Here is a 55862-nt window from a genome sequence, read left to right as displayed (position 1 = left end):
AACGCGGTCACCGTGCGCGTGCCCAAGGTCGCCGATGCGCTCGCAACTGTCAGCGCAACTGGCAAACCACGTCCGACTTCGCGCGCGAAACTCGGACCCGACAGCGTGCCGTTACTGACATGGTCAGGCAATTCGGCCGCGACGACCTCGTTCGGAAGGCACTGCGTATCCGCTTCGAAGCCCTTGCATAGCCAGAGAATATGCGCGGGAACGGTGCCCGCCTGGCGCATCGAGCGGCACATGGCGCGCAGGCCCGCGACGGGCGTCGCGACGACGCACAACGCGTCGTCAGCGGCGGCGTGTGCGAGGGCCGCGTTGAAATCGGCGGAATACGCCAGCGCTTCTGGCAGGCCTACGCCCGCGAGATATCGCGCGTTTTCATGCGTTTGGGTAAGCGATTCGATGAGCGCGCCATCGCGCGCCCAGAGCAACGTGTCGTGCCGTGCCGCGAGGTGGCCCGCTAATGCGGTGCCCCACGCGCCGGCGCCGAGGACGGCTACTTTCATGCTCGGCTCCGGTTAGGCAGAGTGAGACCAGACTGGTTGATACGTTAAGCGTCAGTGCGTCGCGCCGTTCGCCGTGCCTTCCTGCGAGCCCGCAAGTTGCGACAGGCGCTGCTCGTACAAGGCCTGGAAGTTGATTTCGGCGAGGTGGATCGGCGGGAAACCGGCGCGGGTGATCGCATCGGCGATATTCGAGCGCAGGTACGGGAACAGGATGGTCGGGCACGCAATGCCGACGAGCGGGTCGATCTGTTCAGCCGGAATATTGCGAATGTCGAAGATACCTGCTTGCTTTGCTTCGATCAGGAATGCCACCTTGTCCGTGACTTTGGCCGTAACCGTGCCTGTTACCAGCACTTCGAAGACACTTTCAGCCAGACGGTCGGCCTTGACATCGACTTCGACCTCAACCGCGGGCATGTCCTGTTCGAGGAAGATGGCGGGCGAGTTCGGCTGCTCGAGCGACATATCCTTCAGATAAATGCGCTGGATGTTGAAAAACGGTTGGTTATTCTCGTCGGACATAATGGTTTCCTAGATGATTCGAAGTTCGGCGCGCTTGTCTCTCGGCGTGCGCGCCTTCGCCGCCGGCGCAATGCGCGAGCGGCGCGCGGTGGTGTCAGGCCGACTCGAGAAGCGGCACGAGACCGCCCTTGCGGTCCAGCGCCGAAAGATCGTCATATCCGCCGACGTGCGTGTCGCCGATATAAACCTGCGGCACGGTCCGGCGGCCGGTGCGCGTCATCATTTCCTCGCGACGGCCCGGCTCACGGTCGATCAGCACCTTCTCGATGTTTTCGACCCCGCGGGACTTTAAAAGACGTTCGGCCATCTGGCAATACGGGCACACTTGGGTGCTGTACATGAGGACTTTGTTCACTTGACTGCTCCTTGTTTCACGACCGGCATTCCGGCCTTTTGCCAGGCATCCACACCGCCTTGCAAAACATGGACCTCAGCGTAGCCAGCCTCCGAAACGGCGCGGCTGGCACGCTGCGATTGTTGACCGGTCTGGCACACGAGCACGACCGGATTGCCTTTATTTTTGGCGATCTGGCCAATTTTTGCTTGGAGCTCCGTCTGCTCGATATTGCGGGCCGACGGCAAATGGCCCTGCGCGAACTCGGACGCGGGCCGCAAATCGACAACCACAGCGTTGCGCCGGTTGATGAGCGTAACGGCTTCAGCGGCCGAAATGCCGCCACGGCCGCGCCGCATGAGGACAGGCCAAAGCAGCAGCGCGCCGGAGATGAGCGCAATCGCGATGAGTGCGAGATTCGTGTAATCAGTGAAAAACTTCACGTCGAGGGCCGCCGAAAGGTAGTAATGAAGGAAGAAAGGGAAATGAGGGCAATCCGAACATTATAAAATAACCGTCTACCGCGATGGCCTTGTCCATCCGGCCGATGGCGGCACCCCGCGCGCGTGGGCAGGATATCGGGGGTGCGATCGGCGCACCGCTTCCTAACTGACCGACCTACAAACATGTACAAGCTAGTGCTCATCCGCCACGGCGAATCGACGTGGAACAAGGAAAACCGCTTCACCGGCTGGGTGGATGTCGACCTGACCGAGCAGGGCAATCGCGAGGCACGCCAGGCAGGCGTGCTGCTGAAGGAAGCGGGCTATACCTTCGACATCGCTTATACCTCCGTGCTCAAGCGCGCCATCCGCACGCTCTGGCACGTGCAGGACGAAATGGACCAGATGTACATTCCGGTCGTTCATTCGTGGCGTCTGAACGAGCGTCACTATGGCGCGCTTGCCGGGCTGAACAAGGCCGAGACCGCGAAGAAGTACGGCGACGACCAGGTGCTCGTCTGGCGCCGCAGCTACGACACGCCGCCGCCCGCGCTGAATCCGGACGACGAACGCGCCTCCTTTAACGACCCGCGCTATGCCCGCGTGCCGCGTGAACAACTGCCGCTTACCGAGTGCCTGAAAGACACGGTCGCGCGCGTGCTGCCCATGTGGAACGAGTCAATCGCGCCGGCCATCAAGTCGGGCAAACAGGTCGTGATCTCGGCGCATGGCAATTCCATCCGTGCGCTCGTGAAGTATCTGGACAATATTTCGGATGACGACATCGTCGGACTGAACATCCCGAACGGCGTCCCGCTCGTATATGAACTGGACGAGAACCTGAAGCCCATCCAGCATTACTACCTGGGCGATCCGGACGCCATCGCGGCGGCGCAGGCGGCTGTCGCCAAGCAGGGCAAGGCGGGATAAGCACGACAAGCGCTTTGCATGCGCGGACCACGGCGGTCCGCGCGCCGATGTCCGCTCGCTGACAGTCTTCCGTCGCGCCCGACACATTCGTCGCAGAGCCCGCTGTTTCAAGCGCTGCGTGCCCGGGCATTTAAGTTGCGTTTAAGTCGTCATTGAAGGTGAGCGGGTATACTGGCCCGTCACCCACGATGCAGCCCATTCGTTTTCCAAACGCACTCCTCTATGCGAAAGAACCTGAAAAACTTCGGTCTCATAGCCGCGGGCGTTGCTGCCGGCGCACTTGCAACTCTGCAGATTTCCGCGTCCGCCCAGCAAGCGGCCTCATCGCCGCTGCCGCTCGATCAATTGCGGCTCTTCGCCGAAGTCTTCGGGCAGATCAAGCACGAATACGTCGAACCCGTTGATGACAAGAAGCTCCTCACCGCCGCCATCAAGGGCATGGTGTCGAGCCTCGATCCGCACTCGTCGTATCTCGACAAGACCGATTACGAAGAGCTTCAGGAACAGACCAAGGGCCGTTTCGCGGGCCTCGGCATCGAGATTTCCTCGGAAGACGGTCTCATCAAGGTCATCTCGCCTATCGAAGACACGCCTGCGTTCCGTGCCGGCATTCGTCCGGGCGACCTCATCACGCGCATCAACGACAAGCCGGTGCGCGGCATGACGCTCGACAAGGCCGTCAAGCAAATGCGCGGCGAACCGGGCACCAAGGTCACGCTCACCATCTTCCGCAAGAGCGACGACCGCACGTTCCCGCTCACCGTCACGCGTGCGCTCATCCGCGTGCAATCGGTCAAGATGAAGGTGCCTGAGCCGGGCTATGGCTATATCCGCATCACGAGCTTCCAGGAACGCACGGTGCCGGACCTCGCGGCCAAGCTGCAGGATCTCGCGCGTCAACAACCGAACCTGAAGGGCCTCGTGCTCGACCTGCGCAATAACGGCGGCGGTCTGTTGCAGAGCGCGGTCGGCGTGGCGGGCGCATTCCTGCCGGACAACTCGGTGGTCGTGTCGACCAACGGCCAGATCGCGGACGCGAAGCAGACTTTCCGCGACACCTACGACAACTATCGTTTGCCCTCCTTCGATTCCGATCCGCTGAAGAGCGTGCCGGACATTTTCAAGAAGGTGCCGATGGTCGTGCTGACCAACGCCTACTCGGCGTCGGCATCGGAAATCGTGGCGGGCGCGTTGCAGGATCATCACCGCGCGCTGATCGTCGGTAAGACGACCTTCGGCAAGGGCTCGGTGCAGACGGTGCGCCCGATGACCGCGGACACCGCGCTGCGTCTGACAACGGCGTACTACTACACGCCGAGCGGCAAGTCCATCCAGAACCAAGGCGTGCGCCCCGATGTGCCGGTGGATCAATACGCGGATGGCGACCCCGACGACGCGCTCGTCACGCGCGAAGTCGATTATTCGAATCACCTCGCCAACACGCAAGACCCGAACGAGAAGAAGGAATCCGAACAGCGCGAGCAGGACCGCCTGGAACAACTGCGCATTCTCGAAGAGCAGAACGACAAGAAAACGCCGGAGCAGCGTCGCAAGGATCGCGAACGCAAGCCGGTGGAGTTCGGCAGTTCGGACGACTTCATGCTTGCGCAGGCGTTGAACAAGCTGGAAGGCAAGACGGTCGTCGAATCGAAGTCGTACAGCGAACGCAAGCTCGCACAGAACAAGCCGGGACGTTCGGCTTCGGCGCCGGTGGTTGCGGCGCCCGCGCTGCCGGCCACGCCGGGTTCGGCGCCGGCATCGGGCGCGGAACCGGCTTCGTCGCCCACGGCTCAGTCGAAGTAAGAGGCAGTGCAACATCAGCAGTACGGCTTCGCGGTCACGCGCCGCGAAGCCTTTCCTCCCGCGCGCGCTTAGAATATCCGCCTCAAGCGCGCCGCTTCCACGGCGTTCCCTTCGCAGCACAGACAGCGCGTTGCCACGCGCCCGCTCGATGAACGACGACCAACTTCTCCGCTATTCCCGCCATATTCTCGTCGATGAAATCGGCATCGAAGCGCAGCAGCGCTTTCTCGATGCTCACGCGATCATCGTCGGCGCGGGCGGCCTAGGCGCGCCTGCCGCGATGTATCTCACGGCAGCGGGAATCGGCAAGCTGACCCTCGTCGATGCCGATACCGTCGACCTCACGAATCTGCAACGGCAGATCGTGCACGCGACGCGTTCGGTCGGAGAGGCCAAAGTGGAATCCGCGTGCGCGACGCTCAACGCGCTGAATCCGGATGTCGAGATCGAAGCGGTCAACGCGCGTGCCGACGCGGCCTGGCTCGATGCTAACGTGCCGGGCGCGTCGGTCGTGCTGGATTGCAGCGACAACTTCGCCACGCGTCACGCAATCAACGCCGCGTGCGTCGCGCATGGCGTCCCGCTCGTGTCGGGCGCGGCCTTGCGTTTCGACGGGCAGATCAGCACGTTCGATTTCCGCTCGGAGCAATCGCCGTGTTATGCGTGCGTGTTTCCGCCGGATCAGGCGTTCGAGGAAGTCGCGTGTTCGACGATGGGCGTGTTCTCGCCGACCGTGGGCATCATTGGCGCAATGCAGGCGGCGGAGGCGCTACGCGTGATCGGCGGCTTCGGCGAAACGCTCGCCGGCCGGCTGATGATGCTGGATTCACTGCGCATGGAGTGGAACACGATGAAGATCGCGCGCCAGGCCGATTGCGTGGTCTGCGGCGAGCGGCATGCGCGTGCTTCGTAAGCCTCAAATCTTCTGAAGCCGCGCCAACGCTGCTTGCAATTCATCCGGCTCGTAAGCCGCGAGCACGTCCGCTACGGGCTTATCGAATGCCTTGAGATTCGAGCGCAAGATTTCCTGCTTCACGACAAGCAACTGGCTCGGATGCATCGAAAACTCGGTCAGACCGAGCCCGAGCAACAAGCGCGTGACCGTCGGATCGCCCGCCATCTCACCACATACCGACACCGGTACGCCGGCGCGCTTCGCTTCGCGCAGCGTGAACGCGATCAGATTCAGCACGGCCGGATGCAGCGGATCGTACAGATGCGCGACCGCGTTATCCGCGCGGTCGATGGCGAGCGTGTATTGGATCAGATCGTTGGTGCCGATCGACAGAAAATCCAGCCGGCTCAGGAAGAGCCGCACGGCGATGGCGGCGGCGGGAATTTCGATCATCGCGCCGACCTGAATCTGGCGGTCGTAGGCGATGCCCGCGTCGTCGAGTTGACGCTTCGCCTCGCGGATCAGATCGAGCGTCTGATCGATCTCCTGCGCGTGCGCGAGCATTGGAATCAGAATCTTGGTCGGACCGAACGCGGATGCGCGCAAGATGGCGCGCAGTTGCGTCATGAACATTTGCGGCTCGGACAGACTCCAGCGAATGGCGCGCAGCCCGAGCGCTGGGTTCGGCGCGACTTCGTAGCCGTCGCCGGCGCTCATCGAATCGAGTGGCTTGTCCGCGCCGACATCGATCGTGCGAATGGTCACCGGCTTGCCGTTCATCAGTTCGATCGCGCGCTTGTAGGCCTCGAACTGCTCCTCTTCCTCCGGCAACTGGTTCTTATGATTCATGAAGAGAAACTCGGTGCGAAAGAGGCCGACGCCCATCGCGCCCGCTTCCACCGCGACCTTCGCATCCTCGGGCAGTTCGATGTTCGCGCACAGCTCGATCTTCGTGCCGCATAAGGTTTGCGTCGGCGAAAACTTGAGGCGCTGCAGCTTGCGCTGCTCCAGCACCTTTTCGCTTTGCCGGTACGAATACTCTTCGAGCACGATCGGCGCGGGATCGACGATGACAATGCCGTGATCGCCGTCCACGATGATGAGATCGTTCTGACGAATCAGCACGCTCGCCTGCTGCACCCCGACCGACGCGGGAATGCCGAGACTACGCGCGACGATCGCCGTATGCGACGTGCGGCCGCCGAGATCGGTGACGAAACCTTTGAATGCTTGCGTCTTGAACTGCAGCATGTCGGCCGGCGCGATGTCGTGCGCCACGACGATCATCTCGTTGTGGCCGTTGCTCGCAACCGTATGCGCCACCATCGATGCAGTGGTCGGCGCGCCTGCAAGCGCCTTGAGCAGCCGTTCCACCACTTGCTCGATATCCGCCTTCCGTTCGCGCAGATATTCGTCTTCGATTTCGTCGAAATAGCGGCTCAGGATTTCGAGTTGTTCGGTGAGCGCCCATTCGACGTTGTAGCGCCGCGTGCGAATCAGATCGATGACTTCCTGCACGAGCATGGCGTCGTTCAGGATCATCATGTGAACGTTGATGAACGCTGTCATTTCGCCAGGCGCGTCCGCGGCCAGGTCGTTGCGAAGCGTTTCGAGTTCGGCGAGCACGCCCGCTTGCGCGGCATAAAACCGCGCGATTTCAGCGTCGATCTGGTCCGGATCGATAAGATAGTGAGCGACATCGAGCGCCGCAGGCGCGATCAGATACGCTCGCCCAATGGCGATGCCTCGTGAGACGGGAATTCCATGCAGCGTGAAGGACACGCGCACCTCCTCTGTAGTTTCTGCGCGGTCTCTCGGGGCCTGCGGTAGGCGCTTCGGACCGCGCTAGCATTATAAGTTCGAATGAGGCTGCGGTCGCCGAACGGCCGTCGCAGCGAGGCGCGGCCGTTTGTCCTGCAAAGAACGCGGACGTAAAAAAGCCGCGTCGAAGCGCGGCTTTTCGTTGGCTACTTCCGATGCGGGATGAAGCGCTTACTGCCCTTCCCCGAACTTGTCGGCGATAAGCGCGAGGATCGCTTTCATCGCATCGGCTTCGTCGGCGCCTTCGGTTTCGATGGTCACCGTGCTGCCGATACCCGCTGCCAGCATCATCACGCCCATGATGCTCTTGGCGTTGATCCGGCGACCGTTACGGCTCATCCAGATTTCCGACTGATAGCTACCGGCTAGTTGCGTGAGCTTCGCCGATGCCCGCGCGTGGAGTCCCAGCTTGTTTACGATCGTTGTTTCCTGTTGCAGCATGATGCTCCGGGCGCTAGTGGATGAATTGAGCGGCGTCAGTGACTCGCGGCCTTCGCGGCGACGAGATCGGCACTCGCGGAGCACGCCGGATCTTGCGAACCGGCAGCCTTCGTCGCGAGCGCGCAAGGATTCAGCGGCGTGGAGGAATCCAGTTCCTGGATGCCTTTCGAGCCGCCTTGCAGAATTTTTTCGGTAAGCGTGTCGATGGGAGTCGCGCGATAACACACGGCGCGCACGAGCATCGGCAAATTGACGCCTGCGAGCACGCGCACGTCCGTTTCCGCGAGACTCGCCGCGATGTTCGCGGGCGTCGCGCCGAAGACGTCGGTGAGCACGATGGCGCCATTGTCTTCTCGCAGACGGTCGAGTTCCGAGCGCGCGAACGCGCGGACTTCGACGGGATCGCAGTCGGGCGTTACGTCGACAACGCCGATGCGTGCGGGCAAGCCGCCGTAAATGTGCGCGACACACTCGCGTAGCGCGGTAGCGAACGGAGCATGCGCGATGATCAGAATGCCAGCCATGTCAGGATTGCTGCCTCTGTAACGACGCCAGGGTTGCCGGCGTCTAGAGATCGCTCGAAAACGCGCGAGCGGCGCGGGATCGATGCCTATATGGTCGCACGCGGGCCGAAAATCAACCGCCTTACACCAGACACCGTTCCACCATTACCACAGCTTACGCTTGCACTCTTAAACACAGTTTAAGACCGGAAAAAGCACGTTCCAACCCTAAAACTTGCAAGCAACCGGGAAATAATTGTAACAGCGTCGGCGATTATGTTTTTGCAGTGCGCCAATTCGAGCGTTGGCTAGCGCTCGAAAGGCCGTTTAGCCGACCGCGCGTTCGAGCGCGTCGATGAACATTCCAGCAACGTCGAAGCCTGTCTGATCCATGATTTCGCGGAAGCATGTCGGGCTCGTCACGTTGACTTCCGTCAGGTAATCGCCGATGGCATCGAGGCCGGCCAGCAAAAGCCCGCGTGCTTCAAGAATTGGCCCAAGCGTTTCGGCAATCTCGCGATCGCGCGCCGATAGCGGTTGCGCACGGCCAAGACCGCCCGCCGCCAGATTGCCGCGCACCTCGTTGCCCTGGGGAATACGCGCCAGCGAATACGGCACCGGCTGACCGCCGATCACCAGAATGCGCTTGTCGCCGTCCGTGATCTCCGGGATGAACTTCTGCGCCATCACCGTACGCGCGCCGTCCTCGCTCAACATCTCGATGATGGACCCGAGGTTCATGCCGTCCGCTTTCACGCGGAACACGCCCATGCCGCCCATGCCATCGAGCGGTTTCAGAATGACATCGCCATGTTCCGCGTGAAAGCCGCGCAGGCGAGCCGCATCGCGCGTGACGAGCGTGGGCGCCACGTACTGCGGCCATTCGGCAATAGCCAGCTTCTCCGAATGATCGCGAATGGCTTGCGGTTTGTTGAAAACGCGCGCGCCGGCGCGTTCCGCGATTTCGAGCAGCCAGGTTGCGTTGACATATTCGAGGTCGAACGGCGGGTCTTTGCGCATCAGCACCGCGCCGAAACGCGTGAGCGGCAAATGCTCCGCCTGTTCCGCCGCGAACCACGGCCAGCGGTCGCTGTTCGCTTCGTCGCCGACAATCGCAATGCGTCGCACGCTCGCGTCGACCGACGTGCCAGTCCACGCCAGATGCTGCGGCTCGCATGCGTACAACACGTGACCGCGCCGCGCGGCTTCGGCCATCATCGCGTAGGTCGTGTCTTTATAGATCTTGAAACGATCGAGCGGATCGGCGATGAAGAGAATGTCCATGTGTATTCGCTTGAGCTAGTGACCGTGGCCATGAGTATTGGCCACGAGAGCAGGGCATTATGCACTCAGACCTGAATCGCTTCCGGGTCGGTCTTCTCGAGTTCCACCGATGCCGCCAGCAACCCAAGCCTGGCCACCACGCCATACATGTAAAAGCGGTTCGGCGGCGCGGCGCCGGGCTTCGCGTGCGCATCCGGCAGCGCGGTGTGCTCGAAGCCGAGCGGCACGAAATGCATGCCGGGCGCGTTGAGGTTCTGGTCGCGTTCGCGCGAGTCGTGCACGCGATAAAACCCGCCGACCACGTACCGGTCGATCATATACACGACCGGCTCCGCCACCGCATTCTCCACGCGCTCGAATGTGTGCACGCCTTCCTGCACGATCACATCGTGCACCTGCAGGCCTTCCTTCGCGTCGTTCATGCGCGTGCGCTCGCGCTTGGTCAATGCGGCGACCTCGCTTGCGTCGTGCACGGTCATCACGCCTTTGCCGTACGTGCCGGCATCGGCCTTGATGACGACATACGGCTTCTCGCTGATGCCGTACTCGCGGTACTTCTTCGCGATCTTCTTGATGACGCCGTCGATTGCCTCGGCCAGCGCTTCCTCGCCCGTGCGCGCCTCGTAATCCACGCCTTCGACGTGCGCGAAGTACGGGTTCACCATCCACGGATCGATCTCGACGAGCTTCGCGAACTTTTTCGCGACATCGTCATAGCAGGAGAAGTGCGTCGACTTGCGGCGCACCGCCCAGCCCGCATGCAACGGCGGCAGGATGTATTGCTCGTGCAGATTTTCGAGCACGGGCGGAATGCCGGCGGAAAGATCGTTGTTGAGCAGGATCGAGCACGGATCGAAATTCTTCAAGCCGAGACGGCGCGGCGTGCGTTCGAGCGGTTCGAGGACGACCTTTTGGCCATCGGCGAGCGGAATGGTCACGGGCCCGTGGATGTTTTCATCGAGCGTGCCGAAGCGGACGTTGAGTCCCGCCTGACGCATGATGGTCGCGAGCCGCGCAACGTTCTCCAGATAAAACGCGTTACGCGTGTGCCGCTCCGGAATCACGAGCAGATTCTTCGCGTCCGGACAAATTTTTTCGATGGACGCCATCGCCGCCTGCACGGCAAGCGGAAGCACTTCGTGCGGCAGATTGTTGAAGCCGCCGGGAAAGAGATTGGTGTCGACGGGCGCGAGCTTGAAGCCGGCGTTACGCAGGTCGACGGAACAGTAAAACGGCGGCGTGTGCTCCTGCCATTCGAGACGGAACCACCGTTCGATGGAAGGCGTAGCCTCGAGAATTTTCCGCTCGAGGTCGAGCAGCGGGCCACTTAACGCCGTAACTAAGTGCGGAACCATTGATTTCTCGTGGACAGCGTTTTGCGTGGGACTGGGCAACCGCCAACGCGATCGTTCCAGCCGATACAGGGACGAAAGATTGTAGAGCAATTGCCCTGCCTAACTGGGTATGGACCGCCATTTAGCAAGGCTTTGCGGCCCATCGCGGCAATCTGCACAGTCAATCCGGGCCATTTGCGGCGCGAGCCGTGCTGGACGAAAACCCGACGTATCGCGCGGACGAAAAAAAACCCGCCATGAAGGCGGGCCAAGTCGCTGCGCTCGTTCGTTTGCCGTCGCCCCGGCGACATGCGCCGAGCGGATGAGAACCGGCGCGCCCTCTCGCGGCACGCCGGATCGCGGCTCAAATCCCTTATTCGACGTGCTCGCCATGCAGCGTGACGTCGAGACCTTCGCGTTCCTCTTCTTCCGTCACGCGCAGACCCATGACCATGTCGATGATCTTGAGCAGCACGAAGCTGACGACGCCGCTATAGACCAGCGTGACCAGCACGCCCTTCGCCTGCACGATGACATTGCCATCGAAGCCGCCGATGTCCTTCACTGCGAACACGCCCGTCAGCAAAGCGCCGATGATCCCGCCCACGCCGTGCACGCCGAACGCATCGAGCGAATCGTCGTAACCGAACTTGTGCTTGAGCCACGTTGCCGACCAGAAGCAGACCACGCCCGCCACGATGCCGATCACGATAGCGCCCGTCACGCCCACGAAGCCCGAAGCCGGCGTCACTGCAACGAGACCTGCAACCGCGCCCGAGATGATGCCGAGCACCGAAGGCTTACCCTTCGAAATCCATTCCGCGAACATCCAGCCGAAGGCGGCGAATGCGGTGGCGATCTGCGTCGTGAGCATGGCGAAGCCGGCACGGCCGTCAGCCGCGACTGCCGAACCCGCGTTGAAGCCGAACCAGCCCACCCACAGCATCGATGCACCGATCAGCGAGAGCACGAGGTTGTGCGGCGCCATCACTTCACGGCCGTAGCCAACGCGCTTGCCGAGCACCAGACAGCACATCAGGCCCGCGATACCGGCGTTGATGTGAACCACCGTGCCGCCCGCGAAGTCGAGCACGCCCGCGCCTGCCAGCCAGCCGGTCGGTTCCCAGACCATGTGCGCGATCGGCGAGTAGACGATGATCGACCACAGCGTCATGAACACGAGCATCGCGGAAAACTTCATCCGGTCGGCGAACGCGCCGGTGATGAGCGCCGGGGTGATGATCGCGAACGTCATCTGGTAGACGAAGTAGACCGATTCCGGAATCGTCGATGCCAGATGGCTGACGGTCAGCGTCGTGGCCTTGTCGCCCTTGATGTAGTTCATGCCGTGCAGGAACACGCGCGAGAAGCCACCCAGGAACGAATTGCCCGGCGTGAACGCGATGCTGTAGCCCACGACCGTCCAGATGATCGTGACGAGACAGCAGATTGCGAAGCTCTGCATTACCGTTGCCAGCACGTTCTTCTTGCGAACCATGCCTGCGTAGAACAGCGCGAGGCCCGGAACCGTCATGAACAGCACGAGTGCGGTCGAGGTGAGCATCCACGCGGTGTCACCCGAGCTGATCTTCGACGAATCGACCGAGAATGGTTCGGTCGGCGCGGCGGGAGCGGCGTCGGAAGCTGCCGCCGCTGCGGAAGCGCCTTCCGCCGACGAAGCCATCGCCGTGTTGGCGCTGGCCGGTGCGCTTGCAGGCGCCGATGCGGCGTCGGCCGCGGGTGCCGAGGCAGCGGCCGGAGCGGACGCGTCCTGGGCGAGTGCGGTGCCGACATTGGCGCCGACCAGGGCGCCCGCCACCAGCAATGACATCAAAAAGTTACGCATTCTTCGGTTTCCTCTTATCGCCGATTTCTTTTCTTAGAGCGCGTCCGCGCCGGTCTCACCGGTACGAATACGAATGACCTGTTCGATTGCCGTGACGAAGATCTTGCCGTCGCCGATTTTTCCCGTGCGCGCCGCGCGTTCGACCGCTTCGATCGCCTGATCGACGATGTCGTCCGATACGGCCGCTTCGATCTTCACCTTCGGCAGGAAATCGACGACGTATTCCGCGCCCCGATAAAGTTCGGTGTGACCTTTCTGGCGGCCGAAGCCTTTTACCTCGGTCACCGTGATGCCCGAGACGCCGATCGCCGAGAGCGCTTCGCGCGCTTCGTCGAGCTTGAACGGCTTGATGATTGCGGTAATGAGCTTCATGTATCCCTCGCTGTGGTGTGCCTCTGATCCTTCGATGCCTTCTAAAGCGGGATGCCTCGGTTGCAAGCCCACGTCCGTCCTGTCGGGCCGCTGAAAGAAGCGTGCAGAAAAGGTCCGCGCCACTTATGCAACTCGTATGCCAATCGAGTGCTCACGGGGCTTTGCACGAGTTCACGAAAGGCGCGCGCAAGGGATCTGCCGAATGGCTAACGCGCGCCGTAGCTGCTGGCGCCGGGGTGGGTTCGTTGCTAGAGTGCTCGCAAGGTCCCGTTAAAAGGGGCAAAGGCAGAAAACGCGGGAGCGCGGGAGCGCTAAAATCGCGGCGCCTCGAATGTGCCCGGCAGTGCGTGACGAATGCACCAAAATCGATCATGCAACCGGCCGGGGCACTGACCTAACAATGAATGCACTTTTTTTGTGCAAAGGGAGAAACGATGAAGCAGCCCAACGACGTTTTCAATGACCTGCAGCAGAAGATGAGCGAGCTCTTCAAGAATTCGCCTGCTAAAGACGTCGAGAAAAATGTGAAAGCCATGCTTTCGCAGGGCTTCTCGAAGCTCGATCTCGTGACCCGCGAAGAATTCGACACGCAGACTCAGGTGCTCGTGCGTACGCGCGCCCGGCTGGAAGAGCTGGAAAAACGCGTCGCGCAACTGGAGCAGCACCAGCCGGGCGGCTCCTCGTCGCAGGACTGACTGCTTCAACTACTGTCGACCTCGGCCGGCGAGCCGTGAAGTCCTAGTCTCATTGCCGGCGCCGCCTTCGAGCGCGCGCCGTTTCAGGTGAAATCATGTCGCTTGCCGTGGTTAAGAGCCGCGCGCCCGCCCCTGGGCGCGCGCCGGAAGTGGTCGTCGAAGTTCATCTCGCAAACGGATTGCCGTCGTTCTCCATCGTCGGCTTACCCGATCTCGAAGTTCGCGAAAGCCGCGAGCGCGTGCGCGCCGCGCTGCAGAATTGCGGACTGGAATTCCCCGTCAACCGCATCACCGTCAATCTCGCTCCGGCAGATTTGCCAAAGGAGTCGGGACGTTTCGACTTGCCTATCGCGCTCGGCATTCTGGCGGCGAGCGGACAGATTCCGGCTGCATCGCTCGAAAATCGTGAGTTCGCTGGGGAGCTGTCGCTGACCGGCGCGCTGCGGCCCATGCGCGGAGCATTCGCGATGGTGTGCGGAGCGGCGCGGCACCATGCATCGAACGGTTCGGAGAGCGGGCGTGCGCCGGAAATCTATGTGCCGCTCGCAAGTGCTGCCGAAGCCGCGCTGGTGCCCGGCATCGAAGTGTTCGGCGCGGCGGATCTGCCGACGCTCTGCGCGCATCTGAACGGCGTTCCGGATGCGCGGCTTCGTCCCGCGCGGGCTTTTACGCAATTGAATGCGTCATCGCGGCCGACCGCGCCCGATCTCGCGGATGTCATCGGGCATCCGGCTGCGCGTCGCGCGTTGGAGGTTGCGGCGGCGGGTGGTCATCATCTGCTGATGGTCGGGCCGCCCGGCGCGGGCAAATCCATGCTCGCCGCGCGCTTGCCCGGCCTGCTTCCGCCAATGACCGACGACGAAGCGCTCGCCTCCGCCGCCATTCTGTCGGCAAGCTCGCTCGGATTTACGCCCGCGCAATGGAGGCGGCGGCCGTTTCGCGCGCCACATCATTCATCGAGCGCGGTGGCGCTGGTTGGCGGCAGAAATCCGCCGCAGCCGGGCGAGATCACGCTTGCGCATCTCGGCGTGCTTTTTCTCGACGAGTTGCCCGAATTCGATCGCAAGGTACTCGAAACGCTGCGCGAGCCGCTCGAAGCGGGTTGCATCACCGTGTCCCGGGCGGCGCAACAGGCGGAGTTTCCTGCCGCGTGTCAGCTCGTCGCCGCGATGAATCCATGTCCGTGTGGATGGCGTGGCGATCCAGGCGGACGTTGCCGATGCTCACCCGACGTCGCCGCGCGCTATTTGCGCAAGTTGTCCGGACCGCTGCTCGATCGCATCGATATTCAGATCGAGTTGCCTGCGCTCTCGCCCGCTGAACTCTCGGCGCGCGGCGCCAAGCATGGCGAATCCAGCGCAACGGTGGCTTCACGCGTCGAGGCGGCGCGCGCCGTCCAGCTCGCGCGGCAAGGCAAGACCAATCGCGAACTCGACGGCCGCGATGCCGACACGCTCTGCCGACCTGATGCCGAAGGCGCCGCGCTCCTGCGCGCCGCGAGCGAGCGCTTCGGTTGGTCGGCGCGCGGCTATTACCGCGTTTTGAAAGTCACACGGACCATTGCCGATCTATCCGGGGCGAACATTCCGACCGCGGCGCATGTCGCGGAAGCCGTGCAATACCGTCGCGCGTTTCCTGCGGCATGAGCCTCAAGGTCATCGGGCGCGAAATATTGCCTGTCAAGACTTGACTTATGCACACCAAGCCGATCCGCCCTTCTTTTTCCTACTATCAACCTACATGACAGAACGCATTGCACAGACCATTGATTTTATTGAACTATTTAACTTGCCATGAAGGGAGGCAAAGTAAGCCCGGCCACATGAAGCGGGCTTCCAGCGACTCACCGACACTGTTTTCCACAAAGTTATCCACAGACTCTGTGGATAGCGAAAAAAGTCCTGACAAATCCGGGCATTAGACGTCAAAGCTGTGAATGAACTTCGGCTTTGTAAACCTCACGAGCAGCACTCTTAAGTGAGCAGTCGCAGAAAACCGAGGTTTCCCTCTAAAACAATTTGAAGGAAGAAAAGAATTGGTCGGACTGTTCAGAAGGCGGCGCTTTGTCCGAGACAATCGCGACTTGGTAGACATGCATGCCATGCGCCACGAAACGCGCGTGAATCGTCCGGCTCTCGCGCTGATTCCCGCTTGGTCCCTTGACTTCCATCTCGCTGCCGAGCACTCGACCGCCGACAGCGAGGTCGATCTGCGTCGCGCGCGCGGCCGGCTGGGCATTCACGTTACGGGCGAGGCCTTGCTGGAGGAAGTCGAGCGCGGCGCGTTGCAACGCGGGATCGGCGCTGGGCAGGACAACCGTGCCGATTGCGAAAACCGCGTCATTGGCTTCGGCGGTCTGCATGCGCATGGTCATCGGCTGGCCGGCAATCTGAATCTTGCGCTCCTCGGCGTGCGGCTTGGCGGGCAGCGTGACTTCGTAGCCGTCGTCGTTATTCATGATCGTGCGCCAGTCATACGACGGCGTGCACGCGATCAACGCACCGCATGCGACACATGCGCACACCATCGCGCTCAATGAACGTGCGCGCATGGAACGACTCGGAACATTGCGCACGAGAAACCGGCGCAGACTGGCCGTATTCGCAGTAAGAACTCTCTTCATGGCTGACCGTTGCGTGAAAAGCATCATTATCGCGCCGCGATACCCGGATTTCGTTCGGCCGACCGGATGCGTCACGACTGCGCCGCACGTTTGGCGCTAAAATAACCAGCACTTTCCCATTGCAGTTGCGCCTTACAAGGCGCTTCGCTCGACTACGAGCCGTTCGAGGTTGCCATGTCCCAAGCCACTCAAGATACTCAGACTCGTGCCAAGAGTCCGTTGCGCTACGTTGTAATGGCGCTCGTCGCCGGCGTGATCGCATGCACGGGGTATTTCGCGTTCGGCGGACAACAGAAGGTGCCCGATGCAACCTTCACGCTGCTTTCCGGGCAGAAGATTTCGACATCGAACGATCTCAAGGGCAAGGTCTATCTCATCAACTTCTGGGCGACGAGTTGCGAGACCTGCATGAAGGAAATGCCCCAGATGATCGACACGTACAACAAGTTCAAGGGTCGCGGGCTCGAATTCGTGGCCGTCGCCATGAATTACGACGCGCCGATGTACGTCAGCAATTATGCGCAGACGCGCAATCTGCCGTTCAAGGTCGCCATGGACGACGGCAGCGCCGCCAAACAGTTCGGCAACGTCCAACTGACGCCGACGACGTTCGTGGTCGACAAGGACGGCAAGATTCTCAAGCGCTATGTCGGCGAACCGACTTTTGCCGAGTTGGATGCATTGCTCAGCAAGGCGCTTGGAGCGGCTTGAAAGAACGAGCGCCCTAAGCGGCGTCGCGTTGGGGAACAACTTACGACTGGCTTGAGCGTGCGGCGTACCGAGGCGCTCAGTATGGCTAGCAGCGCTCGATGGTGGATCTAGGTAATAACGCGGCGCAAAAAGCGATTCAAGGAACGGGCGTTGAACCGTTCATCCGCCATTCGACTTTCGCCCGGCTTAAAGACCAGCCCGAACCAGCCAGCCAATACGCGCCAGCACCCTACCGCTCAGCATCCCCCTTCACCGCAATCCCATACCGCTTGATCTTCTCGTAGAGCGTCGCCTTGCCTAGCTGCAGGCGATCAGCCGCCACCGCCACCGCCCCGCCGCACTGCTCCAGCGTCTGTGCAATCACCGCGCGTTCGAATTGCTCCGTGCGTTCCTTGAGCGGCTGCGTGGACGTATCGAGCGCGGCTCCCGTATCGTCGATGACACCGAGCACCATGCGATCCGCCGCATTGCGCAGTTCGCGCACGTTGCCAGGCCATTCGCGCTGCATGAGTTCGGCGCGCTGACGGTCCGTGATGAGCGGCGCAGGCCGTTCGTAGCGCACGGCGGCATCGAGCAAAAAGTGTTCGAAAAGCGGCACGATGTCCTCGCGACGCTCGTTGAGCGGCGGCAGTGAAATGGTTACGACGTTGAGCCGGTACAGCAAGTCGCGGCGAAACGTGCCGTCCGCGACGTGTTCGTTCATGTCGCCTTTCGCGGCGGCCACCACGCGCAGATTCGCGCGTACCGGCTGATTCGAGCCGAGCCGCTCCAGCACGCCGTCCTGCAGCACTCGCAGCAGTTTCACTTGAAGCGAGAGCGGCATGCTCTCGATTTCATCGAGGAACAGCGTGCCGCCCGATGCCGCCTCCAGCCTGCCGATGCGCCGTTTCTGCGCGCCGGTGAACGCGCCGGCCTCGTAGCCGAACATCTCCGATTCAAACATCTGCTCCGGCAACGCGCCGCAATTCACCGCGATGAACGGCTTGTCGCGGCGCGCCGAAAGATCGTGCAGACTGCGCGCGATCAGTTCCTTGCCCGCGCCGGTATCGCCGTTGATGAGCACGGACGCATCCGTCGGCGCCACGTTGGCGATCAGCCGCCGCACTTGTTCGATAGCCGGACTGCGCCCGATGATGCGGCTCTGCCCCGCCAGTTCGCGCCGCAGCGCCTGGTTCTCGAGCACCAGCGTGCGTCGCTCCAGCGCGCGGCGTACCGCTTCGATCAGCCGCTCGGAGGCAAACGGCTTCTCGATGAAGTCGTACGCGCCGTCGCGCATGGCTTGTACGGCCATCGAAATGTCGCCGTGACCGGTGACGAGTATTACCGGCACTTCGGGCGCGCGCTCGCGGCATTGCGCGAGCAGGTCGAGACCGCTCGCGCCCGGCAAACGGATATCGCTCACGATCACGCCCGTATAACTCGCGTCGATGGCGCGCGCCGCCGCTTCGACGCTGCCGTGGCCGATCACGTCGAAGCCCGCGAGCTGCAGGCTCTGCACGCTCGCGCGCCGCACGAGTTCGTCGTCTTCGATATAGATCACCTGCGAACCGGTGCTCATGGTCTTGCCCCTTGTGTTGCCTCATGCACGCCGGCCTTCAGGCGCGGCGCAACGTCAGTACGAATTCGGCGCCGTAGGAACCGTCGGCGTCGGCTTGCGTGCCGCCTTCGGGACCGGCCGCGACGATTGGCGCCACGCGATTGCGCGCGATCAGCGTACCGCCATAATCTCGCGCGATCGCCGACGAAATCGCGAGTCCCAAACCGAGTCCGTGACCCGTTTCCTTCGTCGTGAAGAACGGCTCGAAAAGGCGCGGGAGCACGTCGGCGGGAATGCCGGGGCCGTTGTCGCGCACCACGATCTCGACCACGGTTTCGCGCGCGTCGAGTTCCATGACGATGCGTGGGGCATCGCAGGACGCGACGGCATCGAGCGCGTTGCCGATCAGGTTGATGAGCACTTGCTCCAGCCGCAAGTCCTCGCAACGCACGAAGACCGACGCGCATTCGCCTTCGATCTCCGGCGCGATATCGAGCGCGACGTTCTTCATGCGCGGCCGCAGCATGGCGAGCGTGTTGTGCAGCGCGCGTGCGACGTCAGTGCGCGCGTTCTTCGGCCGCGCCTTCGCGACGAAGAGCTTGAGCTGATTCGTGATCTTGCCCATGCGCTCGGTGAGCGACGCAATCGCTTCGAGATTCTCGCGCGCCGCCGCCTGATCGCCGCGCTCGATCAACACGCGCGTGTTGTCCGAAAAGCTACGCAGAGCCGCAAGCGGCTGATTCAATTCATGCGTGATGCCGGCCGCCATTTGCCCGAGCGCGGCGAGCTTGCTTGCCTGGATGAGTTCGTCGTGCGCCGCACGCAGGTCCTGTTCGGCGCGCGTGCGTTCGTTGACTTCCTTCGTCAGTTGCTCGTTGGCCTCCGACAGATCCGCTGTGCGTTCCGCGACGCGTTGATTCAGTTCGGCATACGCGGTCTGCAGCATCTCGCGGCTGCGGATCATCTCGCGCACGCGCGCGCGCCGCATGCGCCAGTAAAACGCCAGCAGACACAGCGACACGAATACGAGGGCCGTCACGACCACCGCGTTTTGCGCGGCGCTCTCGACCGGATCGAGCGGCGCCATCGTGATCAACTGCCAGTCGGGCTCGCCGATAGAACGCCGCGTCGCCAGAAAGCTCGGCGCATTGCGCCCGCCGCCGACGCGCACGATCTGCGCGCCGCCTTCGAGCGTCTTTGCGATGGTCATCGGCAAGGGCGTGATGGGCTGTTGCGCGTACTGGCGCGTCTGATAGACGGACGCCTCGACGCTTTGCGGCAACGGCCTCACGGTGTGATATTTCCACGAAGGCACCGAGGAAAGAAAGATCACGCCGTGGTCGTCGGTGACGAGTAGCGGCTCCGTGGCATCCGCGCCTTGTAGCCATTCGAGATTGAGCTTCACGACCGCCACGCCGATCAGTTCGCGCGTGCCTTCCTTGAACACCGGCTGCGAGATGTAATAGCCCGGTTCCAGCGAAACGGTGCCGAGCCCGAAAAAGCGTCCGACGCCGCCCTTCGCGGCATCGACGAAATAAGGTCTGAAAAGATATTCGACGCCGACAAAACTGTCCGGTCCGCGCCAGTTGCTAGCGGCGACGCAGAAGCCGTCCTTGCGGATCAGATAAGTCGCGGTGGCGTGCGCGCGCTGGTTGAGGTCTTCGAGATACTGGTTCGCGCGATCGACGTTGTTGCGGTCGGGCGTGTCGAGCACGTTCTGCACGAGCGGATGGCGCGACAGCAGATACGGCAGATATTCGTAGCGGTCGAGCGTGCTTTTGAGCGTGTTCGTAGTGCGATCCACGCGCACCGCGGCATTGAGCCGAAGCTCGTCGATACCCCGCCGCCACGCGATCTGCCAGGTGAGCGCGCAACACGCCGCAAGCAGAGCGGCGAGCGCGAAGAACACGAGGATGCGGCGCGACACGTGAGCAGATTCCCGCAAATGAGTATCTGCCATTGTGGCATACGCGCCTTCGATGTAAGGCCGCGGCGAAGCGCCGGTTGGCTGATGCTTCGCCGCGTGCATGGCTGCCTGCTTTCCGCGGCTTTAAGCGACGGTTTCGGGTTCGTGCTCGGCCGCGCCGTGCTTAAGCGCGTCGCGCAGCTTGTTGCGATCGAGCTCGTTCTCCCACGCCGACACCACCACCGTCGCCACGCCGTTGCCGACGATATTCGTCAGCGCGCGGCATTCGCTCATGAAGCGGTCGATGCCGAGAATCAGCACCATGCCCGCGAGCGGAATGGTCGGCACGACTGCAAGGGTTGCCGCCAGCGTGATGAAGCCCGCGCCGGTCACGCCGCTTGCGCCCTTGGACGTGAGCATGGTCACCGCGAGCAGCGTCAATTGCTGGCCCCAGCTTAAGTCCGTGTTGGTTGCCTGCGCGATAAACAGCACCGCCATCGTCATGTAAATGTTGGTGCCGTCGAGATTGAACGAGTAGCCCGTCGGCACGACGAGACCCACGACCGAGCGCGAGCAGCCGAGCTTTTCGAGCTTGAGCATCAGTTGCGGCAACGCGGCTTCGGACGAACTCGTGCCGAGCACGATCAGCATCTCTTCCTTGATGTAAGCGACGAAGCGCAGGATCGAGAAGCCCACCATCCGCGCGATGGTGCCGAGCACCACGAGCACGAAGACGATCGACGTCAGATAGAACGTGCCGATCAGCTTGAGCATGGGCAGCAGCGAGCCGATCCCGTACTTGCCGATGGTGAACGCCATCGCGCCGAACGCACCGATGGGCGCGAGTTTCGTGATGATGCCGACCATGCCGAACAGCACGCTCGACAGCCCTTCGATGAAGCTCGTCACCACGCGGCCGCGTTCGCCGAGATGCGCGAGCACCGAGCCGAACAGGAGCGCGATCAATAGAATCTGCAGGATTTCACCTTGCGCGAACGCGGAGATCAGCGTGTCGGGGATGATATGCAGGAAGAAATCGACCGTGCTCTGGCCGTGCGCCTTGGTCGCGAACGACTCGACGGCCTTGTGGTCGAGCGTCGCGGGATCGACGTTGAAGCCGACGCCGGGCTTGAGCACGTGCGTGGCGATGAGGCCGAGGACGAGCGCGAAGGTCGAGACGACTTCGAAATACAGCAGCGCCTTGCCGCCGACGCGTCCGACCTTCTTCATGTCCTCCATGCCGGCAATACCGGTCACGACGGTACAGAAGATGATCGGCCCGATCACCATCTTGATGAGTTTGATGAAGCCATCGCCGAGCGGCTTCATGTCGGTGGCGAGAGCGGGATAGAAATGCCCGAGCGCGATACCGATGGCGATGGCCAAGAGCACCTGCACGTACAGGACTTTATAGAAAGGTTTCTTCACGATAGTTCCAGGCAAAGGTCAGGCAGTTGGCGAAAAAAGAGCCAGCGGCGGGCTTTGACGCTTGATGCGTGTCGATTGTGTTGGCGACGAGCATCGGAAACGCGTCGTTCGAGCGAGAGCCGCTACGTCGACGGATTCAGGAACGGATGGATGCGAAGGGATTCATCAGCTTGTCTCCTTGACTTTTATAGACGGCTTCGCGGGCCGTAATTCTTCTATTGCAAGGGCGATGCCAGTTTTTTTGCTACGTAACCTGCTGATTTAGCTGAATATTTTTAGGACCTTGGCGATTGCCAATCCAGCTTTCCGGAAATCCGGAAAATGCTTGTCCGGGAGTTCGGACTATTCGTTGCCGTTCGGCATGACGTCTTCGTGTGGGCGAAGTTCACGCCATCTGCGCGCTGTCGCCAAAAAAAAACCCACGGTCTCCGTGGGTTTTCTTCTTCGTGCGAAATGCAGGAAAGGCAGTAAGCAGCTTTAAACCACGCCAGCGCCATGCGCCTGCAAATCCGCGTGATAGCTCGAACGGACCATCGCGCCGACTGCCGCGTGCGTGAAGCCCATCTTGTACGCTTCTTCCTCGTACATCTTGAACGTGTCCGGATGCACGTAAGCCCGCACCGGCAGATGATGCTCCGACGGTTGCAGGTACTGGCCGATCGTCAGCATGTCGACGTCGTGCGCGCGCAAATCGCGCATCACCTGAAGAATTTCTTCCTCGGTTTCGCCAAGACCGACCATCAGCCCGGACTTGGTCGCGACCTCCGGATGCAGCGCCTTGAAGTCCTTCAAGAGCTTGAGCGAATGATGATAATCCGAGCCCGGACGCGCTTCCTTGTAGAGACGCGGCACGGTTTCCAGATTGTGGTTCATCACGTCTGGAGGCGCGGCGGTCAAAATGCCGATCGCGCGATCCAGCCGGCCACGAAAGTCCGGCGTCAAGATTTCGATGCGCGTTTCCGGCGAATGCTCGCGCACCTGCCGAATGCACTCGACGAAGTGCGCCGCCCCGCCGTCACGCAGATCGTCGCGATCCACGCTCGTGATCACCACGTACTTCAGCTTCAGCGCGCCGATGGTGCGCGCGAGATTCAACGGCTCTTCCGCATCGAGCGGGTCTGGACGGCCGTGGCCCACGTCGCAGAACGGACAACGGCGCGTGCATTTGTCGCCCATGATCATGAACGTGGCCGTGCCCTTGCCGAAGCACTCGCCGATATTCGGGCAGCTCGCTTCTTCGCAAACCGTATGCAGATTGTGTTCGCGCAGAATCTGCTTGATCTCGTTGAAACGCGAACTGCCGGTGGCCGTGCGTACGCGAATCCATTCCGGCTTCTTGAGCTTTTCGATCGGGATGATCTTGATCGGGATGCGCGCGGTTTTCGCCTGCGCCTTCTGCTTCGCGGTGGCGTCGTAGGCGGCGGGCGGAACGGCGGTGTTGCCGTCGGTCGATCCAGCAAGATTTGCGGTTGCGTCAGTCATTCGCTTGATCCGTTTGAGTCTGCTTGGACGGCGGCGCCGTCGTGCAATTGTGCGGCGGCAGCAGGAACGCCGTCGATCTGATGCGCCAGCCGTTCGGCGAGCGTTGCGGCTACGTCGCGCCAGTCGGCTTCGACGCCGAGCGTCGCCATGTCGACCGTTTCGAGTCCCGCGTAGCCACACGGGTTGATCGCGAGGAAGGGCTGCAGGTCCATCCTCACATTGAGACTCACGCCGTGATAACTGCAGCCGTTGCGAATCTTGAGTCCCAGCGCGGCGATCTTCGCGCCTTCGTGCAGCGCGTGTGAATTGGCGTTGGCGCCCAGTTCCGTGTGCAGCGCGGAAGGCTTCGCGACATAAATGCCAGGCGCGCCGACCTTACGATCCGTGACAAGATTATACGATGCAAGGGTTTCGATCACGGCCTCTTCGATCCGGCGCACCAGTTCACGCACCATCAGCTTGCGACGCCGCAGATCGAGCAGCAGATAGGCCACGATCTGACCAGGCCCGTGATAGGTAATTTGTCCGCCGCGATCCACCTTGATGAGCGGAATGCCGCTGTCGGCCAGGAGCAGATGCGCCGGGTTGCCGGCAAGTCCGAGCGTGAACACGCGCGGATGCTCGACGAGCCAGATTTCGTCTTGCGTCTCGGCCGTGCGCGCGTCGGTGAAGGCGCGCATCGCGTCGAAGCTTTCCTGATAAGGCTCTAAGCCGCGCCAGCGCAAAGTGACCGGATGGTCGCCGAAGCGGAAGACGCTGGACGGTTCGGCGGGAGTGGAGCGTTCCGGCGCGAAAGCGGTGGAAATGGCGGACATGATTCCGATAGTTTACCGAAATCGCTCGATGCCCGCCGACGCTGAACCCGAAGATAATGCGCCGGACCGCGCTTCAGACCGTGCGCCAGCCCGAACGCAACCGCTGCGCGAGACGTTCGATGCTCGTCGATACCCAGTGGATCGCGCGCTCGTCGCAGCGCGGCACAATGGTGAAGACGACTTGCGCGGGGCGGTCGCCGTCCACCGAAAGCCATAGGCGTTCGCGTTCGCGCAACTTGAGCTGGTCGCCGGGCACGAGCCAATAGTCTTCGGTGTCGTTGCTGCGCGTCGCCCAGACCGTGCTGCCTTGCACCGAAAGCCGCGTGCCACGCACGATGCGCATCGGCACCGTTTCGCCCGGCTTGATTTCGAACATGACGCTTGTTGATATTTCTCGCATGATCCACTCCGCAAAAGGAACGTTTCGATGACTACAATCCTAGGCGTGACAAGGCGTTGAACCAAACGATCAATTTTCACTGCTATGTGAGCCAGATTGACAACCGACCCTCAGACTATCCATACAGATTTGCGCCAGTTGCCCGCTCTGAATGCGCTTCGAGCGTTCGAAGCCGCCGCGCGTCATGAGAGTTTTTCGCGCGCCGCCGACGAGCTTTTCGTGACGCACGGTGCGGTGAGCCATCAGATTCGCGCACTCGAAGCCGAACTGGGCGTGCCGCTTTTCGCGCGCGACGGCAAGCGCGTGCGCCTGACCGATCGCGGCCGCCAGTACGCCGTCGAAGTGCGGGCCTCGCTCCTTTCGCTGGCCGAATCCACACGACGAATTCGTTCCGGCGACCGAGACCGTCGCTTGATCGTGTCGATGCTTTCGTCGTTCTCGGCGCGCTGGCTGACGCCGCGCGTGGGCAAATTCATCGAGAAGCATCCGGAAGTGGATCTGGAACTGCACTCGACGAACGCGCTCATCGACTTCAATCGCGACGACGTGGACCTCGCGATTCGCTTCGGCTACGGCAAATACGCCGGTCTGCATACAGAAGAGTTGCTCGACGAAGTGTTCTTCCCCGCGTGTTCGCCGCGCTTCAACGGCGGCAATCTGCCGCGCACGCCGGCCGATCTGGCGAACCTGCCGCTGCTGCGTTCGAACGACGAGTTGTGGCGCCCGTGGTTCGACGCCGCCGGCCTGACTGAAACGCCGGAACCGAAGCGCGGCGTTCTGTATGAGGATTCGTCGAATCTGCTGCAGGCGGCGATCGACTGTCAAGGAGTCGCGCTGGTGCGAAGGTCGCTGGCGATGCAGGAAATCATTGCGGGAAGGCTCGTGCGGCTATTCAACGTGGATGGTCCGAGCCCGTGGACCTATTTCTTCGTCTGCCCGCCCGCGGCGATGCAAACCGCGCGCGTGCAGGCATTTCGCAACTGGATTTTCGACGAAGCCGAGCAGTTCCGGCAGCTCTACGAACGCACGCCCGCAGTCTGCGACGCACCCGAAAGCACGCTCAAAGCACTACCTTGACCATGGGATGGCCGGTCAGCGCGCGATAGATGTCGTCCAGATGCGCGCGGTTCTGCGCGCGCACAGTGCAAGTCAGGCCGGTGTAATTGCCGCCCGACGAAGGCCGCGCTTCGACGCGCCCGTCGTGAAACTCGTTGTCGTATTCACGCAGTACGTTGACGATCGCGTCCTGAAACTCCGGATGCGTCTTGCCCATCACCTTGATCGGAAAGTCGCACGGAAAGTTGAACAACGCGTCGATGTCGGGGTTTGCGGCGGTTTGGGGTTTGGATTCGGACATGGCTTTCTCCTTCGCATGGCGCGGTTCGCTCACAGGCCGAACTCGCGCGTCTTGGCTCGCTGATAAGCGCCATACAGCGCAGCATAAGCCGCGCCGGGCCGGCCGTCGCCAACGCGCTGACCGTCGAGCGTCGTAATCGGCATGACCTCTTTGGTCGCCGAACTGATCATGAGTTCATCGGCCGCGCGCAGTTCGGCTTCGGTGATGTCACGTTCCTCGAACACGATGCCCGCTTCCTTCGCCAACTCTTCGATGAGGCTGTAACGGATGCCTTCCAGAATGCGCGGTCCACGCGGCGCGCCGAGGAGCGTGCCGCCTTTTACTACCCAGACATTTGAGGACGAACCTTCGGTTAGCAAGCCGTCGCGCAACTGGATGGTTTCCAGCGCGTCGTGTTCGGCGGCGTGCTGCGCCATGAGCACATTGCCGAGAAGCGAGGTCGATTTGATATCGCAATGCAGCCAGCGCTTGTCTTCGGCGGTGACGGCGGCCGCGCCGCGAGCCCGCGCCTCGACGCTCGGAAACACGAGTTGTCCGACCATGACAAACACGGTCGGCGTGATGCCCGCCGGAAAGGCGTGGCCGCGCCGCTTCGCCACGCCGCGCGTGACCTGGATGTAGACGAGCGCATCGCCGGCGCCGGCGTTCGCTTCGATCGCACGGGCGATCAACGCGCGCCAGCCGGCATCGTCGAAAGGATTGGCGATGCTGATCTTGCCGAGACTGCGTTCGAGTCGCGCGAGATGCTGAGTCAGGCGAAACGGCAGACGCTCGCCGTTTGCCTGCGCGTAGAGCGGCACGACTTCGTAGATGCCATCGCCGAAAATGAAGCCCCGGTCCAGCACCGGAATGCGCGCTTCGGAAAGCGGCCCCCACTCTCCGTTCAGATAGACCGTTGGGTCGAAGTCTTCGGCGATGCTCATCGAACCTGCTCCTTACTTACGCTTTTGCCACATCAACAAAGCCGAATCCCACAAGCGGCCGAAGATGCCGGCTTCCGGCACGTCCTGCAGCGCGACCAGCGGGAACTGCGCGACGTCCTTGCCGTCCGCGACCATCTTGACGGTGCCGATCTGCTGGCCCTTCTTGATAGGCGCGATCAGCAAATCGTTACGCGTGACCGTGGGCTTGACCTTTTCGCCGAGACCCTTAGGCACGGTGATGTACTGATCCGTCTCGACGCCCGCCTGCACGTTGTCGGACGCGCCCTTATAAACGCGCGGCGATTCGATCACCTGATTCGCCTTGAAGAGACGCACCGCGTCGTAGGCCGTGTAACCGTAGTTCAGCATCTTCAGGCTGTCTTGCACGCGCGCGGATTCCTTCGGCTCGCCCATCATCACGGCGACCAGACGGCGGCTCGCATCGGGCGTGCCGACGAGCGGACGCTTGGCCGTCGCGATCAGGCAATATCCCGCCGCCTTGGTGTGACCAGTCTTGAGACCGTCGACGGAAGGATCGAGCCACAGAAGACGATTGCGATTCGGCTGCTTGATCTTGTTGTACGTGAAGTCGCGTACCGAGAAGATGCTGTAGTACTCAGGGAAGTCGCGGATGAGGCGCGTGGACAGCACCGCCAGGTCGCCCGCCGTCGTGTAGTGCTGCGGGTCGGGCATGCCGTTTACATCGGCGAAATTGGTGTGCTTCATGCCAATGCGCTTGGCGCCGGCGTTCATCAGCGTGACGAAGTTGCCTTCGCTGCCGCCGACGAGTTCGGCAAGCGCGATGGCCGCGTCGTTGCCCGACTGGATGATCATGCCGTAGACCAGGTCATGCACGGTTACCGGCTTGTTCGCCTCGATGAACATGCGCGACTCGTCCGTCTTCACGCGGCGCACGGCCTCGGTCGGCATCACCGTCTGGTCCATGTTGATCTTCTTCGACTTCAACGCGTCGAAGACGAGGTATGCGGTCATCAGCTTGGTGAGCGATGCCGGTTCCACACGCTCATCCGGATTGCCCGATGCGAGCACCTGGTTGCTGGTGGCGTCGACGAGCACCCACGAATGCGCGGTGACGTCCGGCGGCGGGACTTGCGCAAAGGCGCTCGCGGCGGCGAGCACGGCGGGCATCACGATAGCGGCTTGCAACGTGCGACGCTCAATTGCGGAAACGGGAGAAACAGACAAGCCGGAAGGGAAAAAGCGCATAGGATCGGTCGGAAGAAGAAGCATCGGCGTTTCGCCGGGTGTGATCGGCGTTGGCGAAACGCGGGTTGAACAGGTGGACCGTCGATACCGGTCGCGCTAGTTGCTCGTGCTGCCAGCCAATGGTCTTCGACTGGTCATGCGAACTCGCGCTTACTCGACAGACGGACGCGCCATCGAAGTCTATCGCCGCGCACGCGGAGAAAACCGTGAGCGTTCCGACGCCCGGGCAACATGGGTACGAAACGCAGGTCTTCGAATATCGCGTGAGCCCGCATGAAAGCTTGCGCGCTCGGGCGCCAGGTCTTCGCTGCGTCACGCAACATGAAAGGCCATTCGGCAGGACGTTTGCTCACGCTCGCAGCAAAAAATTCTGCGTCATTATACGCGCGCCGAGGGTGCGGTTTCCGATGAATCTACGGACAAGACGCGTGTTTTCACGTTTGCCGCGCCGCAATTCGAGGGAATACGCCGATAGCCATTCGAGCGCCGATTCGCGCGGCGAAACGCTCGATGACGACGAGATTGAAACGCTCTTTCAGCGCCAGGCATCGACGATGATGCGTTTCAAAACATGCAGTTTGCGATGGAAGAAATGCTCGCCGCCCGGTATCACGACAACCGGCAATTCCTGCGGGCGCGCCCAGTCGTAGACGGAGGAAATGGGCACGGTCTCGTCCACTTCGCCGTGGATCACGAGCGTGCTTTCGGGCACGGGCGCGACTTCCCAGCGGCTCGCAGCGGTGCCCGCAAAGACCATGCGCTCGATGCTCTTGCCGCTTTCGACGAGCCGCTTCGCGACATGCGACAGCACGAAGGTGCCGAACGAAAAGCCCGCGAGCACGAGCGGCACGTCTTCCTGACCCGGCTGCGCGCGCATGTGGTCGATGAGCGCGAGCAAGTCGTCCTGTTCGCCGATACCGTTGTCGTGCTCGCCCGCCGACTGGCCGACGCCCCGAAAGTTCGAGCGATACGTCGTGTAACCGAGTTGCACGAAGGTACGCGCGAGCGTCTGCGCGACCTTGTTGTCCATCGTGCCGCCGAAGAGCGGATGCGGATGCGCGACGAGCGCGATTCCGCGCGGCGCTTTATCGGCGGCATCGGTCCGGTCGAGCGCGACTTCGATCTTGCCCACTGGACCGTCGATCAGGAATTTTTCGGTTTGCGCGTTCATCGGGTTACTGAGTCTGGGTCACAAGCGGTCACGCGGGTTGATCGATCAGAAGGCGCTCGACGATCTTGCCGTTCGCAAGATGCGAATCGACGATCTCGTCGATGTCGGTTTCGTCGATATACGTGTACCACGTGCCTTCCGGATACACGACGAGCACGGGTCCAAGTTCGCATCGGTCGAGACAGCCAGCCTTGTTGATGCGCACGTTGCCCTCGCCCGCGAGGCCGAGTTTCTTCACGCGCTTCTTCGCGTGTTCCTGCATTTGCTGCGCGTTGCAATTGGCGCAGCTCGGGCGCGCGGCGTCGGCATCGCGCTGATTTAGGCAGAAGAACACGTGGTACTTGTAGAAAGAGTCCATGGCGTGGGGCCTCGAGTGTGTTCGGATCGATTATAGCGAGCGATGTTCATGCCTACCCGGCCCGCGCCCGCCGCCGCGCGAGCCACGCGCGCTCCGCCGCCGACGCGAGCCAGCCGAGCGCCGCGTAAGGCCACACCCACGCTAGCCAGTGCAGAAGGCCGTTGAAGTGCAGATAGCGCCCTTGCCGCCAGTCGGCCAGCACGATGTCGAAGTACGGATTCAGCGGCAGCAGATTGACGAGCGCAAGCCCCGCGACGAGCGCCGCGCCGGCAAGCACGGCGCGCAACGAGCGTGGCAATGCAACCGACAGCACGGCGGCCAGCGCGCCGATCGCAATGCCTTCGAGCGCACCGTCCGTTGCCCAGTCGTAAAAAAGTCCCGCGCGCGATTGCAGAAACGTCGCGGCCGCCTTGGCGAACAACGTCGCGATGATCAGGCCGAGCATCAGCCGGATGCGGGGCGCGCGCTCGCGCGTGAGCAAGGTTGCAAGTACGAGCGCAGCATACAGATTGCACGACGTGATGATCGCTTCCCATGCGTCGTCGGGCAGGAGCGCGCCGAGCCGGTCCGACCAGGTTTCGAGGTCCCACGAGGCGGGTGCCCAGGCGAGGATCGCGTCCTGCATCGCGGGATCGAGCCCGTCCCAAAGCGCGCGCGGCAGGTCGCCACCGCCGAACAGATAAGGCGCGGGGAACATGCCGGCGAACGGCCACAGCGCCGTCAATCCGATCACATACGCCGCGTGCCGCTCGAACCAGGTGAAGCGGATGCGCCTGAGCCAGCCGCGATCGAGCAGCGCACTCGTCGCGGGCGCGATCAGCACGCCGCCGACGAGCGCGCCGAACGCATTGGCGGCGAGATCGAGATTGGAGGCGACGCGCGTCGGCAAGTAAGTCTGGATGGCTTCCATCGCGCCCGACAGAAGCGCGCCGCCGAAGAGCGCGAGACACACCGCCACCGATCCCCTGAAGCGCGGATAAAGCGCCAGCACGATCAACGCGCCGAGCGGCATGTAGCCGAGCACGTTGGTGATGACATCGAACGCGGTCAGATACTGCGGCAAGGGATCGGCGATGAAAGCAAACGGCCCGATGCCGAGCGTGCGCCAGCCCGAAAACGGATACAGCGACGCATAGACCACGAGCGTCGCGTAAGCGGCGAGCGCCTGCCGGGAAAACGCCGACGGGCGGCGCTGCCATTGCTTGATCGTCATGAGCCGCGCGAATGCCTCATTGTGCGGCGGCGGTGAGCGGCTGCTTGTCGAGCCACGCGCTGAGTTGCGAAATCATCTCGTCGGACGCGGCGGCGAGCGCGCGTGCGCCGCCCGCCGCGTCGCCGGTGGGCGCGCTCGCTTCGGTGCTGAAGCTGCGTTGTGCGACGACGCGTCCTTGCTGCGTGAGCGTCGCGCGCACCGCGACCAGACCGTGGCTGCGCTCGGGCGCATCGAAGACTTGCTCAAAACGCGTGAGTTCGACTTCGAGCAAGGCCGCGCGCACCGGATCGGCGCCCGTAAGAACCGGACCGCGCGCCGACAAGCTGTCGCGCAGACGTTGCGTCAGGAGTTGCGCGGGCGGCATCGTCCAGTGACTGTTCGAATAGTTGCCGGTGCGTTGTGCATCGACATAACTGAGCCGGTAGATGAAGTCGTCCGTTTCGAGATTGCGCGGCGCGCTAACGGCCAGCACCTTGACCGGCGGCGTGGTAGCCGGCGTGCTGTTCGCGCTCTGGTCGATGGCGGGCGCGACGCCCAGGTCGTAGCGCACGTTCGGCATCGCCGATGGCGTGGACGCGCACGCCGCGAGCATCGTCATGCAGGCGAGCGCGAGCGCGGCGGTCATCGTCATGTTGCGGTGGTCGTTATGCATAGCGTTCCTTCGAATCACGTCAATGCGCCGTCGGCGTCGGGCTTGCGGGCCACGCGAAACCCGGTTCGCCCGGCCCCGGCGACTTCTGCGGCGCGCCGAACAACACGCTGCGCGGATTGGTGCTGAATGCATCGGCGGCGCGGTCGACGGAACGCGCGGCGCTGCCGACGTCGTCGGTGAACGAGTAAAGGCGCGGCAACGCTTCGAAGCCCACGCGCGCCGTCACGTTGCGCAGCGACTCGTTCATGTCGGTGAGCGCCGCAGCCGCCTGGTCGGCCGCGTTGCCTGCCTTGTTCAGATTGGTGACGAACGGGCCGTCGGGCCGGTTCAGGTTTTGAATCAGCGTATTGGTCGATGCCAGCGTGCGGTCGAGTTGCTTGAGCGTCTGCGGCAAATGCTCGGTCGCGGGCGACACCTGATTGGTAAGTGTCGCAATGCCGTCGGCGGCATTTTTCAGGCTCTTCGTCGTGTCGAGCAACTGGACGCGCACATCGTCGGAGAGGAACTTGTCGGCATCTTCGGAGAGGCGTTCGAAGCGCTTCAGAATAACGTCGCCGCGCTCCTGCAATTGTTCGAAGAGACCGGGACGCATCGGCACTTCGGCCACGTTCTGCGCCGACGATGGCAACGCGCTCGGATCTTTCCCCGTGTCGTCGAGCTGCACGAACGCGATGCCCGTCACGCCCTGAAAGCCGAGCGTGGCGAAGGTGGAATGCGTCATCGGCGCGTTCTGGTCGACGAGAATGCGAATGCGGATCTGCCCGGGATGCGCTTTATCGAAGCGAATGGACTGCACCTTGCCGACGCCGAGACCGCGATAACGCACGGAGGCGTCCGTAAAAAGCCCGGTCACGTTGGTGCGGGCGATGAGGTCGTAAGGCACGCGCACCGTGCGGTCCACGTTGAAGAAGAACACCGCGAACGCAATGGCGAGCACGAGAACGATGGTGAACAGTCCGGTCCAGAACGCATGTGATTTGTTTTCCATCGTCATGTTCCTTTGCTTGCTGGCTCGCGCGTGCGGTGGCCTTCGCGTCGTTGGCGGGAGGTGCTCATTTGTTGACGCTGATGGTCGCGTCCTCCAGCGCGGCGGCGGGCAGCTTTGCGCGGCGTTCGGGCGGCAGCGCCTGCAATGCGCGCCGGCCCCGCCGCCCCAGGAAATATTCGCGGATGAACGGATGATCCACCGCGCACGCTTCTTCCACGGGGGCCGCGACCAGTACGCGCCGGTCCGCCAGCACGGCGACACGGGTGGACAGCGCGACCATGGTATCGAGATCGTGTGTGACGAGCACGACAGTCAGCCCGAGCGCGCGATGCAGGGTCGCGATGAGATCGACGAATTCATCGGAGGCCTTCGGATCGAGACCGGCGGTGGGTTCGTCGAGAAACAGCAGTTCCGGTTCCAGCGCAATGGCCCGCGCGATGCCCACGCGCTTCACCATTCCGCCCGATAACGCCGACGGCATCTTGCTCGCGTGCTTGCACGACAGCCCGACCATTTCCAGCTTGAGCATGACGAATTCGCGGATCAGGTCTTCGGGAATCTTGCCGAGCTCGCGAAACGGCTGCGCGATGTTGTCGTACACCGAAAGCGACGAGAACAGCGCGCCTTGCTGAAACATCATGCCGGAACGCGTGCGCATCATTTTCGCGGTTTCGTCGTCCATGTGCGCCCATTCCTCGCCGAGCACGCGGATACTGCCCGAAGTCGGCGATTCGAGGCCGAGAATCTGCCGCACGAGCGTGGTCTTGCCCGAGCCCGAGCCGCCCAGCAACGCGACGATCTCGCCGCGCCGCACATCCAGATTCAGATGCTCGTGAATCACCGTTCGGCCATAGCGCTTGGTGACGTCGCGCACTTCGATCACTGGCTCGGCGATGACGGGCGGCGGCTGATGACGAACGGCAGTGGCAAGGGTCGTCGACATATGCGCCTATAGCCCCACGTTCTGAAACAGGATGGCGAAGACGGCATCCGCGAGAATCACGATGGTGATGGAACTGACCACGGAAGTCGTCGTGCCTTCGCCGAGACTCTGCGAATTCGCCTTGATGCGAAAGCCGAAGTGACACGCGGCAAGCGCGATCAGCATGCCGAACACCACGCCTTTGCCGAGTCCGATCCACAAATTGGCGATAGGCACGACCGAAGGCAGCGAGCGGATGAAGAACGAGATGTCGATGGACAACACGAGCTTCGCCGCGACCGCGCCGCCCGTCAGCGCGATGATGTTGGTCCACATGACGAGCAGCGGCATGGCGATACCGAGCGCGATCACGCGCGGCAAGACGAGCCGCAGACCGTGCGGGATACCCATGACCTGCATGGCATCGAGTTCTTCCGTCACTCGCATGACGCCGATCTGCGCGGTGATGGCCGAACCCGAGCGTCCGGCGACGAGAATCGCGGAGAGCACCGGCCCGAGTTCGCGGATCACCGAGAGTCCGAGAATATTCACGATGTACTGATTCGCGCCGAACACGCGCAACTGCTGCGCCGACAGATAACTGAGCACGATGCCGATCAGGAACGCGACCAGCGCGGTGATGGCGAGCGCCTGCGCGCCGGCGCTGTAGATGTTCGCGGAGATTTCGACCCAGGGAATGCGCCTCGGCCGCCGCACGAGCCCGAAGAGATCGAGGACGAAGCCGCCGAACATCGACAGGCCGCCTTGCAGATGGTCGAAGAAGCCGAAGATCAGTTCCCCGAGCCGCGTGACCGGGTTGGTGCGCGTGACGACTTCGGGCTCTTCGCGTTCGGCGTCGAGCAGCGCGACGCGTTCGAAGATTTCGCGTTGCGTGTCCGACAGCGCGATGGTCGCCGGCATGCGGCGGCCCCACACGCGCCAGAGCGCTTGTCCGCCGACGTGATCGAGCCGCTCGACCGACAGCAGATCCCATTGGCTGATGGCTTCGCGCCCGACCGCGCGCAGCCGCCGCGTCACACCGCTCTTGGCCCGGTCGCGCGCGAGCGCAAGCGCGGTCCACTGGCCCGAGAGCCGAACCACCTTGCCTTGCTGACCAGCTTCCACACTGAGGCGGGGCGGCGTGTCGAAGTTCAAGGAGCGATGCGCGTCAGAACGCGGCGTGAAGGGGAGAGGACATTGTAACGAAGGTTAATGAGGCGGCGCTGTTATGGCGCGGGGGTTGTGGGATGGCTGTATCCGCTATGTTGGCCGTTCGGCAGACCTGTGACGCGTGTGCCCCCTTGCGATATCATCGTTTGACCAGTCAACTTGAATGCGAAATGGCTAAAGACCTCGACCCCCTGATTCACGAATTCGATACCGTCGAAGAAGCCGAAGCCTATGACAAGTGGTTTCGAGCGGAAATCGATGCTTCGCTGGAAGACCCGCGACCGTCCATTCCGCACGACCGGGTGTTGGCGGACATGGAGGCACTGATTTCAGCGAAACGAAAGACACGCAATGATCGTTGAGTGGCGACCGCGTGCAATCAGGCGGCTCACGGAGATCTACGAGTACATCGAAGAACGCGATCCGCAGGCAGCCGAAAAGCTTTTCGAGCTCGTGATGAATGCTGTGGCAACTTTGCCTGACAATCCCTACGTTTATCGACGCGGACGCGTGCCAAATACCCGCGAGCTCGTCGTTCATCCGAACTATCTCGTGATATATCGCGTCACGGATCGAATTACGGTTATTAACGTGCTTCATGCGCGGCGCCGTTATCCGAGAGACAACGATAGCTGACGGTTTCCGAGGCCGCGAGAAAACTGCAGCGCCTACGAATCATAGGCTGTGATTTCTGCTTTTCGCGCGCCCGAATATTCGCTGTCCGGGCGCGCGCGTCGTATGTAACGAGCGCCGGCACGCCGCTACAATACCCGCCATGAACCCACCCTCTTCCTTCGCCCCGGACGCGCCGTGGCGCATCGACCGTAACCGGCTCGCGACGCTGGCCGAGCGGCCTGCCCGCGAGTGGACCATCGAAATCGTCGATGAAACGGGCTCCACGAATGCCGACCTGCTCGCGAAATTTCGCGCCCAGCCGCGCGACAAATCGCACGAGGAAGCGAGCGCGCCGCTTGCGCGCATCGCTTATTTGCAGACAGCGGGACGCGGAAGACGTGGCCGCGCGTGGCTCGCGGAGCCGGGCAACGCGCTTCTGATGTCGGTCGGTTATGTGCTGAAGCGGCCCATCGAGGGCCTTTCGGGTCTAAGTCTCGCCATCGGCACCGCCGTGCTCGACGCGCTCGCGCGCCTACCGCTCACGCCGTCCGCGCGTCCGGCGCTCAAGTGGCCCAACGACGTTCTGCTCGACGACGGCAAGCTCGCGGGCATCCTCATCGAAACGGCATGGAGCACGCCGCAAGCGACCGCGGTGGTGATCGGCATCGGCATCAACTTGCATGGCGTCGAACGGCTCGCCGCTCAGGTCGACGACGTGCACCGCCAAGCAAACGTCGCCGCGCCGGGCGCGTCCCCGGCCGCGCTTGCGCGCGCCTGGCCGGATGCGAACCTTACCGAGACGCTCGCTGCGCTATTGAACGCGCTCGACGCCGCGCTGCCGCGCTTCGAAGCCGAAGGCTTCCGCCCGTTTCGGCAGCGCTGGATGGACGCGCATGCCTACGCCGGGCGCGAAGTCGTGTTGATCGATCAGGGTCTGGAAGTGACGCGTGGCATTGCGGCGGGTGTGGATGACGGAGGCCATCTGCTGATCGACGCGCCCGAAGGACCGCGCGTCGTCGCAACGGGCGAACTGAGTTTGCGCCTGGCGAAGGAGCGTCCGTGAGCGAGGCGCCGTGTTTGCTGATCGACGCGGGCAATAGCCGGATCAAATGGGCGCTCGTGGATTCGCGCGGCGAGTGGATGGCGAACGGGGCGTTCGAGCATGAGCGTGATGAGACGGGTCTTGGCGACGTCGTGAAGCCGCTTCATGGTGCGCTCGATGCACGCGGCTCCGCGCTCTCGCAAACGCCCGCGCAAAGTGACTTAATGCCGAAGTCGCCTCATGACGCGGCCGATGCACGCGGCTTCGCGTTCGCACAAGCGACCGTGCAAGCTGACCCGGCGCCGAAGCCGCTTCATGACGCATTCGAGGCACGCGATTCGTCGGCGCACACGCACTCGAATAAAGCATCCAACGGCGATGACGCGTCCATAACGTCCGAAGCAACAGCAACAGCGACGCCATCGACCGAAGCCGCCTGGTCCGCGTTACCCACGCCATCGAGCGTGTGGATTTCCAACGTGGCAGGTCCATCAGTGCAAGCGCGCATCGAACGTATGCTGGATGCACGCTGGCCCAATCTGCGGCGAACGGTCGTCCGGGCGAAAGCGCGGCAATGCGGCGTCGTCAATGGCTACACGGCACCGGAACGCCTCGGCAGCGACCGCTGGTCAGGCATGATCGGCGCGAGGGCAGCGTTTCCGGGCGAACATCTGCTGATTGCCACCTTAGGCACGGCGACGACGCTCGAAGCCTTACGCGCGGATGGCACGTTCATCGGCGGCCTGATCGCGCCGGGCTGGTCGTTGATGATGCAATCGCTCGGCAGCAACACGGCGCAGTTGCCGACGCTCGATGCCGCATCGGCACGCGCCGCGCTCGACCGAACCGCGAGTCGCTTCGCCACCGATACCGCCGCCGCGCTTTCCGCCGGCTGCCTGCTCGCGCAAGCGAGTCTCATCGAGCGCGCGTGGCACGATCTGCGCGCGCAATGGCAAGCCGAAGTGCGTCTCGTGCTGGGCGGCGGCGCTGCGAATGAAATCGCGGGCGCGCTGTCCGTGCCGCATACTCGCCATGATTCACTCGTGCTGTCCGGCCTGGCGCTCATCGCGCGCGACGCGACTGCGCCGATATCTCGCAAACTCTCTGATTGATTGACGGAGCCCAAGCATGCTGCGCTGGCTGATCGCCCTACTCATTCTGGCCAATCTGCTGATGTTCGCGATCGTGCGCAGCACTTTCGGACCGCTACCCGCGGCCGGCGCGCGCGAGCCGCATCATCTGCTGGAACAGGTGCATCCGGAAACGCTGGTGACGCGGGCGCTGCATCCCGAAGAGGCGGCGGATCAGCCGCAAGTCGGCGCGCCCGCGCCTGCTGCAAATGTGCAGGAGCGGCCGCTTGGCCAGTGACTGCGTACGGCGCGCGCTTCGTTTTCGATCCCGCGCCTGCCGCGAATTCAGGTGCGCTCACTTGGTCGGTGAGTGCACATAACGTGTGAGTTCGTCGCTGTTCGTGAACGCCTCACCGTGCGGCCCAGCCTGATAGTCGGCCGGTGATTCAATGCGTGGGCTCGCATCTGCGCCGGCGGTGTCCTCGTGTTTGTCGGTGTGCAATTCGGCGTCGAGTGCATGTACTGCTCGGCGTGCAAACCCTTATGTGTGCCTTGGCGAATGAATGCGCGCAGCCTTGACGGGCGATTCCCTTGCCTTGCGCCTATGCCCGGTGAACACCTCAACCCTGCGCGCGAACCTTCCTGAGCAACGCAGTCGTCGACCGGTCATGCTCGAACGGAATGGCCAGCGCCGTGCCGCCCCAACCTCGCACGAGCGCCGATTCCGCGAGCTTGTCCATGTCGTAATCGCCGCCCTTCACGAGCACATCGGGATGCACTGCATCGATGAGTTGCAGCGGCGTCGTCTCTTCGAACTTCACCACCCAGTCCACGCTCTCGAGCGCCGCCAGCAACGCCATGCGATCGTCTTCGCGATTGATCGGCCGATCGTCGCCCTTGCCGAGCGTGCGCACGGAGGCATCGCTGTTCACGCCGACGATGAGCGTCGCGCCAAGCGCTTTCGCATCCGCGAGATAACTGACGTGACCGCGATGAAGAATGTCGAAGACGCCGTTGGTGAAAACAACCGGTCCGGCGAGGGTTAAGCGAAGCGCGGCGAGCGCATCGCGCGTGGTGATCTTGCGTTCGAAAGTGGCGGGCATGGCGGCGCTCAGTGCAGTAGAACTCGAAGCGCGATTGTGCCACGCGAGTACGTTCCTCCGAACGTCCTCCAGAGGTCATAAGCAAAACGGCCCGCCGGATTGCTCCGGCGAGCCGTTTCACCCATTGCGACCGACGCCAGCCAGAACTCAGGCAGGCTGTTCCGCCGCACCGCCCGATGCCGCTTGCAGACGCTGCACCACTTCCTTGCGATAGCGGTTCAACTCCTGCGCGGTCACGAACGAGCGCTCGAAAAGAATCGAGAGGTTGTGCAGTATGCGCTCCACGACCTTCTTTTCCCAGCTGTCGTCAAAGCGGATCTGGTCGTCGAGCCAGCGCTCGAGCCATTCGGGGTCCGGCAGACGCGACTGCACCGTATCACGCGGAAATAGCGCCTGATTCACATGCAGATTCGTGGGATGCAGCGGCTTTTCCGTGCGACGCGCCGACGCCATTAACACGCCAATCTTGGCGAAGGCGGCGCGCGCAGTGTCGCCCGCTTGCACGAGCGCCTTCTTCATGTAGCGAAGATACGCGCCACCGTGACGCGCTTCGTCGCGCGAAATGGTTTCGTAGATATGCTTGATGACAGGCTCGGTATGCCATTCGGCCGCACGGCGATACCAGTGATTCAGGCGAATCTCGCCGCAGAAATGCAGCATGAGCGTTTCGAGCGGCGGCGCGGGATCGAATTCGAAGCGCACTTCGTGCAGTTCTTCTTCGCTCGGCACGAACTCGGGTTTAAAGCGCCGCAGATATTCCATCAGGACGAGCGAGTGCTTCTGTTCTTCGAAAAACCACACGCTGATGAAAGCCGAGAAGTCACTGTCGTTGTGATTGTCACGCAGGAACATCTCGGTTGCAGGAAGAGCGGACCATTCGGTGATCGCGTTCATCTTGATCGTCTTGGCCTGCTCGTCGGTGAGCAGAGACGCGTCGAACTTGTCCCATGGAATGTCCTTCTCCATGTCCCAACGGACGGATTCCAGCGATTTGTACAGTTCCGGATAAAGCATGGTGTTCATTGTCCACCCCTGATGCCACTTATGCGACGTTATATCTAAGATCTTCGGCACGAGCGTGCGGCGCGAATTGCTGCACGCAAGCAGCCAAGCTTTCAATTTTACGCGGGATTGCGACGGCCAAAGACGAAAACCGACAATGAAGCGCCAGATAATGGCGCGCGGTACGCCTTGCGCTCCGCGTAAACACTGCACTTACGTGCAATGTTGCGTTGTCAGCGTCTTTTCTACCGTGGGTGAGGAGCGAGTCCTGTGCCTGAGGTATGTTCGATCGGCAGGCGCGTGTGCTGCCCGAGGCGTTGTTCCGCAGATGATGCCTGCCGCTGCCGACTGTCATGTGACATGGTCGAGGCTCGCCGCAATTGCGCCGAGCCCTGCGTCAGCGGCGTTCGCCGATCATAGCACGGCGGATTGACGCCACTCGGCCACTGTTTCGTCGATAGGTCCAAGTCCAGGGAGGTGGTCGACGCCTTCCTGAAACTTGCGACGCAATGCAGGACTGCTACCGCCGACCCAAATGCGCACGTTTGGTGGAAGCATGTTGCGCAGGTCCGTTACGCCATTGGCGATGGACTGCGCCGGAAGCACGGCCGAAAACGACAGCGCCACGATATCGATGTCATGCATCTTCACCGCTTCGACGATATCGGTGAGCGGTGTCTGCAGGCCGAGCTGCATGCAGTCGCATTCAGACAGAGTAAACATGGCCTCCGCCATCAGAATGCCAAGCCCGTGACCTTCGCCCGACAAAGTGGTGAGCAGCACGCGCGGGCGTCCGCCACGTCCGCGCAGCGCATCGGAGAGCGGTCGAATCAGGGAGCGCAGAGTGCTTTGAATCGCTTCGCTGAAGAGGTGCTCGTGATACACCTGCAGCGTACCCGCCGCCCACGCATTGCCGACGCGAGCCGCGAGCGGCGCCGCCACGTCCACGACGAAACGTTCCAAACCGTCGCGGGTCGCGCGCTTCAGGAGCAGAAAGCGGAACTCGTCGTAGGCGCCCGAGCGCAGCAGCGAAACCATGTGATCGAGTTCGACGTCCGGCGCATCCTGTCCCACACCCGACGACTGCGCCAGTTCCTGCAGTGCTTCGACTGGTTGCACGAGAACCTTGCTCGGCCGATGCCCCGCATCCAGCAGACGTTTGACAAGCCGCAGCTTGGATACCTGCTCTTGCGGATACAGGCGTTCGCCACCGGCTGAACGCATGGGTTGCGGAAAGCCGTAGCGGCGCTCCCAAACGCGCAAGGTGTCTTTTGTCAGACCTATTTCCTGCGCGATTGCACCAATACCAACGCCAGATACCGCGAATTCAGCCGAATGGCTGTAGGACGATCTTTCGGATGACGCCGTCCCGTCGGGCACCCGTTCGAATTCTTGCTCAGATTGATTTGTCATGGACAATTCGGATTGAAAGCGAACACACGTACCCTCGCACAAGGCGTTCCCGGCAACGCGGTTGGACAAAACCTTCCGAACAACCATCCAATCATAGACAAAAACTAGTCCGATCAGCGGCGTCGCGATTGCGGGGAACGAACGATTGCCATACAACGAACCGCCCGCGATACGTCCGGGCGGACTGTTGCGCTATTGGATATACGGAGTGAGTTGGCGTTTGGACGCACGCCGAGCGTTAAAAGTGGAATCGGGCAGAGCATACGAGGAACTTGCCCGAAAGCAAAAATAAGCCGGAGGAATGTGTGTGCCCCCGGCGGCTAGCTCGACTACTCTGCTTTCTTACGCGGCGCGGCTTTCCTTGCGGGCGCTTTCTTCGCGGCGGTATCGGACGCCTTGTCGCCGTTATCGGAGTCGGATGTCGAGGACGCCGCGGCGTCACCGGATTCCGGCTGTACACCCGGCGCGCCCGTCATGCCGGGCTGCATCATGGCGAGATGCGCCAGTTGGTTGAACTGCGATTGCAGCACGTTCCACCAGCCGCTCGGGTCGAACCCGGGCGGCAGCGCGGCATCCGCATTGGCTTCTTCCGACTCCTCGCTCGACGCCGCCGGTTGCGCGGCCGTTTGTGGCGGAGGCGTTTCCTTCGCCGCGCCGGTCATCGGCCAGCCGGCTGCAGACTTCGGCTTCTCGGCAGGCGCTTGCTTGCCTTCCATCGACGTCTGCGCGTACGCGCCGAACGCACGCAACGTGGCGAGTGTCGCCCGCTGCACTTCTAGCGCCTGAATCGCCGATTGCAGCATGCTGAGGTTGAGCTTCAGCCACTGCTCGACCGCGCGCATGTCGGTCACGCGCTTGTCGAGTTCCTCGATGTTGGTGAGCGGCGCCATCATGTCGGACATCGCCGAAAGCGACGGACCCATGCCCTGACCGCCGCCCTGCATCGCGGCGGCGAACGGATTCAGGCGCATCAGCTCCCACATCTTGCCCATCATGTCGGCCTGGCCGAATCCGGGAAAACCGGGCATCGTGAATGGCGAGTTGCCGCCGGCGTTGTCGGTCATTGTTCTCTCCTCAGCAAGGTGTTCGGGTGCCCCGATTCAGAACGGCGCGCCGCCGGGGAAGTCCGGCGCGCGACGCTCTCGCAACGAGCGCATGCCTTCGTGCACGTCTGGTCCTGCAAAACCCATGAATTCGAGCGCGAGGGACGTATCGAATGTGGGTCCCGCCGAGCGCAGCCAGTTGTTCAGCGCGTACTTGGTCCAGCGGATCGCGGTCTGCGAGCCATGCGCGAGTCGGTTCGCAACTTCGAGCGCCTTCGGCATCAAGTCGCTTTCCTCGACCGCGAGCGACACGAGCCCGATGCGTTCCGCTTCCTCGCCGCTCACCGGCTCGCATAGCAACAGATAGTACTTGGCCTTGGCCATGCCGCACAGCAGCGGCCAGACGATGGCCGCGTGATCGCCCGCTGCAACGCCCAGGCGCGTATGGCCGTCGATGATGCGCGCCGTCTTCGATGCGATCGAAATATCCGCGAGCAAACCCGCGACGAGTCCCGCGCCGACGGCCGGACCATGCATGGCGGAAACGATAGGCTTGCTGCAGTTGATCACGTTGTACACGAGATCGCGCGCCTCGCGCCACACGCGGGCGCGCACGTCGAAGTCGTTGGCCATTTCCTCGACGAGCCCGAGATCGCCGCCCGCCGAAAAGCCCTTGCCTTCGCCGCGAATCAGCGCGACGCGCGTGTCGGGATCGCGGTCGATATCGCGCCAGATTTCCGCGAGTTCGCGATGCATGTTGGCATCGGCGGTAGAGAGGCCGCTTTTGTTCGCGCCCGCGCCGGGCATCACGACTTCGAGCACGCCATCCGCATGGCTGCGCAGTTCGAGCGAGCGGTAATTCGAGTACAGGGCAAGGTCGGTCATGTCGATGTCAGGTTGCGTTCAGCGCGGCTGATAGATCCATTTGCCGTCGCGAATCTCGACCATCACGCGCGCGCGTTGATCGAGACCGATGTGATCGTTGGGCGTCATGTTGACCTGCCCGTTGGTATCGGCGAACTGCTTCGTGCTTTCGAGCGCGTCGCGCAGCGCGGCGCGAAACGCGGGCGTGCCGGGCGCGCCCGCTTTCAACGCGATGGGCACGGCGCGATCGAGCAGCATGCCCGCATCCCACGCATACGAGCCGAACGCGGAGACCGAGCCCGCGCCCTGCTTCGTTTCGTACAGTTTGATGTAGTCGAGCGCGAGGCGCTTCGCCGGATGATCGTCGGGCAACTGGGCGGCGACGAGCACCGGGCTCGCAGGCAGAAAGGTGCCGTTGCAGTCCGTGCCACACACGCGCAGGAAATCGCGATTACCCACGCCGTGGTTGTGATAGACCTTGCCCTTGAAGCCGCGCTGCGCGAGCGTCTTGGGTGGCAAGGCGGCAGGCGTGCCGGCCGCGCCGACGACCACGGCATCAGGCTTCGCCGCAAGAATCTTGAGAATCTGGCCGGTCACGCTCGGGTCGGTGCGATTGAACCGCTCGTTGGCCACGACTTCGATCTTGTGGATCTGCGCGAACTTCGCGACTTCCGCGTAGAAGGTTTCGCCGAGCGCGTCTGCCTGGCCGATGAACGCAATCGTCTTCACGCCGTGATTGCTCGCGTGTTCCGCAATGGCCGATGCCATCATCGCGTCGGTCTGCGGCGTCTTGAAGACCCAGCGCCGCTTGTCGTCCACGGGCTCGATGATCTTCGCCGATGAAGCGAGCGAGATCATCGGCGTCTGACCTTGCGACACGACATCGATCATGGCGAGCGAGTTCGGCGTGATCGACGAACCGATGATCGCGTCGACTTGTTCTTCGCTGATTAGCTTCTTCGTGGTCTGCACCGCTTGCGTGGTGTCGGACGCGTCGTCGAGCACGATGTAGTCGACCGCTCGGCCGCCCATTTCCTTGGGCAGAAGCGCGACGGTTTCCCGAGCCGGAATGCCGAGCGATGCAGCCGGCCCCGTCAGCGAGAGCACGAGACCGATCTTCACGTGCGGCGTCTGCGCGATGGCCCCAGTCGTCATGAACACCGAGGCGAATGCCAGCGCCGCCGCCATCCTCCACTTGCCTTTGCGCATGGAACGTCTCCTTGTTGTTTTATTCGCGCTTTAGTTCGAACTTCATTCACGCCGCAGCGCCCGGCAAGTGTAAGACGGCAAAGACTCGCGACGCATCGGGCTAAACCCCGCCGCGCGCTCGGTGCCTTAGTGCTCCAGTTGCGTCACGGCCTGATCGATCGCGCCGAAAATGGACTTGCCGCGCTCGTCGAACATCTCGATCTTCACGCTGTCGCCGAACTTCATGAACTCCGTCTCTGCCGCGCCGTGCTCGATGACTTCGAGGCAGCGCTTCTCCGCGATACAGCAGTAGCCGCGCTGCGCGTCCTTGTTGGAGATGGTGCCCGAGCCGACGATGGACCCCGCGCGCAGGTTGCGCGTCTTTGCCGCGTGCGCGATCAACTGGCCGAAGTGGAAGACCATGTCGACGCCGCACTCCGGCTGACCGACCTTCTTGCCGTTCCAGTGCACGATCATCGGGCGATGCACGCGGCCTTCGCTCCAGGCGTCGCCGAGTTCGTCGGGCGTGACGGCCACGGGCGCGAACGCGCTCGCGGGCTTGCTCTGAAAGAAGCCGAAGCCTTTCGCCAGTTCGGGCGGAATCAGATTGCGCAACGACACATCGTTGACGAGCATCAGCAAGCGCACGCTCTTCAACGCTTCATCGGGCGTGGGCGCCATAGGGACATCCGACGTGATGACCGCCACTTCCGCTTCGAAGTCGATGCCGAACGATTCGGAGGCGCACACGATATCGTCCGTCGGCCCGATGAAATCGTCGCTACCGCCCTGATACATCAACGGATCGGTCCAGAACTCGGGCGGCATTTCCGCGCCGCGCGCGCGCCGCACGAGTTCGACGTGATTCACGTAGGCCGAGCCGTCCGCCCACTGGAAGGCGCGCGGCAGCGGCGCCATGCAGGCTTTGGGATCGAACGTGAAGCTATTGCGTGCGCGCGATTGATTCAGCGCTTCGTAGACGTCCATGAGTTGCGGCGCATAGAAGGCCCAGTCGTCGAGCGCGCGTTGCAGCGTCGAGACGATTCCATCGGCGATGGCCGCGGTGCGCAAGTCGCGCGAGACGACGACGAGTTGGCCGTCGCGCGTGCCGTCTTTCAGCGTGGCGAGTTTCATAGAGCGAAGGGTAAGCCGTGATGACGTTAAGGAAAATCTATTTTACGATGGTGAATCGCCGGTCGATGAGTCGGCCATTCGGCATAAGCCCTTTTACGCGCTCCAGATGGATGAATCCCAGGACGAAGACCTCGTCGACACCGCTTCAGAAAAAACCCGCTCGGGCATCCAATCGATCGAAGTCGGCTTTCGTCTGCTCGACGTGCTCACCAACGAACCGCGTGCCATGATGTTGCGCGATCTTGCGCAGCGGGCCGGCATGAGCCCGGCGAAGGCGCATCGCTATCTGGTGAGCTTCGTGCGGCTTGGGCTGGCATCGCAAGATCCTTTGTCGGGGCGCTACGAGCTCGGCGGCTTCGCCTTGCAGATGGGACTGGCACGCCTTGCACGCGTCGATGGCGTGAAGCTCGCGCGTCTGGCGCTTGCGCAATTGCGCGACAGGCTGGATCAGACGGTCGGCATCGCCGTGTGGGGCAATCAGGGGCCGACCGTCGTGCACTGGATGGAATCGAGCTATCCGGCGAAGGCATCGCTCAAGCTCGGCGACGTCATGCCGCTGCTTTCGTCGGCAACTGGTCTGCTGTTCGCGGCTTACCTGCCGCGCAGCAAGACGCAGGCGATGCTCGCGCGTGAACTCGCCACCACGAAGAAAACGCTCGCGGATGTCGAGCCGCTTCTCGCCGGTGTGCGCGAACATGGCGCGGCGCGCGTGGAAGGCATGCTGTTGCCATCGATTCATGCATTCTGCACGCCGGTTTTCGATTCGACGGGCGAACTCGCACTGGGTTTGATCGCACTGGGTCACGAAGGCGCGTTCGACACGCGCTGGGGCGGTGAAATCGATTCCGCGCTGCGTGAATGCGCGCGCGGTTTGTCGTATGAGCTGGGTTATGCGGAAGACGAGCGCTCGCTTTGACGCGTTTTGTAAAAGCTTCGCGTGCGAGGCGCATTCAAGGAACATCGTTTCGTTCAAATGTGTCGAAAACGTTCCTCGTGTTCCGTAACACGCGCCTTTCCGTCGCTTCGTTCAATGCCACTTTTCCCGTTTCGCCGTCGAAGTACTGCTTTCGCATCCGGCGAGCCATCCGATGCCGAAAACCCCCCGCGCCGCTGGGGCCGCTGGGCGCTGGTCATTCTGATCGTCGTGTGTCTGCACTTGGGCGCGATGCGCTGGGTTGGCCGTGCGCAACGGCCGGTTAATCCGCCGCCGGAAAACCCACCCGTGCAGGTCGAACTGTTGACACAGAAACCGGTTGCGCCGCCTGCGCCACAGCCTCCCACGCCTGCACAGACGCCCGTCAGCCCTGCACCGACGAAGGCTGTCGAACCACCGAAGCCCACACCCCAGCCGAAACCAGCCGCACCGGCGCCAACTCCCACACCTTCAACAACACCCGCGCCGCCTGTCACCCCAGTCGTTGCCGATGACGACGCCGCCCAAGCACAAGCCGCCGCGATTGCAGCCGCTTCTGCCGCTTCTGCCGCTTCTGCATCCGCGCAAGCTGCCGTGCCTGCATCGCAGCCAGTCGTCGCATCCGGCGACAAATTCAGCGTGCCGCCATCCGGCGAGCTTCGTTACGACACGCTCGTGAACGGCGTCATGAATCAGACCGGCACCATTCACTGGACGAACGTTGGACAGCATTACGAGATGGTCGTTTCCATTCCGCTGCCCTTCGTCGGTCCATACGTCTATTCGAGCAAAGGTCACATCGATACCTTCGGCATCGCGCCGGACCAGTATTCCGAACAACGCGGCCGCCGCGCCGCCGATATCGCCGTGTTCAATCGCGAGACCAGACAGATCGTCTATACGCGTACGCCCAATAGCCAGCCGCTCGCCGATGGTGCGCAGGACCGCTTCAGCGTGGTCATGCAATTGTCCAGTCTGGTGCGCGGATCGCCCGATCAATACAAGCCTGGCGTGACGCGCCAGTTCAGCGTCGCCGATAACGACAGCAACGAAGTCTGGGCACTCGAAACCGTCGGCGACGAAAACGTGCAGTCGCGCGGCGGATTCACCACGGCGCGCCACTTCACGCGCCTGCCGCGCCGCGAAGGGGACAAACGCAAGCTCGACATCTGGCTCGCGCCCGCGCTCGGCTGGCTGCCTGTGCGTATCCTGCAAACCGAACCGAATGGCATGCAGATCGAAATGCTATGGGCGGATAAATTGGAAATAGCTCCCGATGCGCGCTAAGACGACGATTCAGGCATGCCGGATGCGTATGAAGAATCCGCGTCACGGCAATGCAGTGGCCCGGACCTCGAACTGACACCGCTGTGCGCACGAAAAACGGAGACAGCAGCGCAAACCGCATTCTCCACGGAGCCGATATGCAGTTGACGATCAATGGCATCGACACACGGTATGTTCTCGACAACGAAGGCGGCGGCCCGACGCTCACCTTCATCCACCAACTTGGAGGCGATCTCTCGGTGTGGGACCAGATGGCGGGATACTTCCGTCATGGCTACAACGTGTTGCGTTATGACCTGCGCGGACATGGAAGGACTGCGGTATCGCAGGACGCGTTCAGTATCAGGGACCTCGCCGATGACCTGGCCGAATTGCTCGACAAGCTCGGCGCAAAGACCACGCACCTTGTGGGCTTATCCATTGGCGGCATGGTCGCGCAGACGTTTGCGATCAACCATGCGGATAAAGTGGATTCGCTGACGGTCGTCGGTGCGCCGGCGTTTATTCCAGAAGAAGCGCAGCCTACCTTTCGTCAACGGGCAGCTTCCGTGCGCGAAAACGGCGTAGCGAGTATGGTGGATGCAACGCTCGAACGCTGGCTGACGCCGCAATTTCGCAAGGCGCATCCGGAAGTGGTCGAGCAAATTGGCGAAACGATTGCGCAAACGCCCGTCGAAGGTTTCGCCCGCGCGGCTGAAGCAATCAGCCGTTTCAACGTCCGGGACAAGCTTGCAGCCATCGACAAACCCACGCTGGTAATTGCCGGCGAGCACGACAGTGGCACGCCACATGCTGCATCTCAGGTGATTGCCGATACCGTACCAGGCGCGCGATTCGAACTACTCAACGCAGCGCACCTAAGCCCGGTCGAGGAGTCGCAACGGTTTTGCGCATTGTTGAATGACGTCTTGCGCACGTCCGCGTCATAAGCTTTTCGCGTCAAAAGCTTCACAAGAAAGCCTCGATAAACCGGCATCACGTCGAGGCCACCCCTTGAATTCCCACCCGAGCGCTCCAATTACGGTGCAGGATTGCCAGGAGCAACAGGAATAAGGAGTGTCGCCATGCAAATGATCTACAACAGCCCTAACTATTGCGTCGTCGAGTTCCCGCCGCAGGACAATCATCTCGCGATGATGTCGGGCGGCTATGAGATCGTCGACAAAAATACGCAGCGGGAAATCTTCATCGACGGTGCGCTTGCCGCCAAGTTTCGCGAGCACGTGCAGAAACTGATCGAAGAAGAACCGTCGCTCGAAGACGTCGATGAATTCCTCGGTCAGTTCGATATCTTGATGAATCAGCCGGTGGTGCTCCACTGAAACTCGACTGCGCGCGCGGTTGAGTGCCGCGTCGCGCCCGCTCCAGCAGCGGTGATCACGGCAGCATGCGACACGAAAGACCCCGTCCGGGCAACCAGACGGGGTTTTTTTTTGCATCGGCGCCATGTCCGCGAGCGCTCCCGCACACGGCGATCGAGCCGCGCTGCGGCTACAATGCAGACTATTTCACATTGGTGCAGGGCCCGTCCGTCATGAACCAGAACGCCACATCCAAAGCTCCTTCGCGCGTCTACACGCGCGGCGCCGCGCTCCCCGCGCTCTTGCAGAAACGCATCCTCATCCTGGATGGCGCGATGGGCACGATGATCCAGCGCTACAAGCTCGACGAAACCGCGTACCGTGGCGAGCGCTTCAAGGACTACGCACGCGACATCAAAGGCAACAACGAACTGCTTTCGATCACGCAGCCGCAGATCATCCGCGAGATTCACGACAAGTATCTGGCGGCGGGCGCGGACATCATCGAGACGAATACGTTTGGCGCGACACGCGTGGCGCAGGCCGACTACGGCATGGAAGACCTGGCTATCGAGATGAACGTCGAGTCGGCGAAGCTCGCGCGTGCCGCCTGCGATGCCTTCTCCACGCCCGACAAGCCGCGCTTCGTGGCTGGCGCGATCGGACCGACGCCCAAGACCGCAAGCATCTCGCCCGACGTGAACGATCCCGGCGCGCGCAACGTGACCTTCGACGAATTGCGCGAGGCTTATTACGATCAGGCGAAGGCGTTGCTCGACGCGGGCTGCGATCTGTTCCTTGTCGAGACCATCTTCGACACCTTGAACGCGAAAGCCGCGCTTTTCGCGCTCGACGAGCTGTTCGAGGACACGGGCGAACTCCTGCCGATCATGATCTCGGGCACGGTAACGGATGCGTCGGGCCGCATCTTGTCGGGACAGACGGTCGAAGCGTTCTGGAACTCGCTGCGTCATGCGAAGCCGCTGACTTTCGGCCTCAACTGCGCACTGGGCGCGGCGCTGATGCGTCCGTATATCGCCGAATTGGCGAAGCTCTGCGATACCTACGTTTCGTGCTATCCGAACGCGGGCCTGCCGAATCCGATGAGCGATACGGGCTTCGACGAGACACCGGATGTGACCTCGGGCTTGCTGAAGGAGTTTGCGCAGGCGGGGCTCGTGAACCTTGCGGGCGGTTGCTGCGGGACGACGCCGGAGCACATTGCGGAGATCGCGAAGGCGCTTGCCGAGGTGAAGCCGCGCGCGTTTCCTTCGCAGTATCGCGACGCTGCTTGACGACGATACCGACATCGACCGACGACAAGATAAAAGACACCATGACCGACCACACCATGCGCCTTTCCGGCCTCGAGCCATTCAACGTCACCGACAGCTCGCTCTTCATCAACGTCGGCGAGCGCACGAACGTGACCGGCTCGAAGGCGTTCGCGCGCATGATCCTGAACGGCCAGTTCGATGAAGCGCTCGCCGTCGCGCGTCAGCAGGTCGAGAACGGCGCGCAGGTCATCGACATCAACATGGACGAGGCCATGCTCGATTCGAAAGCCGCCATGGTGCGCTTTCTGAATCTGATCGCCTCTGAGCCGGATATCGCGCGTGTGCCGATCATGATCGACTCGTCGAAGTTCGAGGTGATCGAAGCCGGTCTCAAATGCGTGCAAGGCAAGGCTATCGTCAACTCGATCTCGCTCAAGGAAGGCGAGGACGCGTTCCGTCATCACGCGAACCTGATCCGTCGCTACGGCGCGGCATCCGTGGTCATGGCCTTCGACGAGCAAGGGCAAGCCGATACCTTCGAGCGCAAGACGCAAATCTGCAAGCGCTCCTACGACATCCTCGTGAACGAAGTGGGCTTCGAGCCCGAGGACATCATCTTCGATCCGAACATCTTCGCTATCGCGACGGGCATCGAAGAGCACAACAACTACGCGGTCGATTTCATCAACGCCACGCGCTGGATCAAACAAAATCTGCCGCACGCCAAGGTGAGCGGCGGCGTGTCGAACGTGTCGTTCTCGTTTCGCGGCAACGACCCCGTGCGCGAAGCCATCCATACCGTGTTCCTCTACCACGCCATTCAGGCGGGCATGGACATGGGCATCGTCAACGCGGGCCAGCTCGGCGTTTATGCCGATCTCGACGCCGAGTTGCGCGAACGCGTGGAAGACGTCGTGCTCAATCGTCGCGACGACGGCACCGACCGTCTGCTCGAAGTCGCCGACAAGTTCAAGACCGGCGCGGCAAAAAAGGAGGAGAACCTCGAATGGCGTAATCAGCCGGTCGAGGCGCGTCTGTCGCATGCGCTCGTGCACGGCATCACGAACTTCATCGTCGAAGATACGGAAGAAGTGCGCGCGAAGATCGAGAAGGCAGGCGGCCGGCCGATCAACGTGATCGAAGGGCCGCTCATGGACGGCATGAATGTCGTCGGCGACCTGTTCGGCGCGGGCAAGATGTTCCTGCCGCAAGTGGTCAAGTCCGCACGCGTGATGAAGCAGGCGGTTGCGCATCTCATTCCGTTCATCGAAGAAGAAAAGAAGCGTCTCGCCGATGCAGGCGCCGACGTGCGCCCGAAGGGCAAGATCGTCATCGCGACCGTGAAGGGCGACGTGCACGACATCGGCAAGAACATCGTCTCGGTCGTGCTCCAGTGCAACAACTTCGAAGTGGTCAACATGGGCGTGATGGTGCCCTGCGCGACCATCCTGCAAAAGGCGAAGGAAGAAGGCGCGGATATCATCGGGCTCTCGGGACTCATTACGCCGAGTCTCGAGGAGATGGCGTACGTCGCGTCCGAAATGCAGCGCGACGACTACTTCCGTGGCAAGCAGACGCCGCTTCTGATCGGCGGCGCGACGACTTCGCGCGTGCACACCGCCGTGAAGATCGCGCCGCATTACGAAGGGCCGGTGGTGTATGTGCCGGATGCGTCGCGTTCGGTCTCGGTGGCGTCGAGCCTGCTGTCGGACGAGGGTGCGGCGAAGTATCTCGACGACCTGAAGACCGACTACGACCGCATCCGCACGCAACACGCGAACAAGAAGGCGCTGCCCATGGTCACTTACGACCAGGCGCGGGCCAACAAAACGAAGATCGACTGGAGCGCGTATCGGCCGAAGAAGCCGGGCTTCATCGGGCGGCGCGTGTTCAAGAATTACGATCTAGCCGAGTTGGCGACTTATATCGACTGGGCGCCGTTCTTTCAGACATGGGATCTCGCGGGCCCCTACCCCGCGATTCTCAACGATGAAATCGTCGGCGAATCGGCGCGGCGCGTGTTCTCGGACGGCAAGTCCATGCTCTCGCGCATCATCCAGGGCCGCTGGCTTCAGGCGAACGGCGTGGTCATGCTGCTGCCCGCGAACACCGTGAACGACGACGACATCGAAATCTACACGGACGACTCACGCTCGCAAGTCGCAATGACATGGCGCAATCTGCGTCAACAAAGCGTGCGTCCGATTGTCGATGGCGTGCAGCGGCCAAATCGCTCGCTTGCCGACTTCATCGCGCCGAAAGATTCCGGCGTGGCGGACTACATCGGCATGTTCGCGGTGACGGCGGGCCTTGGCGTCGACAAGAAGGAAAAGCAGTTCGAAGCCGATCACGACGACTACAGCGCAATCATGCTGAAGGCGCTGGCCGACCGTTTCGCCGAAGCATTCGCCGAAGCACTGCACGCGCGCGTGCGTCGCGATCTGTGGGGCTATGCGGCAAACGAAACGCTGGACAACGAATCGCTCATCGCGGAAAAATACGCCGGCATTCGCCCGGCGCCGGGTTATCCGGCGTGCCCGGATCACCTCGTCAAGCGCGATATGTTCGAAGTACTTCAGGCAGGCGAAATCGGCATGAGCGTGACGGAGTCGCTTGCCATGTTGCCGGCCGCGAGCGTGTCGGGTTTCTATCTCGCGCACCCGGAGAGCACATATTTTTCGGTGGGCAAGATCGGCGACGACCAACTTGCGAGTTTCGCCGAACGCATGGCGATCTCGAACGCGGATGCGGAACGCGCCCTCGCGTCGCAGCGCTAATGCTGCAAAACAACATATGCAATCTGTGATAACGAAAAAAATGCACGCTATCGGCGGGAAAATTTTGATTTCCGTAGACTTGTAGCCGCGATAGGTCGTCACCACGACGGCCACGCATTTCTTTTCGTCACGGAGAAAGTCGCATGAAGAAGATGACGTCCGCCGTAACCGTAGCGCTTGCGGCAGCCGTACTTGCAGCATCGAGTTCGGCTGCGTTCGCGCAGGCCAGCACCACCACGGCGTCTTCGTACTCGCCGCCCGTTACCGAGCACAAGAAGAAGCCGAAGAAGCCCAAGAAGCCGAGAGCGTCCGCCAAACCTGCTCCGGCGGAAGGCGGTCAGTCGCAGTAAGCGGAAGCATCGCGACTCAGCCGTCTGACGTTATGTCCGCTGCAAAGTAAAAACCCGCATCGTCGCCGATGCGGGTTTTTTTATTCGCCAATGCAAACGAACGTTCAGACGCCCCAGAGAATGTCCGTATGCTCTTTCTGCGCAAGACGCAGCATGTCGAGAAACGGATAAGCGCGTTGCGCAAGCCCGATGGGAATCTCGTGCGGTTCGTGACCGTCCTCGCCTTCGTGGAAGTGGCCGTCGTGCTCGGCGCGCTCTTTCTTGTCCGTCGACACGGCGGCTTCGAGTTTTTCGATAGCCGCAGGCAGTTCGTCGTGAGTGATGACGCCCCGTTCGTTCAGCTGTTTACCAATGATGCCAAGCAGATACTCGGCGAGGTTTTGCAGCATCATGACGTCCGGAGCCGCGCTGGTTTTGAAAGTGATCAGCATGGTTAGGTCCTTTTCTTTATGTTGATATGCAGCTTTGGAAGCTGCACGATATTGCCGCGAGTCGCGCCGACTGCCCGGTATGCACCCTGATTCGACATATTAGCACCTGCTAAAATCCCGCTTTACGCGTAGTTTGATTCCCGCGGCCTGTCGAGGCCTCTTACGGCCGGACCAGCATCGCGTCGCGCATCCGCGCGCACCGCCCTCGCCTACGCCACACCACATCGGACTCGCTCCACTGGATCATTTTCAGCATGCTGCCCGCACACAAAGAAACCCTAGAAACGCTCCTCACCGACGCGGTCAAGCAGGTCGCGCAAGCCACGCAGGGCGCGACTGAAGCGGCCTTCGTCGCGCCGACCATCGTGCTCGAACGACCGAAGGTCGCGGCGCATGGCGATGTCGCCTCGAACGTGGCGATGCAACTCGCCAAGCCACTGCGCGCCAATCCGCGTCAGCTTGCGCAACAAATCGTCGATGCGCTACTCGGCAACGCAGCAGCCAAGGGGCTCGTGGAAGGCGCGGAAGTCGCGGGTCCGGGCTTCATCAATCTGCGACTCGCGGCAACGGCGAAGCAAGCCGTGATCCCGGCCGTGCTGTCCGAAGGCGCCGCATACGGCGACTCGCGGCGCGATGCAGGCAAGCAAGTGTTGATCGAATTCGTCTCCGCGAACCCGACCGGACCGCTGCACGTCGGTCATGGACGTCAGGCCGCGCTCGGCGACGCGCTCTCGAACCTGCTCGGCACGCAAGGTTACGCGGTGCATCGCGAGTTCTATTACAACGACGCGGGCGTGCAGATTGGCAACCTCGCCATCTCGACGCAAGCGCGTGCGCGCGGCTTCAAGCCAGGCGACGCCGAGTGGCCGGAAGCGGCGTACAACGGCGAATACATTGCCGATATCGCGCGTGATTACCTGGCGGGCGCAACCGTTGCGGCGAAAGATGGCGAGCCGGTCAAGGGCGTGGGCGATGTCGAGAATCTCGAAGCCATCCGCAGCTTCGCGGTCGCTTATCTGCGTCACGAACAGGACATGGATCTGACCGCGTTCGGCGTGAAGTTCGATCAGTTCTATCTGGAGTCGTCGCTGTACAAGGAAGGACGCGTCGAGCAGACCGTCGAGGCGCTCGTGGCTGCCGGCAAGACCTATGAGCAAGAGGGCGCATTGTGGCTGCGCACCACCGACGACGGCGACGACAAAGACCGCGTCATGCGCAAGACCGACGGCACCTACACCTACTTCGTGCCGGACGTGGCGTATCACGTCGCCAAGTGGCAGCGCGGCTTCACCAAGGTCATCAACGTGCAGGGCTCGGACCACCACGGCACCATCGCGCGGGTTCGCGCGGGGCTGCAAGGGCTCGGCATCGGTATTCCGAAAGGCTACCCCGACTACGTGCTGCACAAGATGGTCACCGTCATGCGCGACGGGCAGGAAGTCAAGATCAGCAAGCGCGCCGGAAGCTACGTGACCGTGCGCGATCTGATCGAATGGTCGGGCGGCATGACGCCCGGCAACGAAGCCGCGCCCGATCAACTGGACGAAGACACCATCCGCCGCGGCCGCGACGCCGTGCGCTTCTTCCTCATTTCGCGCAAGGCAGATACCGAATTCGTCTTCGATATCGACCTCGCGCTCAAGCAGAACGACGAAAATCCGGTCTATTACGTGCAGTACGCCCACGCGCGTATCAGCACGATTCTCAACGACTGGAAGGAGCGCTACGGCGGCGATCTGGCTCAAGCCGCGCACGCCGATCTCGAGCCGCTGTCGAGTCCGCGCGCCATGGCGTTGCTCAACAAGCTTGCCGAGTATCCGGAAATGCTCGCGCACGCCGCCGAAGAACTGGCGCCGCATGCCGTCGCTTTCTATTTGCGCGACCTCGCTGGCGAATTTCACTCGTTCTACAATGCGGAGCGCGTGCTCGTGGACGAACAAAAGGAACGCGACGCGCGCATCGCGCTGCTTGCCGCAACGCGTCAGGTGCTCGCCAACGGTCTCGCGACCATCGGCGTGTCGGCTCCCGAAAAGATGTAATGGTCAGAAGACGTCCGTCGCGCCGAAAACACGACTTTCGACGCGCGCGGACGGCTGCCTGGCGCGGACTTGGCTTTAAGCCACCGTTATAATCGTCGGCCAACTCGAAGACTTTTTGCAGGTGATTCATACGATGGCAAAACCACGTCGCACGTCGAAGCAGTCGCAGTCGAAGCAAACCGGGGGTACTTTTCTCGGCATCGTGCTGGGCCTGATCGTCGGGCTCGCGATCGCCGTGATCGTCGCGCTATATATCACCCGCGCGCCAACGCCGTTCGTGGCGAAGGTTGCGCCGCCGCCCTCCGACACCAATTCCGCGCCCGCCGCGCAGCCTTACGATCCGAACCGTCCGCTGCAAGGCAAGACGCCTGGGCAGGCCGTGCCGCAAGCCGCGCAACCCA

General features: G+C 62.2%; 57 protein-coding genes and 1 pseudogene (2 of these 58 running past the window's edge). 22 read left to right on the top strand and 36 right to left on the bottom strand.

What is annotated here, in order from left to right:
• From NCT03_RS01180 to NCT03_RS01165, 4 genes are all read right to left on the bottom strand, one after another.
• A protein-coding gene (locus tag NCT03_RS01180) for an NAD(P)H-dependent glycerol-3-phosphate dehydrogenase (RefSeq protein ID WP_250491718.1) crosses the window boundary here: on the bottom strand, nt 1–506 show its 5' portion. It extends 493 nt beyond the left edge of the window; the window shows 506 of its 999 coding nt (coding positions 1–506); the start codon lies at nt 504–506; its stop codon lies beyond the left edge, outside the window.
• 51 nt (nt 507–557) lie between these two features.
• The gene (gene secB / locus NCT03_RS01175) at nt 558–1028 is read right to left on the bottom strand and encodes a protein-export chaperone SecB (RefSeq protein ID WP_250491717.1); all 471 of its coding nucleotides are present in this window, start codon (nt 1026–1028) and stop codon (nt 558–560) included.
• Nucleotides 1029–1122: 94 nt separating this feature from the next.
• The gene (gene grxC / locus NCT03_RS01170) at nt 1123–1383 is read right to left on the bottom strand and encodes a glutaredoxin 3 (protein WP_244826872.1); all 261 of its coding nucleotides are present in this window, start codon (nt 1381–1383) and stop codon (nt 1123–1125) included.
• Entirely contained in the window at nt 1380–1805 is a 426-nt protein-coding gene (locus tag NCT03_RS01165; protein ID WP_244826871.1) for a rhodanese-like domain-containing protein, read from the bottom strand. Before NCT03_RS01165 ends, grxC begins: the two co-directional genes overlap by 4 nt.
• 183 nt (nt 1806–1988) lie before the next feature.
• On the opposite strand from NCT03_RS01165, the gene gpmA reads away from it, so the two are divergent.
• From gpmA to NCT03_RS01150, 3 genes are all read left to right on the top strand, one after another.
• A complete protein-coding gene (gene gpmA / locus NCT03_RS01160; RefSeq protein ID WP_244826870.1) occupies nt 1989–2735 on the top strand; it encodes a 2,3-diphosphoglycerate-dependent phosphoglycerate mutase in 747 nt (248 codons plus the stop codon).
• A 222-nt stretch (nt 2736–2957) separates the two neighbouring features.
• Complete coding sequence (locus NCT03_RS01155; protein WP_244826869.1) at nt 2958–4538, top strand: S41 family peptidase; 1581 nt, start codon at nt 2958–2960, stop codon at nt 4536–4538.
• A 148-nt stretch (nt 4539–4686) separates the two neighbouring features.
• Entirely contained in the window at nt 4687–5451 is a 765-nt protein-coding gene (locus tag NCT03_RS01150) for a HesA/MoeB/ThiF family protein (RefSeq protein ID WP_250491716.1), read from the top strand.
• A 3-nt stretch (nt 5452–5454) separates the two neighbouring features.
• Here NCT03_RS01150 and ptsP read toward each other — a convergent pair whose 3' ends face one another.
• From ptsP to NCT03_RS01115, 7 genes are all read right to left on the bottom strand, one after another.
• Nucleotides 5455–7215, bottom strand: coding sequence for a phosphoenolpyruvate--protein phosphotransferase (gene ptsP / locus NCT03_RS01145; protein WP_244826867.1), 1761 nt, complete (start codon nt 7213–7215; stop codon nt 5455–5457).
• A gap of 210 nt (nt 7216–7425) precedes the next feature.
• On the bottom strand, nt 7426–7695 hold the full coding sequence (locus tag NCT03_RS01140; RefSeq protein WP_244826866.1) for an HPr family phosphocarrier protein: 270 nt from the start codon (nt 7693–7695) through the stop codon (nt 7426–7428).
• Between the two features lie 35 nt (nt 7696–7730).
• A complete protein-coding gene (locus NCT03_RS01135; protein ID WP_244826865.1) occupies nt 7731–8219 on the bottom strand; it encodes a PTS sugar transporter subunit IIA in 489 nt (162 codons plus the stop codon).
• A gap of 306 nt (nt 8220–8525) precedes the next feature.
• Nucleotides 8526–9482 carry a glutathione synthase gene (gene gshB, locus NCT03_RS01130; protein ID WP_250491715.1) on the bottom strand — a complete coding sequence of 319 codons (957 nt, stop codon included), beginning with the start codon at nt 9480–9482 and terminating at the stop codon, nt 8526–8528.
• Between the two features lie 65 nt (nt 9483–9547).
• On the bottom strand, nt 9548–10837 hold the full coding sequence (gene gshA, locus NCT03_RS01125; RefSeq protein WP_244826863.1) for a glutamate--cysteine ligase: 1290 nt from the start codon (nt 10835–10837) through the stop codon (nt 9548–9550).
• A 352-nt stretch (nt 10838–11189) separates the two neighbouring features.
• A complete protein-coding gene (locus tag NCT03_RS01120) occupies nt 11190–12662 on the bottom strand; it encodes an ammonium transporter (RefSeq protein ID WP_244826862.1) in 1473 nt (490 codons plus the stop codon).
• A gap of 33 nt (nt 12663–12695) precedes the next feature.
• A complete protein-coding gene (locus NCT03_RS01115) occupies nt 12696–13034 on the bottom strand; it encodes a P-II family nitrogen regulator (protein WP_014190273.1) in 339 nt (112 codons plus the stop codon).
• Nucleotides 13035–13468: 434 nt separating this feature from the next.
• On the opposite strand from NCT03_RS01115, the gene NCT03_RS01110 reads away from it, so the two are divergent.
• Nucleotides 13469–13729: an accessory factor UbiK family protein gene (locus NCT03_RS01110; protein WP_244826861.1), complete on the top strand. Its 261-nt coding sequence runs from the start codon at nt 13469–13471 to the stop codon at nt 13727–13729.
• Between the two features lie 95 nt (nt 13730–13824).
• On the top strand, nt 13825–15375 hold the full coding sequence (locus NCT03_RS01105; protein ID WP_250491714.1) for a YifB family Mg chelatase-like AAA ATPase: 1551 nt from the start codon (nt 13825–13827) through the stop codon (nt 15373–15375).
• A 362-nt stretch (nt 15376–15737) separates the two neighbouring features.
• Here the strand turns inward: NCT03_RS01105 and NCT03_RS01100 are convergent, their stop codons facing one another.
• A complete protein-coding gene (locus NCT03_RS01100; protein ID WP_250491713.1) occupies nt 15738–16280 on the bottom strand; it encodes a hypothetical protein in 543 nt (180 codons plus the stop codon).
• Nucleotides 16281–16526: 246 nt separating this feature from the next.
• Here NCT03_RS01100 and NCT03_RS01095 point away from each other — a divergent pair, with 246 nt between their 5' ends.
• Entirely contained in the window at nt 16527–17063 is a 537-nt protein-coding gene (locus NCT03_RS01095) for a TlpA disulfide reductase family protein (protein ID WP_250491712.1), read from the top strand.
• Nucleotides 17064–17292: 229 nt separating this feature from the next.
• Here NCT03_RS01095 and NCT03_RS01090 read toward each other — a convergent pair whose 3' ends face one another.
• The 6 genes from NCT03_RS01090 to NCT03_RS01065 all read right to left on the bottom strand — a co-directional run bounded on the left by NCT03_RS01090 (nt 17293) and on the right by NCT03_RS01065 (nt 24631).
• On the bottom strand, nt 17293–18621 hold the full coding sequence (locus tag NCT03_RS01090; protein ID WP_244826858.1) for a sigma-54-dependent transcriptional regulator: 1329 nt from the start codon (nt 18619–18621) through the stop codon (nt 17293–17295).
• Between the two features lie 37 nt (nt 18622–18658).
• Entirely contained in the window at nt 18659–20629 is a 1971-nt protein-coding gene (locus tag NCT03_RS01085) for a sensor histidine kinase (RefSeq protein ID WP_244826857.1), read from the bottom strand.
• 21 nt (nt 20630–20650) lie between these two features.
• Nucleotides 20651–21934, bottom strand: a complete 1284-nt coding sequence (locus NCT03_RS01080; RefSeq protein ID WP_244826856.1) for a dicarboxylate/amino acid:cation symporter — start codon at nt 21932–21934, stop codon at nt 20651–20653.
• A 477-nt stretch (nt 21935–22411) separates the two neighbouring features.
• Nucleotides 22412–23416, bottom strand: coding sequence for a lipoyl synthase (gene lipA, locus NCT03_RS01075; RefSeq protein WP_244826855.1), 1005 nt, complete (start codon nt 23414–23416; stop codon nt 22412–22414).
• Nucleotides 23413–24231: a lipoyl(octanoyl) transferase LipB gene (gene lipB / locus NCT03_RS01070; RefSeq protein ID WP_250491711.1), complete on the bottom strand. Its 819-nt coding sequence runs from the start codon at nt 24229–24231 to the stop codon at nt 23413–23415. Before lipB ends, lipA begins: the two co-directional genes overlap by 4 nt.
• 73 nt (nt 24232–24304) lie before the next feature.
• The gene (locus NCT03_RS01065; RefSeq protein WP_244826854.1) at nt 24305–24631 is read right to left on the bottom strand and encodes a DUF2917 domain-containing protein; all 327 of its coding nucleotides are present in this window, start codon (nt 24629–24631) and stop codon (nt 24305–24307) included.
• Nucleotides 24632–24727: 96 nt separating this feature from the next.
• Between NCT03_RS01065 and NCT03_RS01060 the strand changes: the two genes are divergently transcribed.
• A complete protein-coding gene (locus NCT03_RS01060; protein ID WP_250491710.1) occupies nt 24728–25708 on the top strand; it encodes a transcriptional regulator GcvA in 981 nt (326 codons plus the stop codon).
• Here the strand turns inward: NCT03_RS01060 and NCT03_RS01055 are convergent.
• The 10 genes from NCT03_RS01055 to NCT03_RS01010 form a co-directional block, all read right to left on the bottom strand.
• A complete protein-coding gene (locus NCT03_RS01055; protein ID WP_244826853.1) occupies nt 25692–25988 on the bottom strand; it encodes a DUF493 family protein in 297 nt (98 codons plus the stop codon). The genes NCT03_RS01060 and NCT03_RS01055 overlap by 17 nt on opposite strands.
• Before the next feature lie 29 nt (nt 25989–26017).
• A complete protein-coding gene (locus tag NCT03_RS01050; protein WP_250491709.1) occupies nt 26018–26911 on the bottom strand; it encodes a D-amino acid aminotransferase in 894 nt (297 codons plus the stop codon).
• A gap of 12 nt (nt 26912–26923) precedes the next feature.
• Nucleotides 26924–28138, bottom strand: a complete 1215-nt coding sequence (locus NCT03_RS01045; RefSeq protein ID WP_502800337.1) for a D-alanyl-D-alanine carboxypeptidase family protein — start codon at nt 28136–28138, stop codon at nt 26924–26926.
• Between the two features lie 535 nt (nt 28139–28673).
• The gene (locus tag NCT03_RS01040) at nt 28674–29309 is read right to left on the bottom strand and encodes an alpha/beta hydrolase (RefSeq protein WP_250491708.1); all 636 of its coding nucleotides are present in this window, start codon (nt 29307–29309) and stop codon (nt 28674–28676) included.
• 28 nt (nt 29310–29337) lie between these two features.
• Nucleotides 29338–29667 (bottom strand): (2Fe-2S) ferredoxin domain-containing protein, encoded by a 330-nt coding sequence (locus NCT03_RS01035; protein WP_244826850.1) that lies wholly within the window; start codon nt 29665–29667, stop codon nt 29338–29340.
• A gap of 52 nt (nt 29668–29719) precedes the next feature.
• Nucleotides 29720–30880 (bottom strand): VanZ family protein, encoded by a 1161-nt coding sequence (locus NCT03_RS01030; protein ID WP_250491707.1) that lies wholly within the window; start codon nt 30878–30880, stop codon nt 29720–29722.
• A 16-nt stretch (nt 30881–30896) separates the two neighbouring features.
• Complete coding sequence (locus NCT03_RS01025; RefSeq protein WP_250491706.1) at nt 30897–31532, bottom strand: ABC-type transport auxiliary lipoprotein family protein; 636 nt, start codon at nt 31530–31532, stop codon at nt 30897–30899.
• Between the two features lie 19 nt (nt 31533–31551).
• Complete coding sequence (locus tag NCT03_RS01020) at nt 31552–32520, bottom strand: MlaD family protein (protein WP_244826847.1); 969 nt, start codon at nt 32518–32520, stop codon at nt 31552–31554.
• 64 nt (nt 32521–32584) lie between these two features.
• Entirely contained in the window at nt 32585–33463 is an 879-nt protein-coding gene (locus NCT03_RS01015) for an ABC transporter ATP-binding protein (RefSeq protein ID WP_244826846.1), read from the bottom strand.
• 6 nt (nt 33464–33469) lie between these two features.
• Nucleotides 33470–34597 (bottom strand): MlaE family ABC transporter permease, encoded by a 1128-nt coding sequence (locus NCT03_RS01010; protein WP_244826845.1) that lies wholly within the window; start codon nt 34595–34597, stop codon nt 33470–33472.
• A gap of 185 nt (nt 34598–34782) precedes the next feature.
• Between NCT03_RS01010 and relB the strand changes: the two genes are divergently transcribed.
• The 6 genes and pseudogenes from relB (at nt 34783) to NCT03_RS00980 (ending at nt 37637) form a co-directional block, all read left to right on the top strand.
• The gene (gene relB / locus NCT03_RS01005) at nt 34783–34974 is read left to right on the top strand and encodes a type II toxin-antitoxin system RelB family antitoxin (RefSeq protein WP_250491705.1); all 192 of its coding nucleotides are present in this window, start codon (nt 34783–34785) and stop codon (nt 34972–34974) included.
• A complete protein-coding gene (locus NCT03_RS01000) occupies nt 34964–35248 on the top strand; it encodes a type II toxin-antitoxin system RelE/ParE family toxin (RefSeq protein ID WP_250491704.1) in 285 nt (94 codons plus the stop codon). The genes relB and NCT03_RS01000 overlap by 11 nt, the downstream gene beginning before the upstream one ends.
• 139 nt (nt 35249–35387) lie before the next feature.
• Entirely contained in the window at nt 35388–36290 is a 903-nt protein-coding gene (locus NCT03_RS00995) for a biotin--[acetyl-CoA-carboxylase] ligase (RefSeq protein ID WP_250491703.1), read from the top strand.
• Nucleotides 36287–36391 (top strand): annotated as a pseudogene (locus NCT03_RS00990) (type III pantothenate kinase); the annotation flags it as partial. The gene NCT03_RS00995 and the pseudogene NCT03_RS00990, both read left to right, overlap by 4 nt.
• A 162-nt stretch (nt 36392–36553) precedes the next feature.
• Entirely contained in the window at nt 36554–37381 is an 828-nt protein-coding gene (locus tag NCT03_RS00985) for a type III pantothenate kinase (RefSeq protein ID WP_502800336.1), read from the top strand.
• 16 nt (nt 37382–37397) lie between these two features.
• Entirely contained in the window at nt 37398–37637 is a 240-nt protein-coding gene (locus NCT03_RS00980) for a hypothetical protein (protein WP_244826841.1), read from the top strand.
• Nucleotides 37638–37959: 322 nt separating this feature from the next.
• Here the strand turns inward: NCT03_RS00980 and rfaE2 are convergent, their stop codons facing one another.
• The 7 genes from rfaE2 to NCT03_RS00945 all read right to left on the bottom strand — a co-directional run bounded on the left by rfaE2 (nt 37960) and on the right by NCT03_RS00945 (nt 45086).
• The gene (gene rfaE2, locus NCT03_RS00975; protein WP_250491702.1) at nt 37960–38442 is read right to left on the bottom strand and encodes a D-glycero-beta-D-manno-heptose 1-phosphate adenylyltransferase; all 483 of its coding nucleotides are present in this window, start codon (nt 38440–38442) and stop codon (nt 37960–37962) included.
• Between the two features lie 147 nt (nt 38443–38589).
• A complete protein-coding gene (locus NCT03_RS00970; RefSeq protein ID WP_244826839.1) occupies nt 38590–39465 on the bottom strand; it encodes a ferritin family protein in 876 nt (291 codons plus the stop codon).
• Nucleotides 39466–39858: 393 nt separating this feature from the next.
• A complete protein-coding gene (locus tag NCT03_RS00965) occupies nt 39859–40857 on the bottom strand; it encodes a MerR family transcriptional regulator (protein WP_250491701.1) in 999 nt (332 codons plus the stop codon).
• Between the two features lie 329 nt (nt 40858–41186).
• On the bottom strand, nt 41187–41921 hold the full coding sequence (locus NCT03_RS00960; RefSeq protein WP_250491700.1) for a PhaM family polyhydroxyalkanoate granule multifunctional regulatory protein: 735 nt from the start codon (nt 41919–41921) through the stop codon (nt 41187–41189).
• Nucleotides 41922–41957: 36 nt separating this feature from the next.
• Complete coding sequence (locus NCT03_RS00955; RefSeq protein WP_250491699.1) at nt 41958–42785, bottom strand: enoyl-CoA hydratase/isomerase family protein; 828 nt, start codon at nt 42783–42785, stop codon at nt 41958–41960.
• 18 nt (nt 42786–42803) lie between these two features.
• Nucleotides 42804–43973: an ABC transporter substrate-binding protein gene (locus NCT03_RS00950; protein ID WP_502800333.1), complete on the bottom strand. Its 1170-nt coding sequence runs from the start codon at nt 43971–43973 to the stop codon at nt 42804–42806.
• A gap of 126 nt (nt 43974–44099) precedes the next feature.
• The gene (locus tag NCT03_RS00945; protein WP_250491698.1) at nt 44100–45086 is read right to left on the bottom strand and encodes a fumarylacetoacetate hydrolase family protein; all 987 of its coding nucleotides are present in this window, start codon (nt 45084–45086) and stop codon (nt 44100–44102) included.
• A gap of 106 nt (nt 45087–45192) precedes the next feature.
• Here NCT03_RS00945 and NCT03_RS00940 point away from each other — a divergent pair, with 106 nt between their 5' ends.
• The 7 genes from NCT03_RS00940 to NCT03_RS00910 all read left to right on the top strand — a co-directional run bounded on the left by NCT03_RS00940 (nt 45193) and on the right by NCT03_RS00910 (nt 52991).
• Nucleotides 45193–46002, top strand: a complete 810-nt coding sequence (locus NCT03_RS00940) for an IclR family transcriptional regulator (protein WP_250491697.1) — start codon at nt 45193–45195, stop codon at nt 46000–46002.
• Between the two features lie 114 nt (nt 46003–46116).
• Nucleotides 46117–47286, top strand: coding sequence for a DUF3108 domain-containing protein (locus NCT03_RS00935; RefSeq protein ID WP_250491696.1), 1170 nt, complete (start codon nt 46117–46119; stop codon nt 47284–47286).
• Between the two features lie 137 nt (nt 47287–47423).
• Nucleotides 47424–48215, top strand: coding sequence for an alpha/beta fold hydrolase (locus tag NCT03_RS00930; protein WP_250491695.1), 792 nt, complete (start codon nt 47424–47426; stop codon nt 48213–48215).
• Between the two features lie 135 nt (nt 48216–48350).
• On the top strand, nt 48351–48608 hold the full coding sequence (locus tag NCT03_RS00925) for a BTH_I0359 family protein (protein WP_244826831.1): 258 nt from the start codon (nt 48351–48353) through the stop codon (nt 48606–48608).
• A gap of 212 nt (nt 48609–48820) precedes the next feature.
• On the top strand, nt 48821–49882 hold the full coding sequence (locus NCT03_RS00920) for a homocysteine S-methyltransferase family protein (protein WP_250491694.1): 1062 nt from the start codon (nt 48821–48823) through the stop codon (nt 49880–49882).
• Nucleotides 49883–49923: 41 nt separating this feature from the next.
• Nucleotides 49924–52641, top strand: a complete 2718-nt coding sequence (metH, locus tag NCT03_RS00915) for a methionine synthase (protein ID WP_250491776.1) — start codon at nt 49924–49926, stop codon at nt 52639–52641.
• 143 nt (nt 52642–52784) lie between these two features.
• Nucleotides 52785–52991 (top strand): hypothetical protein, encoded by a 207-nt coding sequence (locus NCT03_RS00910; RefSeq protein ID WP_250462726.1) that lies wholly within the window; start codon nt 52785–52787, stop codon nt 52989–52991.
• A 104-nt stretch (nt 52992–53095) separates the two neighbouring features.
• On the opposite strand, the gene NCT03_RS00905 is transcribed toward NCT03_RS00910, so the two are convergent.
• Nucleotides 53096–53422, bottom strand: coding sequence for a DUF1840 domain-containing protein (locus NCT03_RS00905; RefSeq protein WP_244826828.1), 327 nt, complete (start codon nt 53420–53422; stop codon nt 53096–53098).
• A 254-nt stretch (nt 53423–53676) separates the two neighbouring features.
• Here NCT03_RS00905 and argS point away from each other — a divergent pair, with 254 nt between their 5' ends.
• Both argS and NCT03_RS00895 read left to right on the top strand, forming a co-directional pair.
• The gene (gene argS, locus NCT03_RS00900) at nt 53677–55461 is read left to right on the top strand and encodes an arginine--tRNA ligase (protein WP_250491693.1); all 1785 of its coding nucleotides are present in this window, start codon (nt 53677–53679) and stop codon (nt 55459–55461) included.
• Nucleotides 55462–55594: 133 nt separating this feature from the next.
• Nucleotides 55595–55862, top strand: partial view of an SPOR domain-containing protein gene (locus tag NCT03_RS00895; protein WP_250491692.1) — the 5' portion only. Its footprint extends 476 nt past the window's final position; only the first 268 of its 744 coding nucleotides appear in the window; its start codon is at nt 55595–55597; the stop codon falls past the right edge of the window.

The sequence above is a fragment of the Caballeronia sp. GAWG1-1 genome (assembly GCF_023631465.1).
Lineage (GTDB): Bacteria > Pseudomonadota > Gammaproteobacteria > Burkholderiales > Burkholderiaceae > Caballeronia.
The sequence above is the reverse complement of the archived record's forward strand: the minus strand, read 5'-3'. Positions and strand labels throughout refer to the sequence as shown.

Excerpts from the sequence above, each read along its gene's own strand:
- NCT03_RS00945 (WP_250491698.1), bottom strand. The coding sequence starts at position 45,086 with ATGAAACTCGCCACGCTGAAAGACGGCACGCGCGACGGCCAACTCGTC.
- gshA (WP_244826863.1), bottom strand. The coding sequence starts at position 10,837 with ATGGTTCCGCACTTAGTTACGGCGTTAAGTGGCCCGCTGCTCGACCTC.
- NCT03_RS01015 (WP_244826846.1), bottom strand. The coding sequence starts at position 33,463 with ATGTCGACGACCCTTGCCACTGCCGTTCGTCATCAGCCGCCGCCCGTC.
- NCT03_RS00910 (WP_250462726.1), top strand. The coding sequence starts at position 52,785 with ATGAAGAAGATGACGTCCGCCGTAACCGTAGCGCTTGCGGCAGCCGTA.
- NCT03_RS00930 (WP_250491695.1), top strand. The coding sequence starts at position 47,424 with ATGCAGTTGACGATCAATGGCATCGACACACGGTATGTTCTCGACAAC.
- NCT03_RS00995 (WP_250491703.1), top strand. The coding sequence starts at position 35,388 with ATGAACCCACCCTCTTCCTTCGCCCCGGACGCGCCGTGGCGCATCGAC.
- gshB (WP_250491715.1), bottom strand. The coding sequence starts at position 9,482 with ATGGACATTCTCTTCATCGCCGATCCGCTCGATCGTTTCAAGATCTAT.
- NCT03_RS00955 (WP_250491699.1), bottom strand. The coding sequence starts at position 42,785 with ATGACCGACCTTGCCCTGTACTCGAATTACCGCTCGCTCGAACTGCGC.
- NCT03_RS00925 (WP_244826831.1), top strand. The coding sequence starts at position 48,351 with ATGCAAATGATCTACAACAGCCCTAACTATTGCGTCGTCGAGTTCCCG.
- NCT03_RS01120 (WP_244826862.1), bottom strand. The coding sequence starts at position 12,662 with ATGCGTAACTTTTTGATGTCATTGCTGGTGGCGGGCGCCCTGGTCGGC.
- NCT03_RS01150 (WP_250491716.1), top strand. The coding sequence starts at position 4,687 with ATGAACGACGACCAACTTCTCCGCTATTCCCGCCATATTCTCGTCGAT.
- NCT03_RS01000 (WP_250491704.1), top strand. The coding sequence starts at position 34,964 with ATGATCGTTGAGTGGCGACCGCGTGCAATCAGGCGGCTCACGGAGATC.
- NCT03_RS00920 (WP_250491694.1), top strand. The coding sequence starts at position 48,821 with ATGAACCAGAACGCCACATCCAAAGCTCCTTCGCGCGTCTACACGCGC.
- NCT03_RS01050 (WP_250491709.1), bottom strand. The coding sequence starts at position 26,911 with ATGAGCATCGCCGAAGACTTCGACCCAACGGTCTATCTGAACGGAGAG.
- NCT03_RS00905 (WP_244826828.1), bottom strand. The coding sequence starts at position 53,422 with ATGCTGATCACTTTCAAAACCAGCGCGGCTCCGGACGTCATGATGCTG.
- NCT03_RS00970 (WP_244826839.1), bottom strand. The coding sequence starts at position 39,465 with ATGAACACCATGCTTTATCCGGAACTGTACAAATCGCTGGAATCCGTC.
- NCT03_RS00960 (WP_250491700.1), bottom strand. The coding sequence starts at position 41,921 with ATGACCGACAACGCCGGCGGCAACTCGCCATTCACGATGCCCGGTTTT.
- NCT03_RS00940 (WP_250491697.1), top strand. The coding sequence starts at position 45,193 with ATGGATGAATCCCAGGACGAAGACCTCGTCGACACCGCTTCAGAAAAA.
- NCT03_RS01110 (WP_244826861.1), top strand. The coding sequence starts at position 13,469 with ATGAAGCAGCCCAACGACGTTTTCAATGACCTGCAGCAGAAGATGAGC.
- NCT03_RS01140 (WP_244826866.1), bottom strand. The coding sequence starts at position 7,695 with ATGCTGCAACAGGAAACAACGATCGTAAACAAGCTGGGACTCCACGCG.
- NCT03_RS01065 (WP_244826854.1), bottom strand. The coding sequence starts at position 24,631 with ATGCGAGAAATATCAACAAGCGTCATGTTCGAAATCAAGCCGGGCGAA.
- NCT03_RS01100 (WP_250491713.1), bottom strand. The coding sequence starts at position 16,280 with ATGCGCGCACGTTCATTGAGCGCGATGGTGTGCGCATGTGTCGCATGC.
- argS (WP_250491693.1), top strand. The coding sequence starts at position 53,677 with ATGCTGCCCGCACACAAAGAAACCCTAGAAACGCTCCTCACCGACGCG.
- NCT03_RS01040 (WP_250491708.1), bottom strand. The coding sequence starts at position 29,309 with ATGAACGCGCAAACCGAAAAATTCCTGATCGACGGTCCAGTGGGCAAG.
- lipA (WP_244826855.1), bottom strand. The coding sequence starts at position 23,416 with ATGACTGACGCAACCGCAAATCTTGCTGGATCGACCGACGGCAACACC.
- lipB (WP_250491711.1), bottom strand. The coding sequence starts at position 24,231 with ATGTCCGCCATTTCCACCGCTTTCGCGCCGGAACGCTCCACTCCCGCC.
- secB (WP_250491717.1), bottom strand. The coding sequence starts at position 1,028 with ATGTCCGACGAGAATAACCAACCGTTTTTCAACATCCAGCGCATTTAT.
- NCT03_RS01095 (WP_250491712.1), top strand. The coding sequence starts at position 16,527 with ATGTCCCAAGCCACTCAAGATACTCAGACTCGTGCCAAGAGTCCGTTG.
- NCT03_RS01155 (WP_244826869.1), top strand. The coding sequence starts at position 2,958 with ATGCGAAAGAACCTGAAAAACTTCGGTCTCATAGCCGCGGGCGTTGCT.
- NCT03_RS01020 (WP_244826847.1), bottom strand. The coding sequence starts at position 32,520 with ATGGAAAACAAATCACATGCGTTCTGGACCGGACTGTTCACCATCGTT.
- NCT03_RS01025 (WP_250491706.1), bottom strand. The coding sequence starts at position 31,532 with ATGCATAACGACCACCGCAACATGACGATGACCGCCGCGCTCGCGCTC.
- NCT03_RS01030 (WP_250491707.1), bottom strand. The coding sequence starts at position 30,880 with ATGACGATCAAGCAATGGCAGCGCCGCCCGTCGGCGTTTTCCCGGCAG.
- NCT03_RS00950 (WP_502800333.1), bottom strand. The coding sequence starts at position 43,973 with ATGCGCAAAGGCAAGTGGAGGATGGCGGCGGCGCTGGCATTCGCCTCG.
- metH (WP_250491776.1), top strand. The coding sequence starts at position 49,924 with ATGACCGACCACACCATGCGCCTTTCCGGCCTCGAGCCATTCAACGTC.
- NCT03_RS01045 (WP_502800337.1), bottom strand. The coding sequence starts at position 28,138 with ATGCGCTTTTTCCCTTCCGGCTTGTCTGTTTCTCCCGTTTCCGCAATT.
- NCT03_RS01105 (WP_250491714.1), top strand. The coding sequence starts at position 13,825 with ATGTCGCTTGCCGTGGTTAAGAGCCGCGCGCCCGCCCCTGGGCGCGCG.
- NCT03_RS00935 (WP_250491696.1), top strand. The coding sequence starts at position 46,117 with ATGCCACTTTTCCCGTTTCGCCGTCGAAGTACTGCTTTCGCATCCGGC.
- NCT03_RS01090 (WP_244826858.1), bottom strand. The coding sequence starts at position 18,621 with ATGAGCACCGGTTCGCAGGTGATCTATATCGAAGACGACGAACTCGTG.
- NCT03_RS00980 (WP_244826841.1), top strand. The coding sequence starts at position 37,398 with ATGCTGCGCTGGCTGATCGCCCTACTCATTCTGGCCAATCTGCTGATG.
- relB (WP_250491705.1), top strand. The coding sequence starts at position 34,783 with ATGGCTAAAGACCTCGACCCCCTGATTCACGAATTCGATACCGTCGAA.
- NCT03_RS01115 (WP_014190273.1), bottom strand. The coding sequence starts at position 13,034 with ATGAAGCTCATTACCGCAATCATCAAGCCGTTCAAGCTCGACGAAGCG.
- NCT03_RS01055 (WP_244826853.1), bottom strand. The coding sequence starts at position 25,988 with ATGTCCGAATCCAAACCCCAAACCGCCGCAAACCCCGACATCGACGCG.
- NCT03_RS01035 (WP_244826850.1), bottom strand. The coding sequence starts at position 29,667 with ATGGACTCTTTCTACAAGTACCACGTGTTCTTCTGCCTAAATCAGCGC.
- NCT03_RS01085 (WP_244826857.1), bottom strand. The coding sequence starts at position 20,629 with ATGCACGCGGCGAAGCATCAGCCAACCGGCGCTTCGCCGCGGCCTTAC.
- rfaE2 (WP_250491702.1), bottom strand. The coding sequence starts at position 38,442 with ATGCCCGCCACTTTCGAACGCAAGATCACCACGCGCGATGCGCTCGCC.
- NCT03_RS01135 (WP_244826865.1), bottom strand. The coding sequence starts at position 8,219 with ATGGCTGGCATTCTGATCATCGCGCATGCTCCGTTCGCTACCGCGCTA.
- gpmA (WP_244826870.1), top strand. The coding sequence starts at position 1,989 with ATGTACAAGCTAGTGCTCATCCGCCACGGCGAATCGACGTGGAACAAG.
- NCT03_RS00965 (WP_250491701.1), bottom strand. The coding sequence starts at position 40,857 with ATGACAAATCAATCTGAGCAAGAATTCGAACGGGTGCCCGACGGGACG.